General features: G+C 60.2%; 66 protein-coding genes (1 of these 66 running past the window's edge). 42 read left to right on the top strand and 24 right to left on the bottom strand.

Annotation, left to right across the window (positions count from 1 at the left end):
• Window positions 1-112 precede the first annotated feature (112 nt).
• From GRI58_RS13025 to GRI58_RS13050, 6 genes are all read left to right on the top strand, one after another.
• Complete coding sequence (locus tag GRI58_RS13025) at window positions 113-304, top strand: type I restriction endonuclease subunit M (RefSeq protein WP_160754041.1); 192 nt, start codon at window positions 113-115, stop codon at window positions 302-304.
• Window positions 291-1,526: a restriction endonuclease subunit S gene (locus GRI58_RS13030; protein WP_160754042.1), complete on the top strand. Its 1,236-nt coding sequence runs from the start codon at window positions 291-293 to the stop codon at window positions 1,524-1,526. Before GRI58_RS13025 ends, GRI58_RS13030 begins: the two co-directional genes overlap by 14 nt.
• Window positions 1,526-2,776, top strand: a complete 1,251-nt coding sequence (locus GRI58_RS13035) for an FRG domain-containing protein (protein WP_160754043.1) — start codon at window positions 1,526-1,528, stop codon at window positions 2,774-2,776. Before GRI58_RS13030 ends, GRI58_RS13035 begins: the two co-directional genes overlap by 1 nt.
• Before the next feature lie 22 nt (window positions 2,777-2,798).
• Complete coding sequence (locus GRI58_RS13040) at window positions 2,799-4,580, top strand: DUF262 domain-containing protein (RefSeq protein ID WP_237452314.1); 1,782 nt, start codon at window positions 2,799-2,801, stop codon at window positions 4,578-4,580.
• 3 nt (window positions 4,581-4,583) lie between these two features.
• Complete coding sequence (locus GRI58_RS13045; RefSeq protein ID WP_160754045.1) at window positions 4,584-7,730, top strand: type I restriction endonuclease subunit R; 3,147 nt, start codon at window positions 4,584-4,586, stop codon at window positions 7,728-7,730.
• 153 nt (window positions 7,731-7,883) lie between these two features.
• Window positions 7,884-9,917 carry a TonB-dependent receptor plug domain-containing protein gene (locus GRI58_RS13050; protein WP_160754046.1) on the top strand — a complete coding sequence of 678 codons (2,034 nt, stop codon included), beginning with the start codon at window positions 7,884-7,886 and terminating at the stop codon, window positions 9,915-9,917.
• Here the strand turns inward: GRI58_RS13050 and GRI58_RS13055 are convergent.
• Both GRI58_RS13055 and GRI58_RS13060 read right to left on the bottom strand, forming a co-directional pair.
• Window positions 9,914-11,512 carry a S10 family peptidase gene (locus GRI58_RS13055; RefSeq protein WP_160754047.1) on the bottom strand — a complete coding sequence of 533 codons (1,599 nt, stop codon included), beginning with the start codon at window positions 11,510-11,512 and terminating at the stop codon, window positions 9,914-9,916. The two genes, GRI58_RS13050 and GRI58_RS13055, sit on opposite strands and share 4 nt — an antisense overlap.
• Before the next feature lie 86 nt (window positions 11,513-11,598).
• A complete protein-coding gene (locus GRI58_RS13060) occupies window positions 11,599-11,937 on the bottom strand; it encodes a winged helix-turn-helix transcriptional regulator (protein ID WP_160754048.1) in 339 nt (112 codons plus the stop codon).
• Window positions 11,938-12,041: 104 nt separating this feature from the next.
• Here GRI58_RS13060 and GRI58_RS13065 point away from each other — a divergent pair, with 104 nt between their 5' ends.
• The 6 genes from GRI58_RS13065 to GRI58_RS13090 all read left to right on the top strand — a co-directional run bounded on the left by GRI58_RS13065 (window position 12,042) and on the right by GRI58_RS13090 (window position 16,755).
• Window positions 12,042-12,905 (top strand): pirin family protein, encoded by an 864-nt coding sequence (locus tag GRI58_RS13065; protein ID WP_160754049.1) that lies wholly within the window; start codon window positions 12,042-12,044, stop codon window positions 12,903-12,905.
• Between the two features lie 137 nt (window positions 12,906-13,042).
• Window positions 13,043-14,287: an MFS transporter gene (locus tag GRI58_RS13070; RefSeq protein WP_237452309.1), complete on the top strand. Its 1,245-nt coding sequence runs from the start codon at window positions 13,043-13,045 to the stop codon at window positions 14,285-14,287.
• Between the two features lie 251 nt (window positions 14,288-14,538).
• On the top strand, window positions 14,539-14,805 hold the full coding sequence (gene infA / locus GRI58_RS13075; protein WP_160754050.1) for a translation initiation factor IF-1: 267 nt from the start codon (window positions 14,539-14,541) through the stop codon (window positions 14,803-14,805).
• Between the two features lie 46 nt (window positions 14,806-14,851).
• Window positions 14,852-15,004, top strand: coding sequence for a hypothetical protein (locus tag GRI58_RS13080; RefSeq protein WP_160754051.1), 153 nt, complete (start codon window positions 14,852-14,854; stop codon window positions 15,002-15,004).
• Between the two features lie 57 nt (window positions 15,005-15,061).
• Window positions 15,062-15,286 carry a hypothetical protein gene (locus GRI58_RS13085; protein WP_160754052.1) on the top strand — a complete coding sequence of 75 codons (225 nt, stop codon included), beginning with the start codon at window positions 15,062-15,064 and terminating at the stop codon, window positions 15,284-15,286.
• A 281-nt stretch (window positions 15,287-15,567) separates the two neighbouring features.
• On the top strand, window positions 15,568-16,755 hold the full coding sequence (locus GRI58_RS13090; RefSeq protein WP_160754053.1) for a sensor histidine kinase: 1,188 nt from the start codon (window positions 15,568-15,570) through the stop codon (window positions 16,753-16,755).
• 23 nt (window positions 16,756-16,778) lie between these two features.
• On the opposite strand, the gene GRI58_RS13095 is transcribed toward GRI58_RS13090, so the two are convergent.
• The gene (locus GRI58_RS13095; protein WP_160754054.1) at window positions 16,779-17,180 is read right to left on the bottom strand and encodes a response regulator; all 402 of its coding nucleotides are present in this window, start codon (window positions 17,178-17,180) and stop codon (window positions 16,779-16,781) included.
• Between the two features lie 296 nt (window positions 17,181-17,476).
• On the opposite strand from GRI58_RS13095, the gene GRI58_RS13100 reads away from it, so the two are divergent.
• On the top strand, window positions 17,477-18,763 hold the full coding sequence (locus GRI58_RS13100; protein ID WP_160754055.1) for a metal-dependent hydrolase family protein: 1,287 nt from the start codon (window positions 17,477-17,479) through the stop codon (window positions 18,761-18,763).
• A 72-nt stretch (window positions 18,764-18,835) separates the two neighbouring features.
• Here GRI58_RS13100 and GRI58_RS13105 read toward each other — a convergent pair whose 3' ends face one another.
• The 3 genes from GRI58_RS13105 to GRI58_RS15705 form a co-directional block, all read right to left on the bottom strand.
• Complete coding sequence (locus tag GRI58_RS13105) at window positions 18,836-19,108, bottom strand: hypothetical protein (RefSeq protein ID WP_160754056.1); 273 nt, start codon at window positions 19,106-19,108, stop codon at window positions 18,836-18,838.
• A 108-nt stretch (window positions 19,109-19,216) separates the two neighbouring features.
• Entirely contained in the window at window positions 19,217-19,525 is a 309-nt protein-coding gene (locus GRI58_RS15700) for a transcriptional regulator (protein ID WP_337190985.1), read from the bottom strand.
• Complete coding sequence (locus tag GRI58_RS15705) at window positions 19,522-19,971, bottom strand: hypothetical protein (RefSeq protein WP_237452310.1); 450 nt, start codon at window positions 19,969-19,971, stop codon at window positions 19,522-19,524. Before GRI58_RS15705 ends, GRI58_RS15700 begins: the two co-directional genes overlap by 4 nt.
• Window positions 19,972-20,240: 269 nt before the next feature.
• Between GRI58_RS15705 and thiC the strand changes: the two genes are divergently transcribed.
• From thiC to GRI58_RS13135, 5 genes are all read left to right on the top strand, one after another.
• Window positions 20,241-22,097: a phosphomethylpyrimidine synthase ThiC gene (thiC, locus tag GRI58_RS13115; RefSeq protein ID WP_160754058.1), complete on the top strand. Its 1,857-nt coding sequence runs from the start codon at window positions 20,241-20,243 to the stop codon at window positions 22,095-22,097.
• 23 nt (window positions 22,098-22,120) lie between these two features.
• Window positions 22,121-22,648 carry a DUF2306 domain-containing protein gene (locus tag GRI58_RS13120; RefSeq protein WP_160754059.1) on the top strand — a complete coding sequence of 176 codons (528 nt, stop codon included), beginning with the start codon at window positions 22,121-22,123 and terminating at the stop codon, window positions 22,646-22,648.
• Window positions 22,649-22,660: 12 nt separating this feature from the next.
• Complete coding sequence (locus GRI58_RS13125) at window positions 22,661-22,888, top strand: hypothetical protein (RefSeq protein ID WP_160754060.1); 228 nt, start codon at window positions 22,661-22,663, stop codon at window positions 22,886-22,888.
• 42 nt (window positions 22,889-22,930) lie between these two features.
• The gene (locus GRI58_RS13130) at window positions 22,931-23,221 is read left to right on the top strand and encodes a hypothetical protein (RefSeq protein WP_160754061.1); all 291 of its coding nucleotides are present in this window, start codon (window positions 22,931-22,933) and stop codon (window positions 23,219-23,221) included.
• 75 nt (window positions 23,222-23,296) lie between these two features.
• Window positions 23,297-23,476 carry a hypothetical protein gene (locus GRI58_RS13135; RefSeq protein WP_160754062.1) on the top strand — a complete coding sequence of 60 codons (180 nt, stop codon included), beginning with the start codon at window positions 23,297-23,299 and terminating at the stop codon, window positions 23,474-23,476.
• A gap of 6 nt (window positions 23,477-23,482) precedes the next feature.
• Here the strand turns inward: GRI58_RS13135 and GRI58_RS15800 are convergent, their stop codons facing one another.
• Window positions 23,483-23,614: a hypothetical protein gene (locus GRI58_RS15800; protein ID WP_272916350.1), complete on the bottom strand. Its 132-nt coding sequence runs from the start codon at window positions 23,612-23,614 to the stop codon at window positions 23,483-23,485.
• A gap of 330 nt (window positions 23,615-23,944) precedes the next feature.
• Between GRI58_RS15800 and GRI58_RS13140 the strand changes: the two genes are divergently transcribed.
• From GRI58_RS13140 to GRI58_RS13170, 8 genes are all read left to right on the top strand, one after another.
• Window positions 23,945-24,100 carry a hypothetical protein gene (locus GRI58_RS13140; RefSeq protein WP_160754063.1) on the top strand — a complete coding sequence of 52 codons (156 nt, stop codon included), beginning with the start codon at window positions 23,945-23,947 and terminating at the stop codon, window positions 24,098-24,100.
• A complete protein-coding gene (locus tag GRI58_RS15805; RefSeq protein WP_272916351.1) occupies window positions 24,097-24,225 on the top strand; it encodes a hypothetical protein in 129 nt (42 codons plus the stop codon). Before GRI58_RS13140 ends, GRI58_RS15805 begins: the two co-directional genes overlap by 4 nt.
• Before the next feature lie 107 nt (window positions 24,226-24,332).
• Complete coding sequence (locus GRI58_RS13145; RefSeq protein WP_160754064.1) at window positions 24,333-24,677, top strand: HPF/RaiA family ribosome-associated protein; 345 nt, start codon at window positions 24,333-24,335, stop codon at window positions 24,675-24,677.
• Window positions 24,678-24,895: 218 nt separating this feature from the next.
• On the top strand, window positions 24,896-25,108 hold the full coding sequence (locus tag GRI58_RS13150; RefSeq protein WP_160754065.1) for a cold-shock protein: 213 nt from the start codon (window positions 24,896-24,898) through the stop codon (window positions 25,106-25,108).
• A 91-nt stretch (window positions 25,109-25,199) separates the two neighbouring features.
• Window positions 25,200-25,436: a hypothetical protein gene (locus GRI58_RS13155; protein WP_160754066.1), complete on the top strand. Its 237-nt coding sequence runs from the start codon at window positions 25,200-25,202 to the stop codon at window positions 25,434-25,436.
• Window positions 25,437-25,494: 58 nt separating this feature from the next.
• On the top strand, window positions 25,495-26,013 hold the full coding sequence (locus GRI58_RS13160; RefSeq protein WP_160754067.1) for a DUF3833 family protein: 519 nt from the start codon (window positions 25,495-25,497) through the stop codon (window positions 26,011-26,013).
• 115 nt (window positions 26,014-26,128) lie between these two features.
• The gene (locus GRI58_RS13165) at window positions 26,129-26,563 is read left to right on the top strand and encodes a glycine zipper 2TM domain-containing protein (RefSeq protein WP_160754068.1); all 435 of its coding nucleotides are present in this window, start codon (window positions 26,129-26,131) and stop codon (window positions 26,561-26,563) included.
• 219 nt (window positions 26,564-26,782) lie between these two features.
• Window positions 26,783-27,598, top strand: coding sequence for a glycine zipper 2TM domain-containing protein (locus tag GRI58_RS13170; protein WP_160754069.1), 816 nt, complete (start codon window positions 26,783-26,785; stop codon window positions 27,596-27,598).
• A gap of 89 nt (window positions 27,599-27,687) precedes the next feature.
• Here the strand turns inward: GRI58_RS13170 and GRI58_RS13175 are convergent, their stop codons facing one another.
• Together GRI58_RS13175 and GRI58_RS13180 are read right to left on the bottom strand one after the other, a co-directional pair.
• The gene (locus GRI58_RS13175; RefSeq protein WP_160754070.1) at window positions 27,688-27,840 is read right to left on the bottom strand and encodes a lmo0937 family membrane protein; all 153 of its coding nucleotides are present in this window, start codon (window positions 27,838-27,840) and stop codon (window positions 27,688-27,690) included.
• A gap of 46 nt (window positions 27,841-27,886) precedes the next feature.
• Entirely contained in the window at window positions 27,887-28,471 is a 585-nt protein-coding gene (locus GRI58_RS13180; RefSeq protein ID WP_160754071.1) for a hypothetical protein, read from the bottom strand.
• A gap of 175 nt (window positions 28,472-28,646) precedes the next feature.
• Between GRI58_RS13180 and GRI58_RS13185 the strand changes: the two genes are divergently transcribed.
• Entirely contained in the window at window positions 28,647-29,072 is a 426-nt protein-coding gene (locus tag GRI58_RS13185) for a COG3650 family protein (RefSeq protein WP_160754128.1), read from the top strand.
• Here the strand turns inward: GRI58_RS13185 and GRI58_RS13190 are convergent.
• Window positions 29,069-30,511: a S41 family peptidase gene (locus tag GRI58_RS13190; RefSeq protein ID WP_160754072.1), complete on the bottom strand. Its 1,443-nt coding sequence runs from the start codon at window positions 30,509-30,511 to the stop codon at window positions 29,069-29,071. The genes GRI58_RS13185 and GRI58_RS13190 overlap by 4 nt on opposite strands.
• A gap of 223 nt (window positions 30,512-30,734) precedes the next feature.
• Here GRI58_RS13190 and GRI58_RS13195 point away from each other — a divergent pair, with 223 nt between their 5' ends.
• Together GRI58_RS13195 and GRI58_RS13200 are read left to right on the top strand one after the other, a co-directional pair.
• Window positions 30,735-31,319 carry a YbhB/YbcL family Raf kinase inhibitor-like protein gene (locus GRI58_RS13195; protein ID WP_337190986.1) on the top strand — a complete coding sequence of 195 codons (585 nt, stop codon included), beginning with the start codon at window positions 30,735-30,737 and terminating at the stop codon, window positions 31,317-31,319.
• Window positions 31,320-31,377: 58 nt separating this feature from the next.
• Window positions 31,378-31,629 carry an SWIB/MDM2 domain-containing protein gene (locus GRI58_RS13200; RefSeq protein ID WP_160754073.1) on the top strand — a complete coding sequence of 84 codons (252 nt, stop codon included), beginning with the start codon at window positions 31,378-31,380 and terminating at the stop codon, window positions 31,627-31,629.
• 143 nt (window positions 31,630-31,772) lie between these two features.
• Here the strand turns inward: GRI58_RS13200 and GRI58_RS13205 are convergent, their stop codons facing one another.
• From GRI58_RS13205 to dapD, 4 genes are all read right to left on the bottom strand, one after another.
• Window positions 31,773-31,961, bottom strand: coding sequence for a DUF3008 family protein (locus GRI58_RS13205; RefSeq protein ID WP_160754074.1), 189 nt, complete (start codon window positions 31,959-31,961; stop codon window positions 31,773-31,775).
• Complete coding sequence (locus GRI58_RS13210; protein WP_160754075.1) at window positions 31,958-32,203, bottom strand: hypervirulence associated TUDOR domain-containing protein; 246 nt, start codon at window positions 32,201-32,203, stop codon at window positions 31,958-31,960. The genes GRI58_RS13205 and GRI58_RS13210 overlap by 4 nt, the downstream gene beginning before the upstream one ends.
• Complete coding sequence (locus tag GRI58_RS15455; RefSeq protein WP_202386974.1) at window positions 32,193-32,510, bottom strand: hypothetical protein; 318 nt, start codon at window positions 32,508-32,510, stop codon at window positions 32,193-32,195. Before GRI58_RS15455 ends, GRI58_RS13210 begins: the two co-directional genes overlap by 11 nt.
• A 67-nt stretch (window positions 32,511-32,577) precedes the next feature.
• Window positions 32,578-33,402, bottom strand: coding sequence for a 2,3,4,5-tetrahydropyridine-2,6-dicarboxylate N-succinyltransferase (gene dapD, locus GRI58_RS13215; RefSeq protein ID WP_160754076.1), 825 nt, complete (start codon window positions 33,400-33,402; stop codon window positions 32,578-32,580).
• 100 nt (window positions 33,403-33,502) lie between these two features.
• Between dapD and GRI58_RS13220 the strand changes: the two genes are divergently transcribed.
• A complete protein-coding gene (locus GRI58_RS13220; protein WP_237452311.1) occupies window positions 33,503-35,956 on the top strand; it encodes a S8 family peptidase in 2,454 nt (817 codons plus the stop codon).
• Between the two features lie 3 nt (window positions 35,957-35,959).
• Here GRI58_RS13220 and GRI58_RS13225 read toward each other — a convergent pair whose 3' ends face one another.
• The 5 genes from GRI58_RS13225 to GRI58_RS13245 are packed head-to-tail and all read right to left on the bottom strand — an operon-like array spanning window position 35,960 to window position 41,800.
• Window positions 35,960-37,045, bottom strand: a complete 1,086-nt coding sequence (locus GRI58_RS13225) for a phosphotransferase family protein (protein WP_160754077.1) — start codon at window positions 37,043-37,045, stop codon at window positions 35,960-35,962.
• Window positions 37,045-38,133 (bottom strand): Zn-dependent alcohol dehydrogenase, encoded by a 1,089-nt coding sequence (locus GRI58_RS13230; protein ID WP_160754078.1) that lies wholly within the window; start codon window positions 38,131-38,133, stop codon window positions 37,045-37,047. The genes GRI58_RS13225 and GRI58_RS13230 overlap by 1 nt, the downstream gene beginning before the upstream one ends.
• Entirely contained in the window at window positions 38,133-39,467 is a 1,335-nt protein-coding gene (locus GRI58_RS13235) for an acyl-CoA dehydrogenase family protein (protein WP_160754079.1), read from the bottom strand. Before GRI58_RS13235 ends, GRI58_RS13230 begins: the two co-directional genes overlap by 1 nt.
• Window positions 39,468-39,503: 36 nt before the next feature.
• The gene (locus tag GRI58_RS13240; protein WP_160754080.1) at window positions 39,504-40,937 is read right to left on the bottom strand and encodes an MFS transporter; all 1,434 of its coding nucleotides are present in this window, start codon (window positions 40,935-40,937) and stop codon (window positions 39,504-39,506) included.
• Window positions 40,934-41,800 carry an SDR family NAD(P)-dependent oxidoreductase gene (locus tag GRI58_RS13245; protein ID WP_337190987.1) on the bottom strand — a complete coding sequence of 289 codons (867 nt, stop codon included), beginning with the start codon at window positions 41,798-41,800 and terminating at the stop codon, window positions 40,934-40,936. The genes GRI58_RS13240 and GRI58_RS13245 overlap by 4 nt, the downstream gene beginning before the upstream one ends.
• A 178-nt stretch (window positions 41,801-41,978) precedes the next feature.
• On the opposite strand from GRI58_RS13245, the gene GRI58_RS13250 reads away from it, so the two are divergent.
• The 3 genes from GRI58_RS13250 to GRI58_RS13260 are packed head-to-tail and all read left to right on the top strand — an operon-like array spanning window position 41,979 to window position 45,178.
• Entirely contained in the window at window positions 41,979-43,172 is a 1,194-nt protein-coding gene (locus tag GRI58_RS13250) for an acyl-CoA dehydrogenase family protein (RefSeq protein ID WP_160754082.1), read from the top strand.
• A gap of 45 nt (window positions 43,173-43,217) precedes the next feature.
• Entirely contained in the window at window positions 43,218-44,357 is a 1,140-nt protein-coding gene (locus GRI58_RS13255; RefSeq protein WP_160754131.1) for an acyl-CoA dehydrogenase family protein, read from the top strand.
• A gap of 14 nt (window positions 44,358-44,371) precedes the next feature.
• Window positions 44,372-45,178, top strand: a complete 807-nt coding sequence (locus GRI58_RS13260) for an SDR family oxidoreductase (RefSeq protein WP_160754083.1) — start codon at window positions 44,372-44,374, stop codon at window positions 45,176-45,178.
• An 18-nt stretch (window positions 45,179-45,196) separates the two neighbouring features.
• Here the strand turns inward: GRI58_RS13260 and GRI58_RS13265 are convergent, their stop codons facing one another.
• The 5 genes from GRI58_RS13265 to GRI58_RS13285 all read right to left on the bottom strand — a co-directional run bounded on the left by GRI58_RS13265 (window position 45,197) and on the right by GRI58_RS13285 (window position 49,054).
• Complete coding sequence (locus tag GRI58_RS13265; RefSeq protein ID WP_160754084.1) at window positions 45,197-45,820, bottom strand: DedA family protein; 624 nt, start codon at window positions 45,818-45,820, stop codon at window positions 45,197-45,199.
• Window positions 45,821-45,895: 75 nt separating this feature from the next.
• Window positions 45,896-47,314, bottom strand: coding sequence for an APC family permease (locus GRI58_RS13270; protein ID WP_160754085.1), 1,419 nt, complete (start codon window positions 47,312-47,314; stop codon window positions 45,896-45,898).
• 100 nt (window positions 47,315-47,414) lie between these two features.
• The gene (gmk, locus tag GRI58_RS13275) at window positions 47,415-48,059 is read right to left on the bottom strand and encodes a guanylate kinase (RefSeq protein WP_160754086.1); all 645 of its coding nucleotides are present in this window, start codon (window positions 48,057-48,059) and stop codon (window positions 47,415-47,417) included.
• Window positions 48,060-48,099: 40 nt separating this feature from the next.
• Window positions 48,100-48,510 carry a hypothetical protein gene (locus GRI58_RS13280; RefSeq protein WP_160754087.1) on the bottom strand — a complete coding sequence of 137 codons (411 nt, stop codon included), beginning with the start codon at window positions 48,508-48,510 and terminating at the stop codon, window positions 48,100-48,102.
• Between the two features lie 40 nt (window positions 48,511-48,550).
• Complete coding sequence (locus tag GRI58_RS13285; RefSeq protein WP_160754088.1) at window positions 48,551-49,054, bottom strand: SspB family protein; 504 nt, start codon at window positions 49,052-49,054, stop codon at window positions 48,551-48,553.
• 83 nt (window positions 49,055-49,137) lie between these two features.
• Here GRI58_RS13285 and hisB point away from each other — a divergent pair, with 83 nt between their 5' ends.
• From hisB to GRI58_RS13330, 9 genes are all read left to right on the top strand, one after another.
• Entirely contained in the window at window positions 49,138-49,731 is a 594-nt protein-coding gene (hisB, locus tag GRI58_RS13290; RefSeq protein ID WP_160754089.1) for an imidazoleglycerol-phosphate dehydratase HisB, read from the top strand.
• A 7-nt stretch (window positions 49,732-49,738) separates the two neighbouring features.
• On the top strand, window positions 49,739-50,026 hold the full coding sequence (locus tag GRI58_RS13295; RefSeq protein WP_160754090.1) for a YciI family protein: 288 nt from the start codon (window positions 49,739-49,741) through the stop codon (window positions 50,024-50,026).
• A 3-nt stretch (window positions 50,027-50,029) separates the two neighbouring features.
• The gene (gene hisH, locus GRI58_RS13300) at window positions 50,030-50,656 is read left to right on the top strand and encodes an imidazole glycerol phosphate synthase subunit HisH (protein WP_160754091.1); all 627 of its coding nucleotides are present in this window, start codon (window positions 50,030-50,032) and stop codon (window positions 50,654-50,656) included.
• On the top strand, window positions 50,653-51,381 hold the full coding sequence (gene hisA, locus GRI58_RS13305) for a 1-(5-phosphoribosyl)-5-[(5-phosphoribosylamino)methylideneamino]imidazole-4-carboxamide isomerase (RefSeq protein ID WP_160754092.1): 729 nt from the start codon (window positions 50,653-50,655) through the stop codon (window positions 51,379-51,381). Before hisH ends, hisA begins: the two co-directional genes overlap by 4 nt.
• Window positions 51,378-51,593 (top strand): hypothetical protein, encoded by a 216-nt coding sequence (locus tag GRI58_RS13310; RefSeq protein ID WP_160754093.1) that lies wholly within the window; start codon window positions 51,378-51,380, stop codon window positions 51,591-51,593. Before hisA ends, GRI58_RS13310 begins: the two co-directional genes overlap by 4 nt.
• Window positions 51,590-52,360 carry an imidazole glycerol phosphate synthase subunit HisF gene (gene hisF, locus GRI58_RS13315; RefSeq protein WP_160754094.1) on the top strand — a complete coding sequence of 257 codons (771 nt, stop codon included), beginning with the start codon at window positions 51,590-51,592 and terminating at the stop codon, window positions 52,358-52,360. Before GRI58_RS13310 ends, hisF begins: the two co-directional genes overlap by 4 nt.
• A 19-nt stretch (window positions 52,361-52,379) precedes the next feature.
• Window positions 52,380-52,691: a phosphoribosyl-ATP diphosphatase gene (locus GRI58_RS13320; RefSeq protein ID WP_160754095.1), complete on the top strand. Its 312-nt coding sequence runs from the start codon at window positions 52,380-52,382 to the stop codon at window positions 52,689-52,691.
• Between the two features lie 4 nt (window positions 52,692-52,695).
• The gene (locus GRI58_RS13325) at window positions 52,696-53,073 is read left to right on the top strand and encodes a histidine triad nucleotide-binding protein (protein ID WP_160754096.1); all 378 of its coding nucleotides are present in this window, start codon (window positions 52,696-52,698) and stop codon (window positions 53,071-53,073) included.
• A gap of 90 nt (window positions 53,074-53,163) precedes the next feature.
• On the top strand, window positions 53,164-53,384 hold the start of the coding sequence (locus GRI58_RS13330) for a YbgC/FadM family acyl-CoA thioesterase (RefSeq protein WP_160754097.1). The gene runs 247 nt beyond the window's last position; only the first 221 of its 468 coding nucleotides appear in the window; it begins with the start codon at window positions 53,164-53,166; its stop codon lies off the right edge, out of view.

The raw sequence follows: 53,384 nt of genomic DNA on the forward strand, positions 1-53,384 counted from the left end.
AAATTAGCCTTCCTCATCGTCGCCTCCTGTCCTCAAATTTAGGAAAGAAGACGTCCACAAATCTAGGGGCTATTCAGATCAAGCTGGTTTTTGTCGATCGGTCAGCAATGACTTGATTGCGAAGGAAGGTCACATTCTCACGCCTGGGCGCTACGTTGGCAGTGAAGCAATAGAGGATGATGGTGTTCCGTTCGAGCAGCGGTTTGGAACACTGAAAGGGGCTCTCATCGAGCAATTTGCGGAGTCATCCCGACTGGAAGCGCTGGTAATGAGTGCGCTGGGGGCAGCCAATGAAGATGAGTGATGCGGCAAACTTTCTGTCAGGAGGTACGCCAAAGAAAGACAACACTGCCTATTGGGGAGGCAACATACCTTGGTTCAGCGCCTCGAATATGGACCGACGGTTTCTCTCAACGAGTGAGTTTAATCTTACCGAGGCGGGGTTAGCAAAAGGCTCACGCCTCGCTCCAGCAGGCTCAACCTTGTTGCTGGTGCGTGGAAGCGGCCTTTTCAATTACATTCCCATATGCTTCGCTGAACGGGATGTGGCGTTTAACCAAGATGTAAAAGCGCTGACCCCCAAGCATGGGGTCGATCCTGTCTTTTTGCATTATGCCCTCGAGATCCAGCGTCGCAATTTGGCAGATAATCTCGATGTTACAGGGATTGGTGCTGGAAAGTTCGATACGGATTTTTTGAAGAATCTTCCTTTTCCCAATGTGGACAAGAGAGATCAGCCACGGATTGGCGAGTTAGCTGCCTCATTTGATCGGAAAATCGAACTGAACCGACAAATGAACGCGACCCTTGAGGCAATGGCACAGGCCATCTTCCAGGATTGGTTCGTAGATTTCGGTCCAGTCCGCCGAAAAATAGAAGGCGCTACCGACCCTGTCAAAATCCTTGGAGGGCTGGTCGGCGATCAAGCGCAGGCGGATAATATGGCTGCGTTGTTCCCTCAGGCTTTGTCAGCCGAAGGTATACCCATCGGTTGGTCAATTGAGACCTTGGAAGACGCGCTCACGCTTGCATATGGCAAAGCTCTGCCCAAGACCGCGAGGATTGAGGGCTCCGTTCCTGTGTACGGTTCAGGAGGCATCGGCGGATCGCATGATGTCGCCTTGGTTCAAGGTCCCGGAATCATTGTCGGGCGCAAAGGAACGGTAGGAAGCCTTTTTTGGGAAGCTGGCGATTTCTACGCGATCGACACGGTGTTCTATGTGCAGCCTAAGCTAGGTTTCTCGCTAGAGTACCTTTGGCAACTTCTCCAAACCCTCGGCCTTGAGAAGATGAACACCGACGCCGCCGTGCCTGGGTTGAACCGCAACAACGCTTACCGGCTCGAGATAGTGTCGTCAGATCAGCCAGTGCGCGACGCATTCACTGAACTTGCAAAGTCGCTCAGGAACCGGATTGACGCGGCGGAGGCGGAATCTCGGGCTCTGGCCGAAACTCGTGACTATCTCCTCCCGCGCTTGATGTCAGGGAAAGTGGTTGCTTGTGAGTCCGAGGGGGGTGCTAGCTAATGCCCGAAGAGAGACCGCGTCAGACCTTTGATCTTGGCCGAACCAATAAAGTTGAAGTCGAAGTTCGCCGAAGATCTCATCTCGACAGGCTACCCGAATATCCGGACTTCGGCTTCGCAAACGAGACGATTGATGGCCTTATCCCGTCGTGCAAAGTGGAAAGCTGGGAAAAGTTCATCGAGATCATGCGCCGACCTGAGCACAATTTGGCGCGTGGGGAGATGGTGTATCGAGGTCAGCGAGGATTCGACTGGCACCTCTCTTCGACCCTCTCGCGAATGTATGCCAGCGGGAGCGTGCCTTCCGCACATCAAACAGACTTGTTGGACCAGTTCCGTCTGGCGATGCGCGGTCGAGGTCTTGATGTAAGCAAACTGGAAGAGGAAGAGATTTGGGCCTTCGGCCAACATCACGGTCTCAGAACACCTCTAATTGACTGGACCAAGTCTCCATATGTAGCGCTGTTCTTCGCATTTTCGGAACCGGATCCCGACGGGATGCAGAACCCTTCCCGCGCGGTTTTCTGCCTAAATATGGCGGCCATCCGGGCAGATAGCGACATGCGAGATTGGATCTTTGAGCCAACCCACCATGAGAATGCTCGGCTGGTTAACCAGGCTGGGCTTTTTACAGTCACCCCGGCAGGCAGTGACAACATTGTGTCGGCTCTTTTGAACAACCTCTCCGAAAGCGAAGTGATCAACCCGGATGATCCCAACGATGTCGGCAAATACGTGAGCAAGATTCACATCCCCAATGTGAATCGCCACGAGTGCCTAAACACGCTCCGAAAGATGAATATTCATCATGCGAACCTCTTTCCCGATCCTGGCGGAGCATCTCAATTCTGCAATGACTGGCTGACAAGAATTATCGAAGCGGAACGGATCGATGCAGAAGAAGCTCAGCGCGCAGCGGAGAAAACACGGCTTAAGAAATATGATCCAGCCGAAATCGCTCGCCAGCCGGGTGAAGAGCGCGAGCAAATCGTAACATTGCTGCGAGGTGTTTTGACCGGACGAAGCTTGGTCAGGGTTGGAACCCTCCGAGAATGGGCACCTAAGATCAGTTCCCTGTATTACCAGGAAGCCACAAGAGACTGGCCGAACCACCCATCAACTATGGCAGCGCTCAAGGTCACCTTTAGGCGGTTTTTCCTCTCGAACGGCATCGATAAAGAGATGGCCGAAATCTGCGCACGAAGGATGATCGGCTTCTACCGCGAGAAATGGACGCAGGCCAATGACTGAGCAAAGCATCGATTCCGAAGACATGACTCTGAAACGCCTGTTTCAGGATTTCTACCGCGTGCCTGATTACCAGCGCGAGTATGTCTGGGGGGAGACGAACCCCAAAGGCGAGGGTGGCGAGGAGGTCGAGCAATTCCTGAACGACATCTTCAATGAATACGACAACGCGACCAAATCCGACGCGCCGGAGTATTTCATCGGTACCATCGTGGTTTGCCGTGGGAGGGATGATGTTTTCGAACTGATCGACGGCCAGCAGCGGACGACGACATCGTATCTGACGTTGTGCGCGATCAGGGATGCTATCGAGGAACTCGAAGAAACGGTGCCCGAAGAACTGAAGAGCCAGATCGCGGCAAGCACCGTCGATTGGCAAGGCGAAAGCGTAGAGCGGTATCGCCTGGACCTTCAGTATGAGGACTCCGGAGACATCCTGAAGGAAATTGCGGACGGCAAAGCCCTGGAGGCGGTGACGGACGGAACGCGCTCGATACGCAACATAAGCAACGCCTACCAAACCGTTCGCGAGTTTCTAAAGGTCACGCTCGAAGACGACCCAGCCGCGATCAGGCGTTTCCACGGGTATCTCACCAACAAGGTGAAGATCATCCGAATCGAAACGCCGACTATCGCTAAGGCCCTGAAGATTTTCGAGACGATCAATGATCGCGGCGTCGGTCTGGACGCGATGGATTTGCTCAAGAACTTGCTGTTCATGAACACCAAGGAAAGCGATTTCCAGAAACTGAAGGACATCTGGAAGAAGCTGACAGATGAGATCTACACGGCGAGGGAAAAGCCCCTCCGCTTCCTGCGGTATTATCTCCTCGCGACCTACAACGTCGATAATAAGCTGCGCGAAGATGACATCTACGACTGGTTTCAGAAGAACGAGAAGCAGACCGGCCACGCGGCTAATCCAATCCAGTTCGCATCAGGCTTGCTGAAGGGCGCGGAAGCCTATCGCCATTTTGTACATGACGAAGATACGGCTGGAAACCATGTGCGCGCACTGGCGAACACGCGTCTATTGGGTGGGCAGACCATCAAGCAGCACTTTATCGTTCTGCTGGCAGGTCGGCATCTCGACCGGGAAAGTTTCGCCGATCTATGCCGCGAGATCGAGAATACGATGTGCGTCTGGCTCATTACCGGCAAGACAGCGAAGGAATACGAGCGGACCATCGTCCGTGTCGCTCGAGACATCCGATCTATCAGCGGCGATGAGCTTGAAGAGTTCTTGCAGTCCAACCTCGCTCCAGAGCGCGCCAAGCTACGTAAGGACTTCAAGGAAACCCTCGAAGAAATTGGTTTTTGGGATCTGCGGCGTTTTCGGCTTCGGTATCTTGTCGGCAAGATGACCCAGTATGTCGACTTAGAAGCCTATGGCGAGAGCGAGGGCAGGAACAGTCTCGCCGAATACGTCGGAGGCAACAACGACATCGAGCACATCTTGGCGACAGACCCCTCGAAAAAGGCTGCGGAGGAGTTTGGCGAAGGAGCAGGCGATTGGGAAATCGATAGTCTGTTGGGTAATTTGGTCTTGCTCGAACGGTCGATAAATCGCTCGATCGGAAATGAGCCTTACTCGGAGAAGAAGAGCAAATACCAGCAGTCGAAGTTCCTACTAACCAAGTGCGTTCCGGATGCAGATGCTGCAAAGATCGGTACGTCGGATATGATTACGAAGGCTGCCAAGCGCTTGCCAAGTTTCGACACGTGGGATCACGAGCAAATCTTGGCTCGACAGAAGTTCCTCGCGAAGCTTGCACTGGAGATCTGGCAAGTGCCGGAGAAAGCCTGATCAATGGCCTTCTTGAACGAGGATGTGGTTGAACAGGCGGGGATCGAGACGCTCCGTAGTCTCGGCTGGATGTATCTGCATGGAGCAGACATCGCGCCGGACGGCGTGTCTCCTCAGCGTCCGAGTTACGGCGAAGCGATACTCATCCCGCGCCTTGAACGCTGGGTCAGACAAATCAATCCAGATTTGCCTGACGAGGTAATCGAGACTGCGCTCAAGAAAGTTCTCTCGAGTGAGACGCCCGACCTCGTCGAGGAGAACAGACGCCTCCATAACTTGATCGTCAATGGTATCGATGTCGAGATTAGGCGAGATGATGGCCGTGTTGTTGGCGAGAAAGTATGGCTGATCGACTTCGAGAACGTTGCTGCGAACGACTGGCTCGTCGTCAATCAGTTCACCCTGATCGAGGGGCGTCACAACCGCCGGCCCGACCTGGTGCTTTTTCTGAATGGACTTCCGATCGCAGTTCTTGAACTCAAGAATGCAGGCGCTCAGAATGCCACACTGTCGAATGCGTTCGCGCAACTGCAGACTTACAAGTCCCAGGTTCCCTCCTTGTTTCGCACGAATGCCGCGCTTGTCTCGTCCGATGGGTTATGCGCGAGGATTGGTTCTCTCACCGCGAGTGAAGAGCGCTTCATGCCTTGGCGAACTATAAACGGTGAAGACTATGCCCCTCCGGGGACAGCCGAACTCGACACCCTCCTACGCGGCGTTTTCGATCGAGATAATCTTCTCAGCCTGATCCGTGATTTCACGGTTTTCGGCGACAAGGGCGAAGGGCCTTTCAAGATCGTTGCAGGCTATCATCAATTCCATGGCGCTAAAAAAGCTCTGCGGGAAGCGATAGCAGCCAGCCGTCCCGAAGGTGATCGCAAGATAGGCGTGATCTGGCATACACAAGGCTCTGGCAAAAGCTTCCTAATGGCATTCTTCGCGGGTCTGGCCGTTGCAGCGCCCGAGCTTGAGAATCCGACGATCGTGGTGCTCACAGACCGTAATGATCTCGATGACCAATTGTTCGCCACATTTGGCCTATGCCAGTCACTGATCCGACAAAAACCGGAACAGGCTGAAAGTCGTGAAGACCTCAAACGCCTTTTGGAGCGATCAGCAGGTGGTGTAATTTTCACAACGGTTCAAAAGTTCTCACCAGTAGGAAGCGAAGAAACTTTTCCGGAGCTTACAGGCAGACGCAATGTGATCGTGGTGGCCGACGAGGCTCACCGCAGCCAGTACGGATTCTCAGCCAAGATTGATCCTCGGTCAGGTGTGAGTCGATATGGGTATGCGCATTACATTAGGCACGGGCTTCCGAATGCCTCCTTCATTGGGTTCACCGGCACGCCCGTTGAAGGAAGCGACAAGAACACTCCCGCAATTTTCGGCGATTATATTGACATTTACGACATCAGTCGCGCGGTCGAAGACGGCGCCACTGTGCCCATCTACTACGAAAGCCGACTAGCACGGATCGAGTTGGATCAAGACATTGCAGGGCATATCGATGCCGAAGTTGAAGCAATGATTGAAGACGAGTCGTTGACTGAGGCAGAGCGGCTAAAAGCGAAATGGGCCAGCGTCGAAGCTTTGGTCGGCTCTGAAAAGCGATTGCAGCAAGTTGCATCTGACCTTGTGCAGCATTTGGAGAGCAGGCTTGAAGCGCTTGATGGAAAGGCAATGGCGGTATGTATGAGCCGCCGAATATGCGTCGCGCTATATGATGAGATTATCAAACTGCGACCGACATGGCATTCGGACGATGACGAGGCGGGGGCCGTAAAAATTGTAATGACCGGGTCAGCAAGCGATCCGAGTGATTGGCAACAGCATATTGGCAACAAGCGCAGGCGTGATGCACTTGCTAAGCGAGCTAGGGACCCGGCTGATCCACTGAAATTGGTCATTGTACGTGATATGTGGCTCATGGGTTTTGATGCTCCGTCGATGAACACAATGTACGTTGACAAACCGATGCGTGGGCACGGGTTGATGCAAGCGATTGCACGCGTGAACAGAGTCTTCCGTGACAAGCCCGGTGGTCTAATTGTTGACTACATCGGTATCGCACAGAATCTCAGGTCGGCTTTGGCCGATTACAGCGACGGCGATCGGGAAAAAACTGGCGTCTCGGAAGAGGAGGCCGTTGCTGCGCTTCGGGAATGGTTCGAGCGAGTGTCTGAAATCTTTCATGGATTCGACTATCAATCGAACCTGCACGGTTCGCCTAACGAGAAGCTGAGCGCTTTGGCATCGGGCTTGGATTGGGTTCTCAAATGGCAGGAAGAGCAATCCAAAAAGGCCACCGATCCCGACAAGCAAAGGCAGGCTCACCGAGCTTTTGAGCAATCTGTCAACGCACTAGCGAAGGCTTATGCGCTCGCCGCGTCCAGCGATTATGCCGAGACAGTTCGAGATGATGTAGGCTATTTCCAAGCGATCAAAGCCGCATTAGCAAAGTCTCCATCCGGGAGTGCTGCCAGCTCATCCGATCGAGCCTTTGCAATTCGCCAACTGATTGACGGTGCGGTCGCAAACGCTGAAATTGTGGATGTGTTAAAAGCTGCTGGGATCCAATCGCCCGACATCTCCATCCTGTCCGATGAATTTCTTGCTGAAGTTGAGGGGCTCAAGCAAAAAAATCTGGCCCTCGAAGCGCTCAAGAAGCTTTTGGCAGGTGAAATCGCTGCTCGTTCACAGTCCAATCACGTTGAAGCCCGATCATTCTCGCGAAGGTTGGAAGAGGCTGTGGCTCGCTATCATGCTAACGCGATCTCAGCTCTCGAGATGATCCAAGAGCTAATCAATTTGGCGAAGGAGCTGCAAGCCTCGAAAGTTCGTGGCGAAGAGCTTGGACTATCGCCAGAAGAAGTCGCTTTCTACGATGCTCTTGCCGATAACGAGAGCGCGGTCGAAGTTCTTGGAAACGAGAAGCTAAGGGTCATCGCTCACGAGCTGCTGATTAACCTTCAGAGAAATGCCACGGTGGACTGGCATAAACGGGAAAGCGCGCGAGCTCGAATGCGAATTTTGGTAAAGCGTATTTTGAAGCGCTATGGTTATCCTCCTGACCTTGCAGACGACGCTGTACAAACAGTGTTGCAGCAGGCGGAACTTCTGCTCAGAGACCAAGGGTACTTTCATTAAGTGGGGGCATCATTGGGGGCATACTAATGTACCTGCTCTGCCAAAGCCTTTTAAAACAGTGATTTGTGCTTCAAAATTGGGTCCTCTTCTGGCACCATCTCTTTCAGAATGAAACTTGGAAGCTTACCAAGTCGGGATTTCTGCGGCGGGGGTATGCTTTTGTACCGAAGATCATTGACGAGTATCGCGGCTTTGGGTGCGATTTTTCCTCTGTCCGTCGCCGTGGCCCAAAGCCCGACGACGGTAACAGATGAAAACGCGCCGATCATTGTAACTGGCAAGGGGCTGCGGGAAACGCCGGGCACGCCTGCTTACGACAGCACTGAGATCGACCGCCAGCAACTCACCACGACCGCATCGGGCAGTATCGAGGATGCACTCGCTTCGGTTGCCGGTTTCCAGGAGTTTCGGCGTTCGGATAGCCGCTCTGCCAACCCCAGTGCGCAAGGGGTGACGTTGCGGGCGCTTGGCGGCAATGCCACGAGCCGTGCGCTGGTCCTGCTCGACGGGGTGCCGATGGCCGATCCTTTTTTCGGCTTCATTCCCTTCAACGCCATCGTCCCGGGCCGGCTGGCCAGTATGCAGGTGACGCGTGGTGGCGGCTCGGGGCCGTTTGGCGCCGGGGCGCTGGCGGGAACGATCGAACTCACCAGCGCGGATGCCGATACGCTTGGGCCGTTCGAAGGCGAAGTGCTAGTGAACGATCGCGGCGGAACGCAGGCCAGCACCAACGCTTCGGCTCATCTTGGGGCGGGCTTTGTCACTGCATCGGGCAGCTGGGATCGTGGCGATGGATTCTGGACCACGCCGCTCGACCAGCGCGTGCCAGCCAGTGCCAAGGCCGCATACAACAACTGGTCGGCACAATTGCGCGGAGTTGCGCCGCTGAGCGATACGGTCGAGTTGCAGGCGCGCACCTTGATCTATGACGACCGGCGGACCTTGCGCTTCAAGGGCGCGGACAGCTCGAGCTCGGGTCAGGATGCCAGCTTGCGGCTGGTGGGGCATGGGCGCTGGCAGTTCGACGCGCTCGCCTATGTCCAGGCCCGCAATTTCAGCAATATCGTGATCAGCTCGACCCGTTTCCTGCCGGTCCTCGACCAACGCAATACGCCGTCCACGGGGCTGGGCGGCAAGATCGAGCTGCGACCGCCTGTTGGCGATGATCACGTCCTGCGGCTGGGCATGGATTACCGCAAATCCATCGGCGAGCTTTACGAGGATGCGCAAAGTGCGTTTACCGGCGCAATCACCGCGCGGCGCAACGCGGGCGGGGCGAACACCGATCTGGGTCTTTTCGCCGAGGACGATTGGACTCTTGGCGCATTGACACTGACGGCAGGCGCGCGCGCCGACCGCTATACTATCCGCGACGGCTTCTATCTCGAACGCGACGCCGCCGGGGCGCTGCTGACCAGCGAAAGTTACCCAGACCGCGCCGGATGGCAGGGATCGTTCCGAGGCGGTGCGGTCTGGCACCTTGGCGGGGGCGTGAAGCTGCGTGCAGCAGCCTACACCGGCCTGCGTCTGCCGACACTCAATGAACTCTACCGCCCGTTCGTGGTGTTTCCGGTCACGACCGAGGCGAATGCCGCGCTGAAGAACGAACGGCTGGTGGGGTACGAGGCGGGACTGGACTTTGCTCCGACCGACGCGATCAAGTTGTCGTTGACCGCCTTCGACAACCGGGTCGACGACGCGATTGCCAACGTCACTGTCGGCACCAATTTGCGCCAACGGCAGAACATCGACGCGATCCATGCGCGCGGGCTGGAGGCGAGCGCGCAGCTAGGTATCGGGCGTGTGCGTTTGGACGGATCGCTCGCCTACACCGATGCCGTCGCTCGCGGATCGGGTGCCGCTGCGGCGCTCGATGGGATGCGCCCCGCGCAAACTCCGCAATGGGCAGGCAGCGCGACGCTAAGCTGGCGGCCCGAGCGAGGTTGGGTGCTGGCGACTACTCTGCACTATGTCGGGGCGCAGTTCGAAGACGATCTGGAAACCGACGTGCTACCCGCCGCAACGACGCTTGGTGCCTACATCCAGCTTCCTGTCGCCGGTCCGGTCTCGCTCGTCCTGCGCGGAGAGAACCTCACCGACGCGACGATGTACACCCGCAACCAGGGCGGTTCGATCGATCTTGGCGTGCCGCGAACCGTCTGGGCGGGCGTCAAGCTTTCGCTCTAGTTCAGCCCGTCGGTGCGGCGGATGAAATCGGCCACATTGGCGTGGAGTTTTGCGAGCACTTCCGGGATCACATAGACCATGTGGCCGGAGCGGTAATAATGATACTCCACATTCGCCTGCAGCGCGGGCGGTACCGGCAGATGGCGCATTTCGAACTTGCCTTCGAAATAGGGGGTCGAAACATCGAAATAGCCGCCGTTGACCATCACTTTGAGCGTGGGGTTCTGTTTCATCGCCGCGGCGAGGTCGGGCAGGACGTTGGGCAGCGCGATCATCTCCCGACCCGAGCCGGGCGGGCGGTGGCGATAATCCCAGCTTGAATAGACATCGATGCCGGCTTTGTAGGTCTGGCCAAGCCCGTAGTGCAGCGTCTGGCGAATATAGGTGTTGAACGCCGCCACATAGGCCGAACTGATCGCCGCACTCTGCGGATCGTAGCTTGCAACCTTGCTCAGCGGGTCCAGCGTCGGCCCGGTGAAGCGGGTGTCAAGCGTTCCGGTGGTGAGGTCGGCGTCGCCCAACAGCTCCTTCTGGAACGCACCATATTCGATCCGCAGATTGGTCTTGAGCAGATAGGCGACTGACAGGCCGGTGTAATCGTGCAGCCGCTCGGCCATTGCTTTGCGGTCCGCATCTGAAAGAGCATTGCCCTTGAGCAGCGCCGCGGCATAGTCGGTGGTCGCAAAGTCTTCGACCCTTGTGAGGAAGGCTTCGAGATCGGCGGGCTTTTCGGGCAGGCGATTGTGATACCATGCGGTCGCCGCATAGGTCGGCAGCGCGACGATATAGGGTTCGTCGATCGACGGATTGAGCTGCGGATCGTCGGGCATCAGATCCCAGTTGAGAATGTCCGACAGCAGGATGGTGCCGTTGAGGTCGACATCCTTGCGCTGCAACGCCAGCGTCAGCCCGGCAGCCCGCATCGTGCCATAGCTTTCGCCGAAAAGATATTTGGGGCTGTTCCAGCGATTGTACTTCGACAGGAATTGCGAAATGAATTCGGCAAAGGCATGGATGTCCTGATCGACGCCGTAGAAAGACTTGGCGGCATCCTTGCCCGCAACGCGGCCGAAGCCGGTGCCGGGCGCGTCGATGAACACGACGTCGGATACGTCGAGCAGGCTGTGGTCGTTGTTGACGATCTTGTAGGGGGCAGGCGGGGTGTGCTGTGAGGCGCTCGTCACGACCCGCACCGGGCCGAAAGCACCCATGTGAAGCCACAGCGTCGAGGAGCCGGGGCCGCCGTTGAAGACGAAGGTTATCGGGCGGTCGGCGGCGGGTACGCCATCCTTGAAATAGGCGGTGTAGGACATCGCGGCGACTGCTGAAGGCTGCTTGTCGGCGTCCTTGTCGTGGCTTGCTGCCAGATCTTCGGTATCGTCCCAGCCCTTGGGATGGACCACCAGCCTGCCGGCATAGGCATGATAGGCAATGTGCTGGCCGCCGACCGTCACCGAACCTGTGCTTTCGACCTGATCGGGCGTGAAGATTTCCTGCGTGCTCGCTGGCGGTGAGGGTGCTTCGGCGGCAGCCGTTGCAGCCAGTGGTGCGATTGCCAGGATCCCGGCAAGGGTGCGAGTCAGCACGTTCTTCATGAAAATTGCCCCAGTTGTTTGCCCTCCGCAGTGTCCATGCGGCGGGGGGCGCGCAATGTAAATTGTCTTGCGGGTTGTCGCCGTCTTCAGTCGAGGTGGGTGCGCGACCATTCCTCCATCGCCTGCAACACCGGCTGGAGGCTGCGGCCCTTCTCGGTCAGCGAATACTCGACCCGCGGCGGGATCTCGCCGTAATCCTTGCGCATGACGAGCCCTGCACCTTCCATCTCCTTGAGCGTTTTCGACAGAGTGCGATGGGTGATCGGGCCAAGCCTGCGTTGCAACTCGTTGAAACGCAGCGCACCGTCCATCAGCCAGTAGATCACCATGGGACGCCATTTGCCCGAAAGGAATTCGAGCGTACGCTCAGCCGGGCAATCCGACCTACCAGCTGCAACGGGTTTGGTGAGAGTTTCAGTATCCATAAGGACCGTACTTGTTAGAGTGAAAGCGTCTCAATATCTAGGGCGCAACACGAAAGCAACGCCCCGGGCGGGGCGAGAATACGCCCGTTGGAAAGGTACAGGCGATGAAGACAATCGAGAGCATTCTGCGCAATGACAGCGGCCATTGGGTCGGTGACGGATTTCCCGTGCGTTCGCTGTTCAGCTATCACGGTGATACCGCTGCGATCAGCCCGTTCCTGCTGTTCGATTATGCGGGGCCTTGGAATTTCGAGCCCACCAATGGCAATCCGCGCGGCGTGGGCGAGCATCCGCACAAGGGCTTCGAAACGGTGACGATCGTTTATGACGGCGAGGTCAGCCATCGCGATTCCACCGGCGGAGGCGGCACGATCGGAACCGGCGAAGTCCAGTGGATGACCGCCGGATCGGGCGTGCTGCACGAGGAATTTCATTCGGCCGGCTACAGCAAGTCGGGCGGGCCGTTCCGTATGGTGCAGCTATGGGTGAACCTGCCCGCGAAGGACAAGCTGACGCCCGCGAAATACCAAGCGATCACGCGCGATATGATCCGCGAAATTGCTTTCGAGGGCGGTCGCGCAAGGATTATCGCGGGCGAGTTTGACGGCACTTCCGGTCCCGCCAGCACATTCACCCCGATCAATCTGTGGGATGTGCGGCTGGAAGCGGATGCACGCGTCACCCTGCCGCTACCCTCAGGCCATACCAGCATGGTGGCGGTCCTGTCCGGCCATGTTCAAATCGCCGGGCAGGGCGTCGGCGAAGCGGAAATCGCGCGGCTCTCGCTCGATGGTGAAGGCGTGGAGATCGTCGCAGACGGCGATGCGATATTGCTGGTCATGACCGGAGAGCCGCTGGGCGAGCCTGTCTTCGGCCACGGCCCCTTCGTGATGAATACCGAGGCGGAAATCCGCGAGGCGATCGCCGATTTCAACGCGGGCAAATTCGGCGCTCTGGCCCCGGCTTGAAAGCCTTACGCTTCATTTGACGCAATGGCGGGCGCTGCATCTTGGACAAGCGGTGCAGCGCCCGCTTTGCGGCTGGATTCGCGTCTGCAATGGTGCGAATGCACATCCTCGCCGAATGCGGCGCAGAGAGGGATGCAATGGAAAGTGAGCGGCCCGGGTCGGGCAGCGATAGCCTGTCGATGGTCGAGGCTCGGCAATCATGGGCCTTCCTCGGCGCCTACGCATTGGCGTGGGCAGGTGGATCGATCGCCTATGTGCCTTTCCTGACCATCCTGCTGCCTTCGCGCATTGCCGAATTGCACGATCAGACTGATGCCGTCTGGTGGCTGTCGACACTGGCGTTCTCCGGCGCGATCATGGCTAGCATCGCCAATATCCTTGCCGGTCTGGCGAGCGACCTGACCCGTTCGCGCAGGCCGTGGGTTCTGGCAGGCCTTGCCGTCAATCTGTTTGCCCTGCTGCAATTCGGTCGCGCTGAGACACCGGCGCAATTCATCTTGCTGATCGTCATCTGGCAATTGTCGCTCAACATGGTCCTTGCCCCGCTGGCGGCCTGGGCGGGCGATTGCGTCCCGGACGGTCAGAAGGGGGTGCTCGGAGGGCTACTGGCGCTGGCGCCCGCGCTCGGCGCATTGTCGAGCGTTTTCGTGACCATGGCAGCTGCCGGGCAGTTGGGCGTGCAACTGGCATTGGTTGCCGGACTGGTAGCGGTCTTTATCCTGCCCGTCCTGATCTTCGTCGCGCCGCGGAAGGTTCCGATCGATACGGCCCCAACACCCGTCGCCGAAAGACGCAAAGCCATCGTGATCCCGCGTGCGACGGCAATCATGTGGCTGGCGCGATTTCTGGTTCAATTGGCTGAATCCTCGCTGTTCGCGTTCCTTCTTCTGTTCTTTCGCTCGGTCAGCGAAGATGTCAGCGAGACCAGCGTCGCCAGCCTGTTTGCCGTCGTGCTCTGCATGGCTGTTCCGATTGCCTTGCTGGTCGGTCGCTGGTCGGACCGGCATGGCCGCCCGATCCTGCCGCTTGCCGTTTGCGCAGCGGTTAGCGGATTTGGCCTGATCGCCATGGCGTTGAGCCGCGATCTGGCAATGGTTTCGGCCAATTATATCGTCTTCGGAACGGCGACGGCTGTGTTCCTGTCGCTCCATGCGGCGCAGACATTGCGCGTGCTTCCGCGATCGGACCGACGGGGCAGGGATCTGGGTTTCTTCAACCTCACCAATACGGTGCCCTCGATCGTCATGCCGATCTTCGCGTTAACGCTGATCCCCGCGCTGGGCTTCCCGGCGATGATGGTAATGCTTGCGGTGCTGTCTTTCATCGCATCGTTCTTGCTGGTGTTGCTGGCGAAACGCGCCGCGTCCCGCCAGCAAGTATAGTGGCTTGTCGATCCACGGCATCAGCACTGGGCCACACTGACATCAGTGGCAATTTCCAAACCGGACGATCAACACCATTGTAATTTTTTTTCCCGCTGCTATATACAAATTGCCTAACGTCGTTTGCGACGGATTATGATTGCTGCAGTTTGCGCACCAGCGCGACATCGGCACCACTTCCCTTTCATGCACTATGGCTCCGCGACGGAATACGTCCGCGCGGATGTTTTTTCGTACGCAAGGGATACGGATTGGCGAAGGAAGAGCTCATTACGATGGAGGGCGAGATCGACGAGATCCTGCCCGATGGGCGCTTCGGCGTCACACTCGACAATGAGCATCGTCTGATCTGCTACACTGCAGGCAAGATGCGTCGCTACCGTATCCGATCGGTCGTTGGAGACCGCGTACATGTCGAATTGACGCCCTACGATCTGACCAAGGGTCGGATCGTCTTCCGCGAACGAACACCCGGGCAAGGCCCCGGCGGTGGTCGTAAACGCGGATACAAGCGTTGACACTTTAGAATAAGGCGGCGGGCAGAGCCTGCCGAACACAACAACAATGAATGCAATAAATCTGCGCGATACGTCGCGCCCCAAACTTTCGCTGCGCTATGGCGCCACCCATGCACAAGTCGCGGACCGTGAGCGGACCAATTCCAGTCACTTGCCGATCGCAGAGTTGCAACGTCTTGTCGCCACGATGATCGACTGAGCAACCCAAAAACCCGCGGCCATGCATCAGCATTCCCGCAACAGCAGGAGCGCCGACATGGACCTTAATTTTCAATATGCCGAACACCAGCGCGCCCTCATGGGTGCGGCCGATGCCGCAAACGATGACCACCGCTCGGCCAAGCTTGCGAAGGCTTCGCACATCGCTGGTCGTATCAGCGACTTCCAACACGGGCTCGGCGCTGCCGCAGCCTGCGCCTGGAGCAAGGCCCAGTTTGCCAACCCGGTATTGCTAAAGGCGGGTTCCGCGGCGACCCTCTAGGTCGCACGAAGCCCTGCCAACCAGATCTGCTCACGGCGAATTTATTCGGATAGCGGCGCCTGAGAAGGAAACCGGAACCCTCCGGTTTCCTTGCCGCGAAACCGATCAACTCCATTCAATTGGCGACTTGGTGCGCCACGGGCCCGCAATTTCACACGCTGGCGGCAAGGGCTATGGCGTCGTGCGTTCCCATGACCCCCGGCTACGCGCTTGATATCACCGGCTAACGCTTTTAGTCGTTTCAAATTGCCCGAATTTGAGAGGAGTCGGTCATCGAAAAGTTGCAGACCGAAAATCCTCTCGCGGCCCCTTCCTACCCATTGTCGGATAAGCATCCCTCGGAGGTCTGGCGTCGCCAGCAACAGATACTGGGTCGTGTTGCCCTGGGCGGCGACCGCGAAGGCATACTTTGTGATATCGTGCGCCTTGCCGAAGAGCAGACCGGAGATGGTATGCTGGCGTCGATCCTGCTGTTGTCCGAAGACGGGGAACATCTCGAACTCGGTGGCGCCCCGAGCCTGCCCGACGAATACAACGCAGCGATCGAAGGGATGGTGATCGGCGAGGGCGAAGGGTCGTGCGGTACTGCCGCCGCCACGGGGCAAGCGGTCTTCGTCGAAGACATCGCCACCGATCCGCTCTGGGCCGATTTTCGCGATCTGGCTCTATCGCACGGTCTGGGCGCTTGCTGGTCGGTTCCGATCAAGGCGGGCGACGGCACCGTGCTCGGGACCTTCGCCAACTACTACTGCGAGCCGCGGCAGCCCTCCGAGCTCGATCGCGAGATCATCGAGGCAATCGCGCTGACCACGTCGATCGCCGTCGAGCGGATACGCCTGGAACGGATGCGCAACCGGGCCGAGGAAGCCACGGCGCTGGTTCTGGAGGAGCTCCAGCACCGCGTGAAGAACGCTTTCGCCCTCGCGCAAAGCCTCATCAACCTGAATGTACCGGCCGCACTGAGTGCCCGGGATCTGGCCGATAAAGTCAATGGGAAGCTGCGCGCGATTGCGTCTGCGCAGGATCTCATAATCGTTCGCAACGCGGCCGGGCGGTCGAATGAAATGACGTCCATCCGTACGCTGCTTGCAACGATCCTAGGACCATTGGGTTATGGTGATGCCGACGACCGCATCTGCCTGAAAGGAGAGGGGCAGAGGGTCGACGCTCAGTCGATTTCGGGTCTGGCCATGGTCTTCCATGAACTGGCCACCAACGCGACGAAATACGGTGCCTTGACGGATGCCGGTGGCAAAGTCTCGATCGAATGGCATACAACGCCCGAAGGCCTTTTGATGCAGTGGGCCGAGAATGGTGGGCCGCAAACAACAGCTCCCGAAGTCCAGAATTTTGGCACTAGGCTCGTCGCATCCACAATCAGCCAGCTCGGTGCGGAGATCGACTATGAGTGGCGAGCAGATGGCCTGCGGGTGCAGATAACCCTGCCGCTCGCCTCAGTAGTCGAGTAGCCTACGCCCGTCTCTCGCCCTGATTAATCCAGCATCTCTTGTATCGCGGCGTGGACGGCAGTTGGGATGTAAGGTTTCGAACAAAATCTCGAACCTTGGGGCAACGCTCCGTCATCGAGAGCTGCTTTGCCGGACGTCACGATAATACCAATTTCCGGCCATATTCGCGAAACCTCGTGCGCCAACATGATGCCATCCAGATCGCCTGGCATATCGACGTCGGTAAAAAGAATACGGATATCATCAGTATTTCGCAGCGCCTCAAGCGCATCGCGACCGGACGGAGCCTCGATTATGTCGTAACCAAGAGCGGTGAGTTGATCGACGACGTCCATACGGATCAATATCTCGTCCTCGACGACGAGTATTGTGGCGCTACCAGATTGCATGAGGACACGTTCCTTGGGGGACAGCCCCTCCGCCATATGGAACGACATTCCCTGAACGCAGGGGTACGCATACCGGTTCCAATTCAGCTGACGATCGGTTCGGGTGCGTGCGGAAAAAACGACTGCAAGAGACCACGATAGATGCATTAAGCTCGTAAGTCGTGTCCTGTCATGGCTGCTCGATGCATCATCCCGCGACCGTCCGCGATGTCGTCGCCAGCCGAATGGCAGGTTCTGGCCACAAAGCTCGCAAAGCTGCCTTCACATCTTGATGCTTGCGCCGCGCGGATCAGACGCGCAAACTCCTGTGCGTAATCGGGAGGGGAATTTTCATGCGTTATGTTACGCTCGCCGCGCTTGTCGCTGCTCTTGCTGTCATGTCTGCCGCGCCCGTGGGTGCGCAAACGCGGGTGATACATGCCGAGCGTGTGATCACCGATCCTGCCGCTGCTCCGATGGGCAGGACGACGATCACCGAAACCGACGGAAAGATCGTCTCGATCGAGCCGGGCTGGAACGCCGGACCGGCGGGCGCGGAGGTGATCGAGCTGCCAGGCAAGACGGTGATGCCCGGGCTGATCGATACCCATGTCCATCTTGGCTTCGATCCGGGTGGCGACTGGTGGCGTGACGCCATCGATACTGACGAATGGACCGCGATGGTCAACGTCAAGAACGCTAAGAAAACTGTCGAGGCAGGGTTCACCACGGTGCGCGATGTGGGCAATGACCCGCGCGCCTCGGCGGCGCTGGTGCGTGCCACGCGCGAAGGCTGGTTCGAGGCGCCGCGGGTGCTGTGGGCGGGAATGCCGTTGTCACCGATCGGCGGCCATGCCGATGTCCACGGCTTTCGCCCCGAAGTCATGGCGGTGCTCGACAAGCACAACGCCAACACCTGCACCGGCGCGGTCGAATGCGCCGCGCTGGTGCGCAGGACCGTGCGCGAGGGCGCCGACTGGATCAAGATCATGGCCACCGGCGGTGTGCTGAGCCAGGGCGACAAGAGCCTGGGGCAGGCGTTCACCGACGAGGAGATGAAATCCATCGTCGACACCGCCCGCTCGCTGGGGGTCCATGTCGCTGCCCACGCCCACGCTGATCAGGGCGTGCGCGCGGCGACGCTGGCGGGTGTCGACACCATCGAACACGGCACCTTCATCTCGCCCGAAACGGCCAGGATCATGAAGACGCATGGTACGGTTCTGGTGCCCACACTGCTCGCCTTTAAGGGTGTGGGCGAAGGGTTGGGCAAGGGCATTTATACGCCCGCGGTCGAAGCCAAGATCCGCATGACTCTGGGACATCTGGGCGAAGGCTGTCGCAATGCGCGCGCAGCCGGGGTGACGATCGCCTTCGGGACCGACAGCGGCGTCACCGCGCATGGCCGCAACGCCGAGGAGTTTGGCCTGATGGAGGATAATTGTGGGATGAGCGCGAAGGAAGCGCTCGCCACCGCCACCACCACGGCGGCCAAGGTGCTGGGCATGGACCAGCAGATAGGCAAGCTCGCGCCCGGCTATTCGGCGGATATGGTGGCGGTGGATGGCGATCCGCTAAAGGACGCGCGGATACTGCAAAAGGTCGAGTGGGTAATGGCGCGCGGGCAAGTGATCGACTGAATCACTCCGCTGGTCAGGGCCGGAGCGCGAGAGAGCGGTTGCGAACTCTCGCGCTCCAGTCCGGGCGTGTCGTCAGGCCTTCTTGGCGGCGTGTTGACGCCACTCGGCCTTATGCTTCCACGCCGTGCGATGGAGCATGGCCTTTTCGTGATTGCGATACCAGATCGAGCCGGGTTCATGCTGGACGCAATTGTCGGTGATCGAGGCCGAGCAGACCGGGCGCGTGGAATCGCGTGGCGGCAAGACGCCATGAGCGAAGGCAGGGGCGGCCAGGCTAAGGGCGGCGCCGAATGCGGCGATGGCAGCAAAAGCGGGAACGGTGGCATTGGGGGATTTACGGAACATGGAAAATACTCCGGTTGGTTGCGACCAATGCTGAAACACTATGCCCGAACCGCGGGTTCCGCCCGGGCGGGTTAATTCGCGGTAATCCCCCGGTTAATTTGCCGCTGGCTATTCGGCGGCGATGGCCTGCTCGGCGGCGGCGGCCAGTTCCTGCAAGGCCGCCATATGGCTCTTGAAGGCTTTGGCGCCGCTGCGGGTGAGGGAGGCCCATGTGCGTTGACGCCCGTCGCGGGCTGCTTTGCTCAGCTTGACGTAGCCTGCCTCGGACAAGGCGGCGAGATGTTTGGACAGCACCGAGTCCGATACGCCGGTCACATCCTTAAGCACGGCGAACTCCGCCTTGGTCACGCGCGCCAGAACCGCCGCGATTTGCAACCGCGCGGGCGCATGGAGCGCCGGGTCGATCGCGCTGCTCACAGCGATCCGCCGCGCAATTCCTTGCGGTAGGCGCGGTTCCACTGGACGCTGGTCAGGGTGGCGATGGCAAAGGCTATCGCACCGAGGCCAAGCTTGCTCCAGATCGCAAAGCCATTTTCGCGCATATACATGGCCGCCACCACCAGAACAACCAGCGTGCCGAGATAGGCAAGCGCGACAGGCAGCGTTGCGCCACCGCGATAGCCGTTCACGAACACGCCGTAGCGCCGCAGATCGTGCCACAGCAGCAGCCCGACGAGCGCCAGCACCACCACGGTCCCAATAATCTGGGCAGTGCCCGATATCGCGATCGAAGTGATCAATATGCCGAGCAGCATCCCGAAAGCAGCATGGCGCCAGGGTGGGCATTTGGTCAGCTTTTCGGCCAGTTGGGCCTCTACGCCGCTGACCCCGGCAAGGGCTGTACGGGCTTCTTCCGGTTGCATGACGTATCTCCTTATTTTCCAATATGGAAAGTGATAGGCTTCACTTTCCGATTCGGCAAGTGATAATTTTCTAAGTTGGAAAGTCATGCGCCGACTGGACCTGATGCGCAGCAAGGTCTAGACGCGCTGTCATCCCCGGGGAGCCAGCTTTGGCTGAGAGGTGTGGGTGTGCTCCACACGACCCGTCGAACCTGAACCGACTAGCATCGGCGGAGGGAGTGGGCGTGCGGCATCCGACATGCGCCCTCCGCTTTAAGGAGAATACCCGCATGGCCGACATCAACAGCAAATTCGAAATCGGCGTGACCACCGGCGCTATCCGTGGCTCGAAGAAGATCTACGTCGGTGATCGCAAGGTCGCCATGCGCGAGATCGCGCTGGAGGGCGGGGAAGATCCGGTGCGGGTGTACGACACCTCCGGCCCCTATACTGACCCGCAAGCGCAGATCGACATTCGCGCAGGGCTCCCGCAATTGCGCCGCCAGTGGCAGCTCGAACGCGGCGATGTCGAGGAATACGACGCGCGCGAGATCAAGCCCGAAGACAACGGCCAGCTCGGCCCTGACCGTTCGGGCGGCGTCCCGGCCTATCCCAACGTCCACAAACGCGTGCTGCGCGCGAAACCCGGCGCGAACCTCAGCCAGATGCACTATGCCCGGCGCGGCATCATCACGCCCGAGATGGAATACGTCGCCGAGCGTGAGAACCTGGGCCGCGAGAAGCTGCGCGAGGCGCCTGAGGGCAACAGCTGGGGCGCGGCGATCCCTGAATACGTTACGCCCGAATTCGTGCGCGACGAAGTGGCGCGGGGGCGGGCGATCATCCCCTCCAACGTTAACCACTCCGAATGCGAACCGATGGCGATCGGGCGCAACTTCCTCGTCAAGATCAACGCCAATATCGGCAATTCCGCCGTCGCGTCCGACGTCGCGAACGAGGTCGACAAGATGGTCTGGTCGATCCGCTGGGGCGCGGACACCGTCATGGACCTTTCGACGGGCCGCAACATCCACGACACGCGCGAATGGATCATCCGCAACAGCCCCGTCCCCATCGGCACCGTGCCGATCTATCAGGCGCTAGAAAAGGTCGGCGGCATCGCCGAGGACCTGACCTGGGAAATCTTCCGCGACACGCTGATCGAGCAGGCCGAACAGGGCGTCGACTATTTCACCATCCACGCGGGCGTGCGCCTGCCCTACGTGCCGATGACTGCCAAGCGCGTCACCGGCATCGTCAGCCGCGGCGGCTCGATCATGGCGAAATGGTGCCTCGCGCATCACAAGGAGAGCTTCCTCTACGAACGCTTCGACGAGATCACCGAGATCATGAAGGCCTATGACATCGCCTATTCGCTGGGCGACGGCCTGCGCCCCGGCAGTATCGCCGACGCCAACGACGAAGCCCAGTTCGCCGAGCTTTACACGCTGGGCGAGCTGACCAAGCGCGCCTGGACGCAGGACGTGCAGGTGATGATCGAAGGCCCCGGCCATGTGCCGATGCACAAGATCAAGGAGAACATGGACAAGCAGCTCGAGGCTTGCGGCGAAGCGCCCTTCTATACTCTCGGGCCGCTCGTCACCGATATCGCGCCGGGGTATGACCACATCACCAGCGGCATCGGCGCGGCGCAAATCGGCTGGTACGGCACCGCGATGCTCTGCTACGTCACGCCCAAGGAACACCTCGGTCTGCCCGACCGCGACGATGTGAAAGTGGGCGTGGTCACATACAAGCTCGCCGCCCACGCGGCCGACCTTGCCAAGGGCCACCCGGCGGCACAGGTGCGCGACAACGCGCTGTCCAAGGCGCGCTTCGAATTCCGCTGGCGCGACCAGTTCAACCTCAGCCTCGACCCCGACACGGCCGAGCAATACCACGACCAGACCCTCCCCGCAGAAGGCGCCAAGACGGCGCATTTCTGCTCGATGTGCGGCCCGAAATTCTGCTCGATGAAGATCACGCAGGAAGTGAGGGACTTCGCCGCGAAGCAGAACTCGGATAGCTATCTCGCCGCCGCTGCGCCGGTCGCCGATGCTGAAGCAGGCATGGAAAAGATGAGTGAGGTCTATAACGAAACCGGGCGCGAACTGTATATCGGTGCGAGCGGGCGCGAGCACGACTGACCACTTCCAGGGGGGAGAAGCATATGGCCACACTAGCTTCGGGGGCACCCGACACGCCGCCCGCGCCCGGGCGAACCAGCCTTGAGCCCGACCGGTTCGAGCGGGTCCTTGCAATCGGCGCGCTGGTGCTGCTCGGCTTCGTAATCGCCGCGCTGATCCGCGGACGGGCGGAATGGCCGCAGGTGCCGCCAATAGTGTGGGCGCATCTGGCGACCATCGGATTGGCGCTGGGGCTGACCCCGGTGATGCTGCTGCGTCGTCGCGGCGATGCGCGCCATCGGCTGCTCGGCTGGATCTGGGTGAGCGCGATGATGCTAACGGCGGTGTCGAGCTTCTTCGTCCGGCTGACCAACCCCGGCAGTTTTTCTTTCATCCATATCCTGTCGGTGTGGACGGTCATTCAGGTGCCGATCATCGTGTGGAGCGCGCGCCATCATCAGGTGGTTCGCCATCGCCGGGCGGTGCGCGGGATGGTGCTGGGCGCACTGCTCATCGCGGGGTTCTTCACCTTCCCCTTCGACCGGCTGCTCGGCCATTGGTTGTTCGGGTAAAGGATCGCGAAGATGGGTGACGCAAACGACTGGCGCACGGCGACGCTGGAACAGGCGTGCCGCATGATTGCCGAGGCCGCGCCGAATGCGGCGGAGGAGCGCAAGTGGAAGAAGCCCACCAATCTGGCAGGCGTTCCCACATGGTCGGCCGGAGGGATCATCTGCACGGGCGAGACCTACAAGGATATTCTCACTCCTTCGTCGCAAGCGCCCGCCCCACGCAACCTTCCACCCCTCTAGCCGTTATTGCAATGCAGCATCCTCGCTGCCGGAGTACCTCCCATGACCAAGACCCCCACCAAAACATGGCCCGAACTCGCGATCGAGGGTTGGGTGCTGGGGGCGGAGATGTCGGCGGTGATCTGGCTGCGCTCCCTGCGAATGATGACGGGCGGCAGGCTGGCCGAGCATGAGGCGGAGCGGATGGTGAGCGAGAAGATTACCGCCGCGATGACCCTGTTCCCCGCGATCCTTGCTGGCGGCATGAACCAGTCGGCAGAAGAGGCTACGGGTCGCGCCATCGCGCATTACCGGGGGCCGGTCCGCGCCAATCGCAAGCGCCTGAGCCGGTAATCCTGAGCCGGTAATCGCCCGCGCCACCGGCTTTCGCGCGCTGGCTTTTTGATGGGCCCGCGCCCATAGCGGCCCATGGCCGATCTCTACCGCAAGAACCTCGAATCCGAACGTCGCAAGCTGTGGGGCGAATGCCGCCTCAAGGGATTGAAGCGGGATACGCCGCAGCGTCTCCGGATTGCCGAGATCGACCGGCTGCTGGCGGAGCATAGCGCGAAACAGCAGCCGCCGCCGGTCGAACGCGGGGAGGGCTGAGGCCCCCTAGCCGTTCCGCATATTCTCCAGACCCTTGACGCTGCCCGGCTTGGTGCTGGGGTTGGACGCGTTGGTCTTGACCTTTTCCTTCTTCGGTTTGCGCGCTTCGCGGCTCTTCTTCTGCTGGCCCTTGGCCATGGTCTCTTCCAATCGGGGCGGAATGCCCCGTGGCCGTGGTACACCCGATTGGCACGCTAGCCTGCACGAATTCGGTGAGGACGGCCGGTTCACCGCAGCGCGCAATTCGGCGATTATCGGCGGCACGAGGCGCAACCGATGGGCGCTTGCCGAACGGCCGCAACCCGCTTCCATTTCCTACTCGCCACCTTTGTGCATAACCCTGCCGGATGGACACGCCACCCAAACCCAGACCCAAGCCCGACAACACCCGCTGGACGGGCGACAAGGCCACGATTTTCCTCAAGCTGCTTGCGCGCGCGGGCGCCCAAATTTGCTGAGTACTGGGACATGTCGATGGAGGTGTGGCGCAAGACCCGCGCCTCCTCGAGGCGGCGCAAATGCGTCCATCCGCTGCTCGACAAGCATCCTGTGGCGCATGGGGCCAAGGGTGACGATTCCGGGTCTCGCACGATGACGGTGGCCTTGTGCCAGCGTGACGGGTGACCCATGCGCAAGGTGTCGCGGCGGGCGGCGCTCGTGCCACTGCGCGCGGCCAGGGTGACGCCTTGGCGCGTGAGGCTTACGGCTCATCGCTCCACGGTCACGCAAGGCGCGGGTTTTATCCCTAGGCCGTGTTCCATCTGTTCCACCAAAAGTGACGTTTTCGATCGAAATCACAGGGCCGAATGCCCATCTCGTGCGTTGATGACACAGCAGTAAAAAAGGAGAGATTTCCATGCAGGTCCAGTTCAATTCCGACTCATCGGTCATGGGCACCGAGAACGTCGCCGAGCGGATCGAGGCGGCGGTGCGCACCAAGCTGGCGCGGTTCGAGGAGCGGCTGACGCGGCTGGAGATTCATGTTCGCGACGAGAACGGACCCAAGCATGGCGCCGATGACAAGGCCTGCATGATCGAGGCGCGCCCGCGCGGTGGACGGCCGATTGGCGTCACCGAGCACGCCAGCAAGGTCGACGATGCGGCGCGCAAGGCTGCGCACACTCTCGCCCAGCGGCTGGAGCGGTTTTTCGGCAAGGAAAGCCGCCACGGCCACGACCAGCGGCCCGACAAGGCGCTGTAAGCGGGCCCGGCCGATTAGGTGATCCAGCGAATGCGTGTTATACCGCACTTGCTGACGTCGAAATTTGCGACGGACTTCGAGATTTGACGACCGCCGTTTGCCTTTGCTGGCCCCGGCGTAAACCAGACGACGACTTCCTTTCTTCGGACGACCTTACGCACTCCCGGCACGCGATCCTGCGTGTCCGGGCACAAAGACGTTCTCGAAAGGAACACATCATGGCCAAGACTGGCACCGTAAAATTCTTCAATGGCGACAAGGGCTATGGCTTCATCCAGCCCGACGACGGTTCGTCTGACAGCTTCGTCCACATCTCCGCGGTTCAGGCCGCCGGGATGACGACGCTCGATAAGGAACAGCGCCTCAACTACGACGTCGAAGTCGGCCGTAATGGCAAGGAAAGCGCGATCAACCTGTCCAACGCGGACTAAAATCCGGTGCGCCGCCCATGCTCCAAGCGGGCGTGGGCGGCACGCTTTTGCTTCCCCAAACAATCCAGCAGCCGCATTCAGGAGAACGACGATGAGCCAGAGCTATGAATTTTATTCCGAGCGGGCGCGCGAATCTGAAGCTGCGGCAGAGGAAGCAACGCTCCACAATGTGCGCGAGCGTGCCGAACGCGCCGCCAAGACCTGGCATGCGCTCGCAGCGCAAGCGAAAAGCGTTGCCGCCACGCGCGAGCGGGTGGAACGCGAAAAGGCTGAAGAGCGTGCTGCCGAAGCGGCGCGCGTAGGGGAAATGCAGGCTAGCGGAGCCTGAGCCAGCGCAAACTGTCCGAAAGCGCGCAGGGAACCTTTGCGTGGGCCGAACCGCTGGGATGACGATGAAACGCCTCGCTTTGCTTTTGCCCCTCGCCTTGGCGGGCTGCGCGCACACGCCGCGCATCGCCGCCACCCCTATCGCACCCGCGTCCGAACCGACCTTCGATGTGTTTGCATTCTTCGATGGTCGTTCCGAGGGGGAAGGGAGATTGTCCAAGGTGTTCTCCGGCTCCCAGCGGACGCAGGTGTTCAGCTTCGGCAAAGTGGAGGACGGCGCCCTTCATCTCACACAGACGATCCGCGAAGGCGACAAGCCGCAGCGCAAGCGTGAATGGGTGATCCGCAAGGACGGACCGAACCACTATACGGGCACACTCACCGATGCCGAAGGGCCGGTGACAGGCGAGGTGGAGGGCAACCGGTTGCATCTCTCCTTCACGATGAAGGGCGGCTTTCCGACCGAGCAGTGGCTGACTATGTCGAACGGACGCGACAGAGCCTATAATGTCATGAAAGTGCGCAAGTTCGGGATCACCGTGGCGGTTCTGAGCGAGGACATCCGCAAATACGATTGAGCCGCGATGATCGTACGGTCATGCGGAACAAAATCTGCCTCTCGCTCATTGTTTGGTGACTTGGTGGGAAGCAACCATCACGGCGCCATACGCGCTCTGAGAGGGAGATAATGCAATGAAACCGATGCTTGCGGCCCTTGCCGCCGCTACAGCCGTGACTGCCTTGGGCGGCTGTGCCACCACCGGATACGGCAACGATCCTTACGGATATTACGATTCCAGCTATCACAACCAGTATGGCCAGTATAATTACAACAATCCGGACCCGCGCTACAATGGCTACTATGCCAATAACTACTATCGCGAGGATCCACGTTACCGCGCTTACAAGCTGAAGCGGTCCGACCGGATCTATCGGGGCCAGGATGGTAGATATTATTGCCGCCGTTCGGACGGCACCACCGGGCTGATCATCGGCGGCGTTGCCGGTGGTATCCTGGGTAACATTATCGCCCCTGGTGGGTCGAAGACGCTGGGTACGATCCTCGGTGCAGCAGGCGGCGCTGCCGCAGGCTCTGCAATCGACTCGAAGAACGTTACCTGTCGCTGACGCGCTTTAAGTGAATGAGACAGGGGCCGGACGTCGCGAGCGACCTCCGGCCCCTGTCTTTTCGAACAGCGAAAACAGAGATTTTGCGCGATTTGTACGTCCCTGTGAGCTGCCGAAAAACGCGCCAATGCGATTCGTTCAGGGAGCGTTCGGGTAATCGAGCGGTTAATCGGGGAACTTCAGCATGTCGCAACCGAACTTTCCTGGAAAGTAGACAGCATGTCACCCTCATTCAAAGCCAACCGTCTGGTTCTAGCCATCGCCGCCACGGCGGCAGGTCCGATCGCCTCATCGGCAGCTTCCGCCCAGGCGTATGATCCTCCGCCACCTTACTATGGCGATTACGATACAGCGCCGCCCTATGCCGACGCATATCCGCCGCCGCCTGATTACGACGGCAGTGAACTACCGCCGCCGCCGCCGGGCTTTGAAGCGGGTGCCTATGGTGACTGGACGGCGCGCGACGCCGCCTTCGCCCGTCAGACCGAAGCATGGTCAAGACGGTATTGTGTGCGCTCGCGTGACAATACTGCGGCTGGCGCGGTCGTCGGGGGCCTACTCGGGGCGATCGTAGGGTCGAGCCTTGGCGGTCGTCACGATCGAGGTGGATCGACGTTGGCCGGCGCTGCGGTCGGTGCCATCGGCGGCGCTGCGGTCGGCGCGAGCAGTTCTTATTCGACCAGTCCCGGCTGCCCGCCAGGCTACGTCGTGCGTCGCGACGCGCCCACGTATTACTATCCCTCGGATTACGATTATGCTGCACCGGGATGGTACAGGCCCTGGGTGTACGTAGGTGGTAGCTGGACGTTCCGGCCATATCCGTATCATGTGTATTACTATCGGCAGTATTACCGGGGCGGTCACTGGTATGAAGGAAACCGTGCATACTACGGCAATCGTGGCTATTACCGTAATCCCGGCTACTACCGGGATCGGGACGACTACCGTGATCGCGGCGATCGGTGGCGCAGGGATGGCGGAGATCGTGATGGACGGCATCATGGCGGTCGGGACCGTGATCACGACCGGCGTTAGGCTTCCTTGGTCTGTGCGGTGAGGTTCCATGAAAAAAGAGCGCGGTCGATGCGTCGACCGCGCTCATTTATTTTACGTCTCTGCGAAGGTTAGAGAGTAGCGCCGCGACCCCGCACGAAGTGCACGATCAGTGCAATCACTGCGAGCACCAGCAGAATATGGATAAGCCCGCCAGCGACATGGAACGCGAGGAAGCCCAGAGCCCATAGTACGGCAAGAATAATGGCGATGGTCAAGAGCATGCTTTAGTCCTTTCAACTTGGGAGCGGCTTGAAGCCGTATGTCTCGTCAACGGTTTGCCAAGTTGACTGGTTCCAATTGTTTGCGGTTTTGTTGGATTGCATCACTTACATTGATGATGCGGGCATGGCCGATAGCTGATTCTGATTTGGCCCCCGCGCGCGCAGGGGTTGCCGCTGGATCATTTATTTGGCCGGGTCCTTGGGCGAGATTCAAAGACCGTGTTGACGCATTGGTTGCGAGAGATGAGGACGACGTCTTAGGAGCGACTTGATTCACAGCTCGCGCCATCACCGGCTGCTGGTGATTACCGGCATCAATTTGACCGGCGGCCAACGCTGTGGCGACATAGGCGTCGCTGTCACGGTAACGTGTCTGGCTATACAGGCCTCTTTCGGACAGGTCGACAACCGCGACCGTGCCTCTGGGAGTGACCAGCGGATAGTGATCCGGGCTTAGCTGGGTTGATTGCGAAACGGCGACAGATTGGTCAATCGCCGGACTGCCGGAGGGTTGCATGGTGTCTGTGTCAGCACGAGCGAGAACCGGGGTTGAACCGAGCGATGTTCCTGCGATTGCCCCTCCCAAGGCACACGCCAGACAAGTCCCCAGAAATACGGGACTCAGATTCATCTGATTTGCTCCTCATGGTTTCGGGTCTCGATGTTTGAACGTAAAGGCCCGTGCGGATGTTCCCCGATGGCCGCGGTTCGGTGGGCCAGCGTTGACGGATTCGCCGTCAAAGTTCAGGGCATACGTCATGTTGCCAAAGCCACATGTTCGCGACTCTCGGCGTCGGTCCAAAAAAATGCTCGGCCTGACAGTCGTCTCGCTTGCCTTGGGTCTGGGCGCCTGCCAGGCAAAGGAACAGGCGAGCGGATCCGGGCCGGGCGGAACGTTTGGCGCAATCTCGGCGGCTGATACGATCCACCTCATCGGAACCGAGCCCTTCTGGGGCGGTCAGCTTGCCGGCACCACCCTGCGCTATACGACGCCAGACGATCCGGCGGGAGCGCCCATCGCGGTGGAGCGGTTTGCCGGTAACAATGGATTGGGCTTCAGTGGAAGCTTCGCGGGCAAGAACTTCGATCTGGCGATTACGCCCGGAACTTGTGTCGAAGGGATGAGTGATCGCCGCTATCCGTACGTCGCAACGCTCCAGATCGGAAACGAGCGACGTGACGGATGCGCGTGGACTGACAGCCAGCCATTCAGCGGATCGGATAAGCCCTAGTAGATCCCGGGACTGTCGTGATCGAGGCTGCTGCCGCTGTGCGAGCGTAGCAGATTATCGCGCGGCTGAACGGATTGCGCGGTCTGGCCTGAAGTGCCGGTGATCGGAGTGCAGCTGCGACCGGCGAGATAATCCAGAGCGGTCTTGATCGACGCTTCGGTCGGATCCCCGAGAGGCTTCAAATAGTCGTCGGAAGCGCTGCATGTTGCTGGCATGACCGATGCCAACCCGCCGTAATAATCCCCATTGCCATCGGCATTGACCGTGCGGAACGCGATGACCCGCAAGCGGTCGTCGCAGGCCGAGCGGTCGAATGCGCTTTGTCCAACGGGCTTGCCGAAGGTATTCGATCCGATCAGCGCGATGTTGTCCTTAAGGTAAGGGATGAAGGCATTGGCAACGAGTTCGCTCGCCGAGGCGGTGCCGCCGGTTCCGATAACAGCAATCTTCGTCGCGGCGATCGCGTTGGGTTCCGCAACGAAGTAGTCAGTTGTATCGTTTGTCGATTGGGACGAGCGGAATTGGGTTGTGCTGAAAACCTGCCCAACCTTGTCCTTGGCCATCAGGTCGCCAAGCACTTCCGCCACCGAAACAAGGCCGCCGCCGTTGTAGCGTAGATCGAGGATGACCTTCGTTATTCCGGCGGACTGGAACTGCTGGAATGCTGTCCGCAGCTGATTTTCCGCATCTTCGATAATAAAGGTGCGCAGGTTGATATACCCGACCTTCTCCACCCCATCGTCGAGTATCTTAACGCCATAGCGATTGGAGATCGGGTCGAGCGAATAGTCGGCCTTGGCGATTGTCGCGGTGTGCTGGGCCCCGTCAGGATCGGCAAAGGTCAGTGAACGCGATACTCCCGTGTTATTGGGGCCGAGTGCATCTATGACCGCGTAAGGCCCTCCTGAGGACATCAGCGAGGAAACGGATGTCCCATCGATTGCCAGCAGTTCGGTGCCGCGATCGATACCAGCAGCATAAGCGGGAGCACTTTCGAACGCTTCGACCACGAACACTCTGTTCGATGCAGTGTTATAGGATAGCCTGATGCCGAAACCGGCATTCGATCCGTTCTGGATCAGTGCGTTTTCTTCGGCAATCGACGTAATGTAGGTGAGGCCGCCGTGGCGCAACGGGCCGGTCCCCGTTCCGTCGGGAGGCGTAACCGAGGGTGCCACCAGCGCATTTATGTAATCCTGCAGATTCGTGAAGCTGGCCGGATCGGCGTTGAGGTTCAACTTGTCGGGGAAAAGATACCATTCGTTTATCGTATCGCGGACCCATTGTTCGCGCGCGGAGAAGGAACAATCCGTCGGTGAAATACCTCCGCCGCTTGTGCCTCCCGTGCTCGAAGATGCTCCGCTGCTTGTGCCGCCGCCCCCGCACGCTACCAGCGAAAGCGCCAAAACCGACGACATAATGCTCCGACCCAACGACATGACGTGTGCTCCCCTGATCCACAAACGGTCTGCCTGCCACTCGGCATATCTGTACCTTGCCAAATGAACGCCGTCTGATTTGAAACGATACTTGCCGGGAATCGAGGCGATTTGAAAGCTGTCGTGACCTTCCCTAGGTAAAAACGGTGTAAATCGCGGTTCTGCCCATGGTGCGGTGCCGCCTGGAGGCGCAAATGCAGTTTATGACAAGGATAGGCGTATAGTGAGTGAAGTGGTTGCAGATTGGCTTGTGAACGCCGCCGGGGTCCCCGCTGGAACGCGGGGGCTTGCGGCAGATTCCCTGGGTGATGAAAAATTGCTGGGTAAATCGGGTTTCACGCTCTCCAGTCCGGCATTTTCGGCAGGTGGCGAGCTGGACCCTTGTTTCACCGCCTACGAAGAGGACGCTGTAGCCCCGCCGCTCGAGTGGAGCGCGCCGCCACCGGGTTCGCAGGAACTGGTGCTGGTTGTCGAAAGCATCGGCCCGCAGGGTGGTGAGCCGGTGTTGCACTGGCTGGTGTGGGGATTGGCGGCCCAGAAAGGCAAGCTGCTCGAAGGTGAGGTGCCGCCGCGCACCGGCAAGAACAGTCGCGGCAATTCGGAATGGCTTTTGCCCGAACCGCCCATCGGGGAGAAACATCATTACATATTCCAGCTATTTGCGCTTGACCTGCCTTTGATCCAGATGCCGGGTGCGAAAGCGGCGGACGTGTTTGCGGCAATGCGAGGTCATGTGACGGCATGCGCTGTGCTGACTGCGCAGTTCGAAGGGGAACAAGAAGAATCGGAATGGGATGAGGAAGACTGAATTCAATTTTTTGTAAATTCGATATTTTTTAGCACGCCTGACAGGAAAGGACATACTCATGGCTGGCAAGAACAATGCTCTGCAAAAACCGGTTACGCTTTCACCGGATCTGGAGGCTGTCGTGGGCAAGGGCCCGATGACGCGCGCTCAGGTCACCTCGAAGGTGTGGGAATACATTAAGGCCCACAACCTTCAGGACAGCAAGGACAAGCGTATGATCAATCCCGACGCCAAGCTCGGGGCGGTGATCGGCAACAGCCAGATCTCGATGTTCAAGATGACCGCTGCGGTTTCCAAGCACCTCAGCTAACTGGATATTGCGGTGCATCCGACCTCTCGGATGCACCGCTTATTCCGCCAGTCAGCTAAAATCGTTAGAGAGCTATTGCGGGGTCCGGCTGACTTACGCCTGATGTCCGTTAACCTCCACCAGACGCCCGGGCGAGCGCCGCTTCAGTCCTCATTGGCGCGATCTGGCAAATTTTTCGTATTGGTCGACGCCAGTTCTTCGAGTTCGATTTCGCTCATCGAATGGTACATTTCCTTCGATGCTCCTTGCAGGTCGCCGACTTTGGTGTCGCCGCGCTTTGCCGAAAGTGCCGCTCCTGCGGCATGTTGCTGCGCTTTCGAATGAGCTTTCATCGATTGCTTGCCGCCAGTTCGCTGCCCAGTTTCAAAACTTCGGAACCTTCATCCTGACGGATCAGATAAGCAGGATTGCCCTGGTCACCATGGCGCGTGATCTCACTCCCATCGAGTGTACGTGTGACATCACGCTCGAAGCGGTCGGAGATCTTGCCGCAAGCTTTGCCGTTGCCCCATTTCCAGGTCACATATTGCCCCGAGCGAAAACTGTTTGCGTCGCTAGCGGAACTATTGCCCATCGGGAGTAGCGTCGTTCTTCATCACGGTAAGCCCATCCTGATGGGTTACCTGATCGCCCGAGCTGGGTGTCGGTGTGATCAGCACGTCGGCTGCTTCGTTCTCCGATTGCTCGACCTGCATTTTGTCGCTGACGCTCTCATCGCCCACCGCACCATTCTTCGAGGCAGAACCGCTGATCCAGATGATCGAAAGGAGCACGATTGCCAGCAAGAGCCCAATTCCAAGAACCCATCGGACTACGCCTTCCTTTGATCCACCGCTCGCCTCGGTCTCATTTACGTGGGTTGTTTCGCCTTCGGTATGCATGACAAAGCTCCTCGGTCGTGATCAACGTGGAGGCATTATGGATGTTCCTCCGGCAATCGCAACGATATTACAGACGGAGCAAATCGTTGATCGCTGTCTTCTCTCGCGTTTGCGCATCGACGGTCTTGACGATCACCGCGCAGGCCAACGACGGGCCGCCATCCTGTGCCGGGAGCGTGCCTGGCACAACCACCGAATAGGGCGGGATCGCACCGTAGCTGATCGTTCCGCTGGCCCGGTCAACAATTTTGGTCGAACGGGTAATGAACACGCCCATGGCGACGACCGAACCTTCGCCGACTGTGACACCTTCGACGATTTCCGAACGTGCGCCAATGAAGCAATTGTCACCGATGATCGTCGGATTGGCCTGCATCGGTTCGAGCACGCCGCCAATTCCGGCCCCGGCAGAGATGTGGCACCCCTTGCCGATCTGCGCGCAAGAGCCGATCGAGGCCCAGGTATCGACCATCGTGCCTTCGCCGACGTAGGCACCGATATTGACGAAGCTTGGCATCAGCACGCAGCCGGGCGCGATATAGGCGCCAGCTCTCACAATAGCCCCGGGGACGACACGAAAGCCCGCAGCGCGAAAACGTTCATCGTCCCATCCGGCAAACTTGCTCGGTACCTTATCGAACGCGGGATTGCCTGCACTGCCACCTTCCATCAGGCGATTTTCCTCAAGCCCGAACGACAGCAGCACTGCTTTCTTGAGCCACTGGTTCACCTGCCATCCGCCCGAACCATCCGGTTCAGCAACTCGAGCAGCGCCTGAATCGAGCATCTCAAGCGCTTCGGCTACCTGACCCTTGAGTTGCTTGGACTTCGGCGCCGCGCGAGCACGATCGTCCCATGCTCGTTCGATAGCGGCTGCCAGAGTGTCGGTCATGCGTATATCCCTCTCGCGTCGATACGCGAATGCCGTTAAGGCCCGGGACATAGTAGGGCAAGCACGCTGGGCGTTGATTTGCGTTAATTATCGAGCAGCCTTGAGCGGTTACAGCGCCGCCTGGCCGCCTTGGGGGTTATGGGTGACGGAAGGCGCATTGACCACGGTATTGTTGCGAGTTCGCGTACCGATCCGGACCGGCACATGCCTGTCCGGACTGATTTTGCTCGCGGCTTGCGGCGGTGGTGGCGGTACGCCTATCAACAGCACGCCTCCTCCTGCACCGGCTCCCGCGCCAACTCCGGCGCCCGCCCCCGCACCAACGCCTGCTCCGGGGCCTAGCCAGTTTGACACCGCTGAATATCGAAGATCCGATGGCCCGGCCCAGCACAACGCCATTGTTGCTTGGAACGCCGGAGTTACCGGCAAGGGCAGTACGATCGCGATCATCGACACCGGCATCGATACCACCAGCCCCGAATTTGCCGGACGCATACTGGCGGCCTCGCAGGATGTCGCCGGAACTCGCTCGATCCAGGCGACCGACGATCACGGCACAAATGTCGCCCTGGTTGCCGCGGCGGCACGTAACAACTCGGGCATCATGGGTATTGCCTTCGATGCCAGCCTGCTGGTTCTGCGTACTGATACACCGGGCAGTTGCACAGTGACGTCGCCCGGTGACACCACGACCAAAGACACTTGCACGTTTTCTGATAGCAATATCGCCAGGGGAATAGACAAGGCCGTCGCCGCCGGCGCGAAGGTCATTAATCTGAGTCTTGGCGGTAATGGCGCGGGTTCAGTCGTAACCGATGCTGTCGTGCGTGCGTCCGCCGCGGGCGTTGTGGTGATCGTCGCGTCTGGCAATGGCGGCGATGGCAGCGACACCACGACCGACCCAAATCAGCCGGATGCCTTCGCCAGCGCCGTTCGTCAGGCAGGCGGCAATAATGTGATTATCGTCGGTTCGGTCGATGCCAATAACGTGATATCGACTTTTACCCAACGTGCCGGCACTCAGGCCGACTGGTATCTGGATGCGCGCGGCGAGGATGTCTGCTGCGTCTACGACAACGGGCAGATCTATGTCGGGCACGATGCTTCGGGTTCGTTCAATCTAGTGTTTTCCGGAACCAGTTTTGCCGCCCCGCAGGTCGCCGGTGCGGTCGCCTTGCTCGCGCAGGCGTTCCCCAATCTGACCGGCCAGCAGATCGTCAATATCCTGTTGAAGAGCGCCCAGGATCTTGGGGCAACTGGCACGGATGCGACCTATGGGCGAGGGTTGCTCGACATTGCGGCGGCCATGCAGCCGATGGGCACAACCACGCTTGCGGGCAGTACCAGCGCAGTGCAGATCGGTTCGACCAGCGTCGTTGGATCGCCCGCCATGGGCGATGCTCTGGCCGGTTATCACAGTGTCCCGGCGATTATCCTTGATGGCTACAAACGCGCCTATCAGGTGGATTTCGGGGCGGGAGCCAGATCCGCAACGCTCAAGCCGAAACTGACCCCCAATCTTGTGCAGGCCGGGCGCGCGATGTCGGCGGGGACTGCCAATCTCACTCTGGCCTTCACCGTGTCCGATTCAGACACGCTGAACGATGGCCAGTGGACCGGCCAGCTTCGCTTGTCCGGTGAGGATGCGAGCCGTGCGCGTGTGCTGGCCGCTTATGTCGCGGCACGGATTTCACCCCGCACGCAACTGGCGTTTGCGACGCGGCAAAGCGCGAGCGGGCTGGTCGAGCAATTGCAAGGCGCGCAAAGGCCCGCGTTCATGATCGCGTCGACAGCGGATCAGAGCAGCGGTTTTGCGCAGTCGGTCGATTCCTCGCTCGCGATCCGCAGTATGGTCGGATTGACAGGCATTACGGTCAGTGCCGAAACCGGCGATGCCTGGCTGGACCGAACACTCGATCCGACCGAGTTTGCGCTTGGCCGCAACCGTACTCTGGCCACGCGCCGCGTGGGCTTGTCGGCGGATCGCCAGATCGGGCCGCTTGCGACCAGCGTCGGAATGAACTGGCTGCAGGAAGATTCAACCGTTCTCGGGGCATATCTCGCACCGCAATTTGGCGGTCACGGTGCCGACACGGTGTTCCTCGATGGATCGGCAGGCTTGCCGATTGCCGGAGGATGGAAGCTGACCGGGGCTGTCCGGCAAGGATTTACCCGGGCAAGGGCGGGTGGGGCGGTGTCAAGCGGATCGACCCTGCGCACCAGCGCCTGGAGTATGGATTTGTCCAGCAGCTCGGTGTTCGCGTTCGGAGACAGCTTCGGTTTCAGGATTTCGCAGCCATTGCGGGTGGATTCGGGCGGCCTCAACCTGTGGCTCCCGATTAGCTACTCCTACGCCTCCGAAGCAGCGGAATATGGCATCGAAACGCTGTCGCTTGCGCCTTCTGGACGGGAGATCGACGGCGAACTGGCGTGGCGCGGACCGCTGTGGGGCGGTTTTGGCAGTGCCAGCCTGTTCGTCCGTCACAATCCCGGTAATTACGCGACCCTGCGAACCGACAAGGGCGTCGCCTTCAGGTGGAATGCCAATTTCTGACCGTTAAGTCGGCATTCCCGCCGCTAGCGCAAATTCATAAGCGCGTTCGACCAATGGGCCGACCCGCTCACTCATTTGCTTCGCATGGGCGGATGAGGCGGTGCCGTCGATCACGCGTTTCTTGATTCCCTGCATAATGCCAGCGAGCCGGAAGAGGTTGTAGGCGAAATACCAGTCCATCGGCGGGACCGGATAGCCAGTGCGCGCAACATAGCGTTCGACGGCCTCGTCCTGGGTTGGAATGCCAAGCTCCGCCAGATCGAGCCCGAGCAGCCCGGCTCGCCCATCGGCGGGGTTGTGCCAGTTGAGCATGAGATAGCTGAAATCGGCAATCGGATCGCCCAGCGTCGACAGTTCCCAGTCGAGCACCGCCAGGACGCGATTAGCGTCCTTTTCGAAGATCAAATTGTCGAGCCGGTAGTCGCCATGCACCACGCTCGATTCATGCTGTGGCGGGATCGTTTCGGGCAGCCATTCGATCAGCCGCTCCATCTGCGGCATGTGCTCGGTTTCCGATAGCTTGTACTGCTTGGTCCAGCGGGCGATCTGACGCGCGCAATAATCAGTCGGTTTGCCATACTCGCCGAGCCCGATTTCCACCGGATTCCTGGTGTGGAGATCGGCCATGGTATCGACCATCGAATTGTAGATTTCGCGCCGATCAGCTTTCGTAATACCGGGCAGCGCGCCGTTCCACAGCGAGCGTCCGTCGGCGAGACCCATGACGAAGAACTTGGAGCCGAGCACCTCGGCATCTTCGCATAGCCCGTAGGTCTTGGGCACCGGAAAGCCTGTCGGCCCCAGCGCATGCATGGCGGCATATTCGCGATCGACCGCATGGGCGCTGGGCAGCAGCTTGCCGAAAGGCTGGCGTCGCAGCACATAGCTGCGCCCTGGCGTGTCGATGCGATAAGTCGGATTCGATTGACCGCCCTTGAACTTCGAATAGGAAATCGGACCTGCAAAGCCTTCGACATTCGCCTGGAACCACTGGTTCAGGCGCTCAAGGTCGAGCTGGTCACGTTCGGGCACCGCGATGGTGCCGACCATTTCCTTGTCGAAGTCGATCTGTTTGGGATCTTCGGTCATCAGTCGAATACAATCACACTGCGCGCCGAGTGACCTGCACGCATCTTGTCGAAACCCTCATTCACCTGGTCGAGGCTGATTCTTTCGGCAATGATCGTATCGAGATCGAGCAGTCCGCGCATGTAGAAGTCGACCAGACGGGGAAGATCGACGGGGAAGTGGTTCATCCCCATGATCGCGCCTTGCAATTTCTTGCCCGACAGCAGGTCCATCGCACCAAGCCCCACCTTGCAGTCGAGCGGCATCATGCCGAGAATCGTGGCGGTGCCTCCGCGGCGCAACAGTTTGACGGCAAGGTCGGCCGACGCCTGACGTCCGACCGCTTCGATCGCGTGATGCACCCCGCCGCCAGTCAGCGCGACGATCTGATCGACCACATCCTCGGCCATGGCGTCGAAACTGTGGGTTGCGCCCAGAACCTCGGCCAGCTTGCGCTTTTCCGGGATCGGATCGACTGCGATCACTTTGCCCGCACCGGCGATCTTGGCGGCGTTGATTGCGGCCAGTCCGACACCGCCGCAACCGATCACCGCCACCGTTTCTCCCGGCACGACGGAACAGGCATTGAAGATTGCACCGGCTCCGGTGGTCACCGCGCAACCGATCACGGCGGCGCGGTCGAGCGGCATATCCTTGTCGATCGCGACGCAGGCGTGTTCGTGGATCAGCATCTGTTCGCTGAACGCCGACAGATTGAGCATCTGCGCGACCGGATCGCCACCGGCGCGGGCGATGCGCGGGGGCTGGCCCCGGCTGCGGCGCGTGTCGGCCCCCATGCAAAGCGCCATCCGGCCCGTGACGCAGAATTCGCAATGGCCGCAAAACGCGCTGAGGCAGCTGACGACGTGATCGCCCGGCTTGACCGTCTTAACCTCGCTGCCGACCGCGCGAACCACTCCGGCGGCTTCATGGCCGGGGATGGCGGGCAGGGCATGGGGATAGGTGCCGTCGATGAAATGCAGGTCCGAATGGCACAAGCCGCATGCCTTGGTATCGATCAGCACTTCATGCAGCAGCGGATCGGCGAGTTCGACCTCGCCGATCACCAGCCCTTCACCGGGCTTTTCGAGGATTGCAGCCTTCGCCATCAGCGCGTCGCTCCCATGTCGCCAGCGCTCAGATTGTCGTTCGAATTATAAGGCGCCTTGCCGTCACGCAATGCGTTGGCAGTCGGCCCTTGGTTGGGAGCGTGCTTGGCAAATTCCATCCGCGCGATTGAGCGGGCATGGACCTCGTCCGGCCCGTCCGCCAGTCTCAGCGTGCGCTGATGCGCATAGGCGTTGGCAAGGCCATAATCGTTCGACACACCGCCGCCGCCGTGGGCCTGAATCGCATCGTCGATGATCTTGAGCGCCATGTTCGGTGCCTGAACCTTGATCATGGCGATTTCCTGCTTGGCGTTCTTGTTGCCGACCTTGTCCATCATGTCCGCAGCTTTCAGGCACAGCAGCCGGGTCATGTCGATATCGATCCGCGCACGCGCGACGCGTTCTTCCCACACCGAATGCTTGTAGATCGGCTTGCCAAATGCTTCGCGTTCCTGAAGGCGGCGGCACATCTTGGCCAGCGCTTCCTCGGCAACGCCGATGGTGCGCATACAGTGGTGAATGCGGCCCGGTCCAAGGCGGCCCTGCGCGATCTCGAACCCGCGCCCTTCGCCCAGCAGCATGTTGGTGACGGGCACACGCACGTCCTTGAGTTCGACCTCCATATGGCCGTGCGGCGCATCGTCATAGCCGAACACCGGCAGGTGCCGGATGATGTTCACCCCGGGGGTGTCAATCGGCATCAACACCATCGATTGCTGCGCGTGACGCCCGGCGGAAAAGTCGGTCTTGCCCATCACGATTGCGACCTTGCAGCGCGGATCGCCAAGTCCGGAAGACCACCATTTGCGCCCGTTGATGACGTACTCGTCGCCGTCGCGCTCGATCCGGGTTTCGATATTCGTCGCGTCCGAGGATGCGGTGAAAGGCTCGGTCATCAGGAAGGCGGAACGGATCTCGCCGTTCATCAGAGGAGTAAGCCACTCGTCCTTCTGTTCGCGCGTGCCATAGCGGAAGAACACTTCCATGTTGCCGGTATCGGGTGCGGAGCAGTTGAACACTTCCGAGGCGAAGCCAATGCGGCCCATTTCCTCGGCGCATAGCGCGTATTCAAGGTTGGTGAGGCCCGGTCCTTCGAATTCGAAGGTCTCGTCTACGTGGTGGTGGCTGTCGTTGCGCGGCGGCATGAACAGGTTCCAGATGCCGTCCGCCTTCGCCTTGGCCTTCAGATCCTCGACCACCTGGATGACCTTCCAGCGATCACCTTCGGCATCCTGCTGCTTGTAGGTGTCGACCGCCGGGCGAATGTGCGCTTCGATGAAATTATGCACACGGTCGCGCCAGTAACGCTGCCTGTCGGTGGGCTCGAAATCCATATCGTGGGTGTCCTTCTGCGAATCGTTTGGTTTGTATCAGGGTACCACGCCGGAGGCGTCGGGGTCGCTCCGCGCTGCAGCGTCGAGTGATCTGAGGCGTGCCTCGTGGTCCTCGCGGGTGATCGGAAAACGCGCAAGCCAGAAGGCGGAGAAAATCCCTAGGACAATGATGAGGGCACAATAGATTATCGTCAGCGAATCCAGCGCGCCTTCGCCAACTGAACCGGGAACCGCGCCTTTGGGAATGCCGGAATAGGCCACGATCTGGCCGGTAAGGAAGATGCCGAGCCCGGTTGCGCATTTCTGGGCGAACCAGTTGCCCGCATAGAACGATCCCTCCGCCCTCCGCCCGGTTCGCTGCTCGAACGCTTCGACGATCTCAGCTACCATTGAGGACGCGGAAATAGCCACGATCACTGCCGCGCAATTGCCCAGCACGATGAAGGCGAACAGCAGGCCAGTCGATTCGACAGATCCGGATTCCGGCCAGATTCTTGCCAGCCTCGCTGCGTAGGGAATCACCCAGAGCGTGACCGCGATCAGAGCGGAGATCCATGCGGTACGGGGTTTGCCAAAACGCTTGTGGAGCGATCCGATGGTCACAAACGCCAGCACGATGCTGGCGAACAGCACCAGCGTGTAAACGAAGAACGATGCCTGCGAAAATCGCCAGACGAACAGGTAAAGGTAGTTCGAAATAGCAAAGGTCATGCCCTGGCTGGCATAAGCGGCAACTGCCCCGGCCGCGAGGATCAGGAAGGCGCGTTCGGAAAAAGCCTGACGGATTTCGGCGAAGGCAACTCGAAATGAGAATGGCGGTGGGCGCTCCGCGGGCAGATGGGCAACGCGGGAATGCTGGCCCATCGCCGAGACGACGACCGAAATCACCATCATGATTGCGCCGGCGATGCCAAAGCGTATGTAGCCGGGCCGGTGCAGCATACCGCCGTCGGCCAGAAATACGTTGTAGGCCAGGAACAGCATCAGCAGCCCGCCGGTCCAGCCGAACAAATAGCGATAGCGGAACAGCGTGGTGCGCTCGTCATAATCGCGTGTGAGTTCTGGCACGAGCGAGACTGATGGCACCTCGCACGCCGACAATAGCATCCGCACGACAACTGCGAGGCCCAGCAATTCCCAGAAACTCGGTGTGCCGCCACCCGGCGGGGACCACAACAGGACCCACGCGAAGGCGAGCGGAACCGCTGCGGCGTAGAGCCACGGCAGGCGCCGCCCCCAGCGGGTGTAGGTCCGGTCCGACAGGTTGCCGAGCAGTGGATCGACGAATGCATCGATGATCAGCGCCATCGCCAGTGCGGCGCTGACCAGCCCCGCATCCATGCCCAGGACCTGATTGTAATAGATCAGCAGAAAGACGGAAAAACCGTTGTCTTTGATGCCGAAGGCGACCGCACCGAATCCGTGGAACAGTTTGAGTTTCAGCGGAAGCGGGCCTTCGGTCTGGCTCATCCCGCTTGGCCCTTCGCCTGCTGCTCCATCGCCTCCAGCGTTGCGAACAGCCCTGGCGTCTCGGGATCCCAGCTATGGCGAGGACCAAGCGTGATCCCTCCATCGACCAGTAACGATGCGCCGGTCACGAAACCCGCCGCCTCGCTCGCCAGATAGGCGACCGCATTGGCAATGTCCTCGGGCTGACCACCGCGCGCAACAGGCTGCGCCTGGCTCGACATCTGGGCGATCGCAGCCTTGGCCTGATCCTTGAACTGATCGGGCATTTCGAGCGAGCTGGTGAAGATATTGGTATTGATGAAGCCGGGCTGGACCGCGTTTACCCGGATGCCGAACTGAGCAAGATCGGTCGCCGCGACTTTCGTCAGGTGCAACACCCCGGCCTTTGCGACGGCATAGGCGCTGGGCGAATAGCCGGGACCAACCGCCGCGACGCTCGAGATATTGACGATGCTCGCGCCCTTGCGCCCCTTCATATGGTGGACAGCGTAGCGGATGCCGAATGCGACCGAGCGCAGCAGCAGGTCCATCGTCCGGTCCCACTCGTCCGGCTCGATGTCAGCCAGAGAAGCGCGCGCGCCGCCCGCACCCGCATTGTTGAGCACGACGTCGATGCCGCCCGTTTCTTCGCCGGCGCGGTCCATCAAGCAGCGGATCGAGTCGGTGTTCGTGACATCGCAATGCTGGAAGCGAATGTCGCCAGCATCGCTTGCGGCCAACGCCGCGCCGCCCTCGCTATCGATATCGGCTGCAAAGACAATCGCACCCTCGCTGGCGAATAGCCTGGCCGACGCAGCACCGATGCCGGAAGCGGCGCCGGTGACAATGACGGTCTTGCCTGTGAATCGGCCTGAGTTGGGCACTTGCAGGGGCATCCTTCAAACGGTTTTTCTTTGCGATTAGCTTAGGCCTCTTGACCTGCGCGTCAACGCAATCCGCCTGACGCTACGGCATGGCGGCGCGCAACAATGGCGCTTGCCGCGGGCAGGCGAATCGCCTTACCGTAAACGTCAAGCAAGCCTTTGGAGAGAGGAGTCGGCCATGTCTCACAGCGATGGCGATCTGGAACAATTCCGCGAGCAAACCCGTGCGTGGCTGGAGGCGAACTGCCCCCCCGAAATGCGCGAACCGGTGCGCGATGACGATGATGTTTTCTGGGGTGGCCGCAACGCCACGTTCAAGAACGATGCGCAGAAGGCGTGGTTCGAGGCGTGCCGCGACAAGGGCTACACCGTTCCTGCCTGGCCCAAGGAATATGGCGGCGCAGGGCTGACCCCGCCGCAGGCCAAGGTGCTGCGCGAGGAGATGGCCCGGATCAATGCGCGTTCGCCGCTCTCCAGCTTCGGCATCTGGATGCTTGGCCCCGCGCTACTCCAGTTCGGCACCGAGGAGCAGAAGCAGCGGTTTCTCAATGAAATCGCGCGCGGCGAAATTCGCTGGTGCCAGGGCTATTCCGAACCTGGCTCGGGCAGTGATCTCGTGTCCTTGCAGACTTTCGGGGAAGACAAGGGTGACCACTGGGTGGTCAACGGCCAGAAAATCTGGACCAGCTATGCCGACAAGGCGGACTGGATTTTCTGCCTGGTGCGCACCGACAAGGCGGACAAATATCGCGGCATCACCTTCATGCTGTTCGACATGGCGAGCCAGGGCGTCTCGACCAAGCCGATCCTGCTGATCAGCGGCAACAGCCCATTCTGCGAGACCTTCTTCGACGATGTGTCGGTGCCCAAGAGCTATGGCGAGGGCATCCCGGCGCAGGTTGGCGAGGTCAATCGCGGCTGGGACGTCGCCAAATATCTGCTCGGCCACGAGCGCGAGATGATTTCCGGCGCAGATGGCGGTGAACGGACCGCGGCGATCGGCGCGGCGATGAAGCGCAGCGTCGGCGAACTCGACCCGGTGTTGCGAGCCGAGCTGGCCCAGTTCGACGTCGATGCGCTGGCCTATGCCTGCATGGGCGAGAAATTCCTCGACGAGGTCAAGGTCGGCAAGGCGCATCCGGCGCAACCGAACATGATGAAATACGCCGGGACTGAGCTCAACAAGCGCCGTCACGAGCTGATGATGGCGGCGGGCGGCAGCCGTGCGCTCGAATGGGACAGCGAGGAGACCGACGGCGGCAAGACCGCCCGCAACTGGCTGCGAACCAAGGCCAACAGCATCGAAGGCGGCACCAGTGAGGTCATGCTCAACGTGATCGCCAAGCGCATCCTCGAACTGCCGGGCGCTTGATAACATTGAAATATCACCCGTTCCCACGCGGGTATGGAGAGAGACATGCCACTCTATTACGATGACGATCAGGCGATGCTCGCCGACACCGCCAGCCAGTTCATGGGCGAGGAAGGTGCGATCGGCAAACAGCTGCGCCACTGGCGCGACCGCAATTGCAAGGACGGTTTCGGCCATGGCCTGTGGAAGCAGATGGCCGAGATGGGCTTTACCGGCATCCTCTTGCCCGAGGCTGATGGCGGGCTGGGCATGGGCCATGTCGAGGCAGGCATCGTGCTCGAGGAAATCGGTCGCAATCTCACCCCGTCGCCGTTCCTTACCAGCTCGGTACTGGCGGCGAGCGCGCTTACCGAAGGTAGCGACGACCTGCGCGGGCGTTGGCTGCCGGGGCTTATCGCGGGCGATAGCGTGTTCGCGGTCGCGATCGACGAGGGCGGCAAGCACCGGCCCGAACGCATCGCCACGAGGGCCGAGAAATCGGGAAATGGCTTCCGTCTTTCCGGGCGCAAGGATTTTGTCGTCCAGGGTGCCAGTGCGGACATGCTGGTGGTTGCTGCACGCACCTCCGGCAGCGACAGCGATGCCGATGGGATAACGCTGTTCGCCGTCCCGAAGGACGCCAGCGGCATGAACCACGAAGCCGTGCGACTGGTCGACAGCTCGATGGCGACGCACACCAGTTTCGATGGTGTCGAGCTCGATGGCGATGCGGTGATCGGCGAAGTCGACGGCGGGCGCACGATCCTCAACGCGATGCTGATGGCCGGGCGTGTGGGCGCTGCGGCAGAGGGCGTGGGTGTTGCGCGCGGGGCCATGGACATGACCGTCGATTACCTCAAGCAGCGCAAGCAGTTCGGCAAGTTGATCGGCGAATTCCAGGCGCTCCAGCATCGGGCGGCGCATCTGTATTCCGAAGTCGAGATTGCCCGTGCGGCGGTGGTCAAGGCGGCCCAATTGCTCGACTCCGAGAGCGAACGCGCCGATCTGATGGCCTCGGTCGCCAAAGCCAAGGTCGCAAAGGTAGCCGGGCTCGCGGTGCGCGAAGGGGTGCAGATGCACGGCGGTATCGGGATGACCGACGAATATGACATCGGCCTCTTCATGAAGCGCGAGCGCGCTTTGCAGGAATTCCTTGGCGATCAATACTATCACGCCGGGCGCGTTGCCGAATTGAACGGATATTGAGTGGGAGAGAGCAGATGACCCTCGAAGACCTTTTCAGCCTCAAGGGGCGCGTGGCGCTCGTCACCGGTGGCAGCCGTGGTATCGGCCGCATGATCGTCGAAGGCTTCCTCGCCGCTGGGATCGAGCGGGTCTACATAACCGCCCGCAAGGGCGGGGAGCTGCACGAGGCCGCCGAGGAACTGGGTGAGAAGGTCGTGCCGATCCAGGGCGATGTCTCGACGATGGAAGGCATCGATGAGCTGGTGGCCGCGATCTCGGCAAAGGAAAGCAAGCTCGACATTCTCGTCAACAATGCGGGCACCGCATGGGGCGCGGATTTCGAGGACTTTCCCGAGACCGGCTGGGACAAGGTGATGGACCTCAATGTGAAGTCGCCCTTCTTCCTGACGCAAAAGCTGCACGGCCTGCTCAAGGCGGCATCAAGCGCGGAGCGGCCTGGCAAGGTGATCAACATCGCCTCGGTCGACGGTCTCAGGATCAACCCCTGGGAAACCTACAGCTATCAGGCATCGAAGGCCGCGCTGATCCACCTGACCCGCCGGATGGCTGCGCGGTTGGTGAAGGACCAGATCTATGTCACGGCAATCGCACCGGGTGCTTTCCCGTCGAACATGAACAAGGTCGCCCGCGACATGGAAGAAGAAAGCGCCAAGGGCATTCCGAACAAGCGCGTCGGCGACAAATACGACATGGGCGGCAGCGCAGTCTATCTTGCGAGCCGCGCAGGCGATTACACCATCGGCGAAACGCTGACGGTCGACGGTGGCATCGTCAACGCGCATCTTCCGACCCACTTCGCCGACCCGGCGGCGGGACGCTGAACGCGCAGCTTGCTGGAGTCACGATTTGGCGTGACGCCTGACATAAATGAAGCGGCCAATCATGCCGATTAGCAGTATGGCGATTGCATAATCGGCATAGTGGAAGATCGTGGCAAGTTGGCCGCCCGAGTTCCATCGGTCGCCCAGCTTCATGCCGATGTATGTCAGCAGCAGACACCAGGGCCATGAACCGATGAATGTGTAGAGATGGAATTTCAGCTTGGGCATCCGGGCAATGCCGGCCGGCAAAGCGATGAAGGTGCGGATCACCGGTAGCATCCGTCCGATCAGCACCGCCGCCGTTCCGAATTTTTCAAAGAACCGTTCTGCCTTGTCTATATCGTGGCGGTTGATCAGCACGTAGCGGCCCCACCTTTCGATTGCACTGCGCCCGCCGTGTTCTCCCACGGCGTAAGCTATGGCTGAGCCGACATTGCAACCCAATGCGCCAACCGTCGCGGCAATCAACAGGTTCATCTTGCCCTGCGCGACGAGGAAGCCGGCGAAGGGCAGGATGATCTCTGATGGCAACGGGATGCAAGCCGATTCCACCGCCATCAGCCCGAGCAGGCCGAGATAGCCGGTGGCATTCAGCACGCCCACGATCAACCCAGCCAATGTTCCCGATATTGAGGAACTCATACGTTGCTATGTTCGGCTGGCATGGACGGACAGCGTGTGAACCCAGACGATTGTTCCTGAAATCTAACGATGAGGCTATTTGGTCGTTGCCATCGCGTCGATATCGGCCGGTCCGGTCATTTGCCAGCCACCGGGGCGGCGCATCAGTACCCAGCGATAATAGCAATAGGACAAGAGCCATATCCCGCCGCACACGAACAGCGATTTGCGTCCCGTATCGGGGTCGAGCCACAGCACCACGATTTCGCCGATGACGATGATTATCCCGATGAGGGGAATCAGCGGGAACAGCGGGCTTTTGTAGTCATGCGTGCCCGTACGCCCGCTGCGCCGCCCGGCGAACACGCCCCAGACATAGAAGAATGTCATAATCGTATACCCGCCCGACAGCAGCAGGATCTCGAACGACATCGGCAGCCAGGTTGCCGCGGCGGTCGTCACCCCGAGGAACAGCAGTGCGACCCACGGCGCGTCGCTCTTGCGGGTCAGCCTGGTCAAGGCGTGGTTGATCGGCGGGGCGAACAGCTTGGTGCGACCCATCGCAAACACATTGCGCCCGATTCCGACAAATCCGGCAAGGCACGCGTTGAAGATCGCGATCGCGATCGAAAGCGATACCATCCGCAGCACGAAGCTGGGAAGATAGGCTCCGAGGAACACCTCGAAAGGCGACGTGCTCGCCAGCACTGCCTTGAGGTTGTGCGAGCCGAGGATGATCCCGACGATCGGCGCGGTTTCCGATACGATCGTCAGCGCCAACGCGATCATGATGATCCGCCCGATGGTGCGCGGGTTCTTCATATCCTCGCTGAACAAAAGCGCCTGCGAAGCGCCCGCCAAAGCCCAGCTGGCGTTGTTGACGGCGATCCCGACCACACCGATGCCGGCTGCGATCCACAGCCCGCCGTGCATGTGCATCGGCGACAGGATCAGGTGCCACGCGCCCGGCTGGGCATGCCAGGCGCCTATCCCGGCGATCAGGAACAGCGCGGAAAATTCGATCAGCATGAATACGCCGGTGATCTTTTCGTTGGCTCGAATGTTGAGCATCGACAGCGACGTGACCACCGCCACCGTGATCAGTGTGATTTCATTGGCGCTAAGCGGGAAACCGAAAGGCTGAAGGTAGATCGCAATCCCCTTGGCTGACGTGTTGAGAAACAGCGGGATCGTCGAAATGCTGGCGATATAGCTGGTCGCCCCGGCCCAGTCGCCGATCGCATGGCCGATCGCGGCATAATCATACCCGGCGGTTGGATAGGCTGCGCCCAGTTCGGCCGACATCGATGTCTGGCAAAAACACACCACGCTGCCGATCAGGAAGGCCAGCACCACGCCGGTACCTGCATCCTGCACGATGGCAGTGCCGCTGACGAGGACCGAGACGCCCGGCGACAGTACCGATAGCGTGAGGATGATGACCCCGAACCCCGACAATGTGCGTGTGAACTGTCGGGGGGCTGAAGCTGCGCGTTCTTGCGTCTCGGCGACCATACGTTGTGTTGTCCTTGTGATGCGGCGCGAACGCCGGATGGTCCCCCTCACAAAGGCTAATGGTTTGGTCGGCTCTCCCGGAGCATTATTCGCTGTGTTGTCACCCCATCAACTCGCGTACGAAGGGAATGAGGCCGGTCTGGCGCTGGCGCTTCATGCGCTCGGCCTGAAGGATTTCGCGGACCTTGGCGAAGCACGCATCGACATCGTCGTTGATGACGACATAGTCGTAGGCGTCCCAGTGGCTGATTTCTGCCCTCGCGCGCTCCATGCGGCTTTCGATCACTTCGATGCTGTCGGTCTGGCGAGCTTCCAGCCTCCGGCGCAATTCCGGCAGGCTTGGCGGAAGGATGAATACCCGCACAACGTCCTGCTGATCTTTCTGGTAAAGCTGCTGGGTGCCCTGCCAGTCGATATCGAACAGGAAGTCCTGCCCGTCCTTGAGCGCGGCACGGATACGCCCTTTGGGCGTGCCATAGCGATAGCCGAAAACGGGTGCCCATTCGTAGAAGTCGTCCTCTTCTACCAGCCTGTCGAACTCGTCATCGTCGACGAAATGGTAATGCACCCCTTCCACTTCGCCGGGGCGAGGCGGGCGGGTCGTGACCGAAACGGACAGCTTGAGCTCGTCATCGGCGTCCAACAGCATTCGAGAGATGGTCGTTTTACCGGCGCCCGAGGGCGAGGACAGGATAAACATGACGCCGCGCCGGGCCAGCGTGTCTGGGTGGGAGATGATGGCCATGTGCGCCTGTCGGCAAAACCGCGGCGCAAATCAAGGGGTGTTACTCGCCTTTGGCCTGATCGAGCAGCGCCTTGTCCCCGTCGCGCCGCGCTTTGCGCTTGCCCTTGCGCCGATCATAGAGCGTCTTAACAATTGCCCCGCCGCCAATAATGATCGCGCCAGGCAAATTCCGGGTCGCGACCTTGGCGAGCGCGAAGGACATCAGCGATTTACCAAGGGACTTGTTCTGAATCATCGCCCGCGCGGTGTCACGGCCATAGCGTCCGCGCAGGAAACCCTTTTCGACCGAACGGCGCAAAATGTATGAACCGGCGCGGATTGTGACGTCCGCCAGCATGATATTGGTCGCAGGATCTTCGGATGGGCCGGGCACTTCCTTGCGAGGGGCCGGCGTCACCTTGCGCAGCTTGTCTACAGCTTTTGCGCCATATTTCGTTACGTGCTTGGCCATTACTCCCCCTGACAAGGCGCGCAGATCGGGGGCTGAGCGCCTATTTCTTGCGGCCGAAATCGACCGTGACGACATTCGAGCCGTCCTCGTTCTTTTCAACGCCTTGCGCATCGTGGCGTTCCGATTCGTCGTTTTCCGGATTTTCGGTCGGTGTGGGTTCCATGTCCGCGACGGTCGCCTGGAACTGGAGACCGAAATCCACCGCCGGATCGACGAACTGGGTAATCGCTGCATAGGGAATGAACAGATTGGCCGGAATCTGGTTGAAGCTCAGCCCGACGCTAAAATGGTCTTCCTCCACCTTCAGGTCCCAGAACTTGTTCTGGAGCACGATCGTCATCTCGTCCGGAAACCGCTCGATCAGCGAGCGCGGGATGGAAACGCCCGGAGCGTGGGTCTTGAAGGTAATATAGAAATGGTGGTTGCCAGGCAGTTCGCTGCCGGTTTCCTCGATTTCGCGCAGGACGCGGCCAACCACCGCGCGCAGTGCCTCCTGCACGATGGCGTCATAAGGTATCAGGCTATCAGGCGTAGTGTCGCTCATGAGCCGCTAGGTGGCCCGCTCAATCGGCGCGGTCAAGCGAGAATGCTTGCGCAATTCACCCTGGCGGTTGTAGCGCGGCACCCATGCGAAGCGGACGGATAGAGCGCACAACTGCGGAAACGGCGATTGTCGTCGAGGTCGATCTCGACGGGACGGGCCAGTACCGAGTTTCCACCGGTATCGGTTTCCTCGATCATATGGTCGAACAATTCTCGCGCCATTCGCTGATCGATGTAACGATGACGGTCGATGGCGATCTGCATGTCGATCAGCATCATACGACAGAGGACAGCGCTCTCACACTGGGGCAGGCGATCGCCCAGGCGCTCGGCGACAAGGGCGGGATTGCGCGTTACGGCACCGCCTATTCCCCGATGGATGAAACGCTGGCGCGTGTGGCGCTTGATATTTCGGGCCGCCCCTATCTGGTGTGGCGGGCCGGCTTCACGCAGGAAAAGCTGGGCGAGTGGGACACCGAACTGATCGAACACTGGTTCCATTCGGTCGCTCAGACCGCCGGGCTGACGCTGCATTGCGAGCTACTCTACGGTCAGAACAACCACCATATCTGCGAAGCACTGTACAAGGGGTTCGCCCGCGCAATGCGCCAGGCGGTCGAAATCGACCCGCGCAAAGGCGGCGCAGTGCCAAGCACCAAGGGACAGCTCGGAGGCTGATCGAGGCATGTTCGTTTTTTCATTGCATTACCTTGCTCCACTCGACGAAATCGACGCGCTTCTACCTGCGCATCGCGAATGGCTAGCGGCGCAGCACGAAGCGGGGTATTTCTTCGCCTGGGGGCGCAAGGTCCCGCGCGAGGGCGGGATGATCTTCGCCAATGCTTCGAGTCGGGATGAGGCGGAAAGGCTCGCGAACAGCGATCCCTTCGTCGTCGCGGGGGTCGCGTGCAGCGAGGTGATCGAATTCGACCCCGCCTTCGTGGCGGCCGGCCTCGAACAATTGCGCGGGTAGGTGATGGCGGAAACGCTGGCCCTGATCGACTACGGCGCGGGCAATCTCCATTCGGTGGAGAACGCGCTGCGCAAGGCCGGTGCCTCGGTCATCGTCACCTGCAAACCGGAGGTGATCCGCGCGGCGGACCGGATCGTCCTGCCGGGTGTCGGTTCGTTCAAGGCGTGTGCCGAAGGGCTGCACGCGGTCAGCGGTGCGGTCGAGGCGATGCGCGAGCGGGTGTTCGTTGGCGGCGCACCCTTTCTCGGCATTTGCGTCGGGATGCAATTGCTCGCCGATCGCGGGCTTGAGCATGGCGAGACGTCGGGGCTCGGCTGGATCGGCGGAACGGTGCGGCTGATCGAGCCGACCGACCGCACGGTGAAAGTGCCGCATATGGGCTGGAACGATGTCGCGCTAGTGCCCCATGCGCGCAACCACCCGGTGATCGAGGAAGGTGAGGCCTATTTCCTCCACTCCTATCACTTCAAGCCGCGATATCATGAAGATGTGCTGGCGATGACCGACCATGGCGGTGGGCTGGTCGCGGCGATCGGGCGCGACAATATGCTTGGCGTGCAATATCATCCCGAGAAGAGCCAGACGTTTGGGCTGGCTCTGCTTGAACGGTTTCTGGAGTGGAAACCATGATCGTTTTCCCAGCCATTGACCTCAAGCAAGGCAAGGTCGTGCGCCTTGCCGAAGGCGATATGGACCGTGCGACGATTTATGGTGAAGACCCGGCGGCGCAGGCGATGATTTTTGCCGAGGCCGGGTCGCAGCACCTGCACGTGGTTGACCTTGACGGTTCCTTCGCGGGCCGGGCCGAGAACCGCGAGGCGGTCGAGGCAATTATCGATGCCTTTCCGGGCTATGTGCAACTCGGCGGCGGTATCCGCACGCGCGAGGCCGTGGAAGGCTGGTTCGACCTTGGCGTGGCGCGGATCGTGATGGGCTCGGCGGCGCTGAAAGACCCGCAATTCGTGCGCGACATGGCGCGCGAGTTCGAAGGCGGGATCGTGGTCGCGGTGGACGCGCGCGACGGGATGGTCGCGACCGAAGGCTGGGCCGAGGTCAGCGATGTGCCGGTGCATGACCTTGCCCGGCGGTTCGAGGATGCAGGCGTCGCATCGCTGCTGTTTACCGACATCGGGCGCGACGGGATGCTCAAGGGCGTGAATATCGACGCGACGCTCGACCTCGCCCGACGCGTCGATATCCCGGTGATCGCCAGCGGCGGGGTGAAGGGGCTCGACGACATTCATATCCTCGCGTTGCACGCACGCGAGGGGATTGAGGGCGTGATTACAGGACGTGCGCTGTATGATGGACGGCTGGATCTTGGCGCGGCGCTGGCGATGGCGGGGCGGGCATGACCGATATGTGGATTCTGACGTTTCTGGTGCCGGTTTTCGGTGCAATTGCTGCTAAAAACTTCGCAAATGGACGGGCGAGCCTTATTTACAGCGACTATATTAAGCAGGAGAACTCGCGGGCATTTTGGATAGCTAGTATTATCAATTTCCTAGCCTTCTCTTATGGTATGTATCTTGTGGTTCAGTTTTTGATTAAAAGATTTTGGGCATGACCGTCCGCATTCGCGTCATCCCGTGTCTGGACGTTGCCGACGGGCGCGTGGTCAAGGGGGTCAATTTTGTCGATCTGATCGACGCAGGCGATCCGGTGGAGCAGGCGCGGGCCTATGACCGTGCCGGGGCGGACGAGCTGTGCTTTCTCGACATTTCCGCCAGTCACGAGGGGCGCGGGACGCTGCTCGACATCGTCCGGCGCACCGCGGAAGTCTGCTTCATGCCGCTGACCGTGGGCGGTGGGGTGCGCAGCGTCGAAGATGCGCGCGCATTGCTCCTCGCCGGCGCGGACAAGATCGCGGTCAATTCTGCCGCTGTCGCGCGGCCCGAACTGGTGGGCGAAATTGCCGACCGCTTCGGCAGCCAATGCGTTGTCGCCAGTGTCGATGCGCGCGCATCGACCAGCGGGGAGATGCGCGGCTGGGAAGTCTTTACCCACGGCGGGCGCAATCCCACCGGGATCGATGCGGTCGCCCATGCCGTGCGGCTGGCGGAACTGGGCGCGGGCGAATTGCTTGTCACCTCGATGGACGCCGACGGGACCAAGGACGGCTACGACCTCGAACTTACCCGCGCGATCGCCGATGCGGTGAGCGTGCCGGTGATCGCCAGCGGCGGGGTTGGCTCGCTCGAACATCTGGTGGCGGGCGTCACGCAGGGCCATGCCGACGCCGTGCTCGCCGCTTCGATCTTCCATTTCGGCCAGCATTCGATAGCCGAAGCCCACGCCGCGCTGCGCGAGGCGGGCCTTCCCGCGCGCGTCTGAGCCGGTTACAGGGGCGCCGATGGATACACTCACCCGCCTCGAAGCTACGGTGCGCCAGCGCCTCTCTGCCGATCCTTCGTCGAGCTATGTCGCGCAATTGAACGCGCGCGGCCTGCCGGTCATGGCCCGCAAGCTGGGCGAAGAAGCAGTCGAAACGGTGATCGCCGCACTTTCGGGCAGCGAAGAGGAGCTGGTGGGTGAAGCCGCCGATGTTTTGTTCCACCTCACCGTCCTGCTCGCCGCTAAAGGCGTCACGCTCGAGCGCGTCATGGCCGAGCTGGAACGGCGCGAGGGCACATCGGGGCTGGAAGAAAAAGCGCAGAGGAGCTGAACTCATGCCGATCGATCCAACCCAGCGTTATGACCCGGACAATATCTTTGCAAAGATCCTGCGTGGGGAGATCCCCTGCACCAAGGTCTACGAGGATGATTGGGCTCTGGCCTTCGAGGATATCAATCCGCAGGCAGCGGTGCACACGTTGGTTATCCCCAAAGGCGCGTATGTCAGCTGGGACGATTTCTCCGCGCGCGCCTCGGATGCGGAAATCGGCGGATTCGTGCGTGCTGTGGGCGAGGTTGCGCGGGCGAAGGGTCTGGTCGAGCCAGGGTATCGCCTGCTCGCCAATGTCGGCGAGCATGGTGGGCAGGAAGTGGCCCATCTGCACGTCCACATCTTCGGCGGTCAGCCGCTGGGGCCGATGATCGCGCGCTGAGCTGTTTTTTTCCGTTCATCGCTGCGAGGAATCGCCTCGTCCGTGCCCCCTAGGCAACGCGTTAGCTGTCATTTAGATCAGCGCCCGTTCATGACCCAACCGCGACCTCTCCTGCAACCACAAGGCGGCCTGATCGAAGGCTCCCGCCACTTCTTTGCGGTGCGCGCATATTACGAGGACACGGACCTGTCGGGGATCGTCTATCACGCCAATTACCTGCGCTGGTTCGAGCGTGCCCGCTCCGACCTCGTGCGGATGATCGGGGTCGACCAGCGCGCCGCGATCGAAGCGGGCGAGGGCGCCTTCGCGGT

This window comes from Qipengyuania algicida, assembly GCF_009828025.1.
Classification (GTDB): domain Bacteria; phylum Pseudomonadota; class Alphaproteobacteria; order Sphingomonadales; family Sphingomonadaceae; genus Qipengyuania; species Qipengyuania algicida.

Excerpts from the sequence above, each read along its gene's own strand:
- GRI58_RS15455 (WP_202386974.1), bottom strand. The coding sequence starts at position 32,510 with ATGCATACCGAAGGCGAAACAACCCACGTAAATGAGACCGAGGCGAGC.
- GRI58_RS13265 (WP_160754084.1), bottom strand. The coding sequence starts at position 45,820 with ATGAGTTCCTCAATATCGGGAACATTGGCTGGGTTGATCGTGGGCGTG.
- GRI58_RS13060 (WP_160754048.1), bottom strand. The coding sequence starts at position 11,937 with ATGGATACTGAAACTCTCACCAAACCCGTTGCAGCTGGTAGGTCGGAT.
- GRI58_RS13205 (WP_160754074.1), bottom strand. The coding sequence starts at position 31,961 with ATGAAAGCTCATTCGAAAGCGCAGCAACATGCCGCAGGAGCGGCACTT.
- GRI58_RS13280 (WP_160754087.1), bottom strand. The coding sequence starts at position 48,510 with ATGGCCAAGCACGTAACGAAATATGGCGCAAAAGCTGTAGACAAGCTG.
- GRI58_RS13150 (WP_160754065.1), top strand. The coding sequence starts at position 24,896 with ATGGCCAAGACTGGCACCGTAAAATTCTTCAATGGCGACAAGGGCTAT.
- GRI58_RS13045 (WP_160754045.1), top strand. The coding sequence starts at position 4,584 with ATGGCCTTCTTGAACGAGGATGTGGTTGAACAGGCGGGGATCGAGACG.
- GRI58_RS13035 (WP_160754043.1), top strand. The coding sequence starts at position 1,526 with ATGCCCGAAGAGAGACCGCGTCAGACCTTTGATCTTGGCCGAACCAAT.
- GRI58_RS13120 (WP_160754059.1), top strand. The coding sequence starts at position 22,121 with ATGGCCACACTAGCTTCGGGGGCACCCGACACGCCGCCCGCGCCCGGG.
- hisH (WP_160754091.1), top strand. The coding sequence starts at position 50,030 with ATGGCGGAAACGCTGGCCCTGATCGACTACGGCGCGGGCAATCTCCAT.
- GRI58_RS13160 (WP_160754067.1), top strand. The coding sequence starts at position 25,495 with ATGACGATGAAACGCCTCGCTTTGCTTTTGCCCCTCGCCTTGGCGGGC.
- GRI58_RS13050 (WP_160754046.1), top strand. The coding sequence starts at position 7,884 with ATGCTTTTGTACCGAAGATCATTGACGAGTATCGCGGCTTTGGGTGCG.
- GRI58_RS13240 (WP_160754080.1), bottom strand. The coding sequence starts at position 40,937 with ATGAGCCAGACCGAAGGCCCGCTTCCGCTGAAACTCAAACTGTTCCAC.
- GRI58_RS13165 (WP_160754068.1), top strand. The coding sequence starts at position 26,129 with ATGAAACCGATGCTTGCGGCCCTTGCCGCCGCTACAGCCGTGACTGCC.
- GRI58_RS13235 (WP_160754079.1), bottom strand. The coding sequence starts at position 39,467 with ATGGATTTCGAGCCCACCGACAGGCAGCGTTACTGGCGCGACCGTGTG.
- GRI58_RS13200 (WP_160754073.1), top strand. The coding sequence starts at position 31,378 with ATGGCTGGCAAGAACAATGCTCTGCAAAAACCGGTTACGCTTTCACCG.
- gmk (WP_160754086.1), bottom strand. The coding sequence starts at position 48,059 with ATGGCCATCATCTCCCACCCAGACACGCTGGCCCGGCGCGGCGTCATG.
- GRI58_RS13140 (WP_160754063.1), top strand. The coding sequence starts at position 23,945 with ATGTCGATGGAGGTGTGGCGCAAGACCCGCGCCTCCTCGAGGCGGCGC.
- GRI58_RS13185 (WP_160754128.1), top strand. The coding sequence starts at position 28,647 with ATGCTCGGCCTGACAGTCGTCTCGCTTGCCTTGGGTCTGGGCGCCTGC.
- GRI58_RS13095 (WP_160754054.1), bottom strand. The coding sequence starts at position 17,180 with ATGGCGGAGGGGCTGTCCCCCAAGGAACGTGTCCTCATGCAATCTGGT.
- GRI58_RS13170 (WP_160754069.1), top strand. The coding sequence starts at position 26,783 with ATGTCACCCTCATTCAAAGCCAACCGTCTGGTTCTAGCCATCGCCGCC.
- GRI58_RS15705 (WP_237452310.1), bottom strand. The coding sequence starts at position 19,971 with ATGCAACCGGAAGAAGCCCGTACAGCCCTTGCCGGGGTCAGCGGCGTA.
- GRI58_RS13210 (WP_160754075.1), bottom strand. The coding sequence starts at position 32,203 with ATGGGCAATAGTTCCGCTAGCGACGCAAACAGTTTTCGCTCGGGGCAA.
- GRI58_RS13135 (WP_160754062.1), top strand. The coding sequence starts at position 23,297 with ATGGCCGATCTCTACCGCAAGAACCTCGAATCCGAACGTCGCAAGCTG.
- GRI58_RS13230 (WP_160754078.1), bottom strand. The coding sequence starts at position 38,133 with ATGGCGAAGGCTGCAATCCTCGAAAAGCCCGGTGAAGGGCTGGTGATC.
- GRI58_RS13105 (WP_160754056.1), bottom strand. The coding sequence starts at position 19,108 with ATGTTCCGTAAATCCCCCAATGCCACCGTTCCCGCTTTTGCTGCCATC.
- GRI58_RS13055 (WP_160754047.1), bottom strand. The coding sequence starts at position 11,512 with ATGAAGAACGTGCTGACTCGCACCCTTGCCGGGATCCTGGCAATCGCA.
- GRI58_RS13155 (WP_160754066.1), top strand. The coding sequence starts at position 25,200 with ATGAGCCAGAGCTATGAATTTTATTCCGAGCGGGCGCGCGAATCTGAA.
- hisA (WP_160754092.1), top strand. The coding sequence starts at position 50,653 with ATGATCGTTTTCCCAGCCATTGACCTCAAGCAAGGCAAGGTCGTGCGC.
- GRI58_RS13310 (WP_160754093.1), top strand. The coding sequence starts at position 51,378 with ATGACCGATATGTGGATTCTGACGTTTCTGGTGCCGGTTTTCGGTGCA.
- GRI58_RS13325 (WP_160754096.1), top strand. The coding sequence starts at position 52,696 with ATGCCGATCGATCCAACCCAGCGTTATGACCCGGACAATATCTTTGCA.
- GRI58_RS13270 (WP_160754085.1), bottom strand. The coding sequence starts at position 47,314 with ATGGTCGCCGAGACGCAAGAACGCGCAGCTTCAGCCCCCCGACAGTTC.
- hisF (WP_160754094.1), top strand. The coding sequence starts at position 51,590 with ATGACCGTCCGCATTCGCGTCATCCCGTGTCTGGACGTTGCCGACGGG.
- GRI58_RS13130 (WP_160754061.1), top strand. The coding sequence starts at position 22,931 with ATGACCAAGACCCCCACCAAAACATGGCCCGAACTCGCGATCGAGGGT.
- GRI58_RS13250 (WP_160754082.1), top strand. The coding sequence starts at position 41,979 with ATGTCTCACAGCGATGGCGATCTGGAACAATTCCGCGAGCAAACCCGT.
- GRI58_RS13175 (WP_160754070.1), bottom strand. The coding sequence starts at position 27,840 with ATGCTCTTGACCATCGCCATTATTCTTGCCGTACTATGGGCTCTGGGC.
- GRI58_RS13030 (WP_160754042.1), top strand. The coding sequence starts at position 291 with ATGAAGATGAGTGATGCGGCAAACTTTCTGTCAGGAGGTACGCCAAAG.
- GRI58_RS13080 (WP_160754051.1), top strand. The coding sequence starts at position 14,852 with ATGAATGCAATAAATCTGCGCGATACGTCGCGCCCCAAACTTTCGCTG.
- GRI58_RS13065 (WP_160754049.1), top strand. The coding sequence starts at position 12,042 with ATGAAGACAATCGAGAGCATTCTGCGCAATGACAGCGGCCATTGGGTC.
- GRI58_RS13260 (WP_160754083.1), top strand. The coding sequence starts at position 44,372 with ATGACCCTCGAAGACCTTTTCAGCCTCAAGGGGCGCGTGGCGCTCGTC.
- thiC (WP_160754058.1), top strand. The coding sequence starts at position 20,241 with ATGGCCGACATCAACAGCAAATTCGAAATCGGCGTGACCACCGGCGCT.
- GRI58_RS13180 (WP_160754071.1), bottom strand. The coding sequence starts at position 28,471 with ATGAATCTGAGTCCCGTATTTCTGGGGACTTGTCTGGCGTGTGCCTTG.
- GRI58_RS13070 (WP_237452309.1), top strand. The coding sequence starts at position 13,043 with ATGGAAAGTGAGCGGCCCGGGTCGGGCAGCGATAGCCTGTCGATGGTC.
- GRI58_RS13225 (WP_160754077.1), bottom strand. The coding sequence starts at position 37,045 with ATGACCGAAGATCCCAAACAGATCGACTTCGACAAGGAAATGGTCGGC.
- GRI58_RS13285 (WP_160754088.1), bottom strand. The coding sequence starts at position 49,054 with ATGAGCGACACTACGCCTGATAGCCTGATACCTTATGACGCCATCGTG.
- GRI58_RS13255 (WP_160754131.1), top strand. The coding sequence starts at position 43,218 with ATGCCACTCTATTACGATGACGATCAGGCGATGCTCGCCGACACCGCC.
- hisB (WP_160754089.1), top strand. The coding sequence starts at position 49,138 with ATGCGAAGCGGACGGATAGAGCGCACAACTGCGGAAACGGCGATTGTC.
- GRI58_RS13100 (WP_160754055.1), top strand. The coding sequence starts at position 17,477 with ATGCGTTATGTTACGCTCGCCGCGCTTGTCGCTGCTCTTGCTGTCATG.
- GRI58_RS13145 (WP_160754064.1), top strand. The coding sequence starts at position 24,333 with ATGCAGGTCCAGTTCAATTCCGACTCATCGGTCATGGGCACCGAGAAC.
- GRI58_RS13125 (WP_160754060.1), top strand. The coding sequence starts at position 22,661 with ATGGGTGACGCAAACGACTGGCGCACGGCGACGCTGGAACAGGCGTGC.
- GRI58_RS13190 (WP_160754072.1), bottom strand. The coding sequence starts at position 30,511 with ATGTCGTTGGGTCGGAGCATTATGTCGTCGGTTTTGGCGCTTTCGCTG.
- GRI58_RS15800 (WP_272916350.1), bottom strand. The coding sequence starts at position 23,614 with ATGGCCAAGGGCCAGCAGAAGAAGAGCCGCGAAGCGCGCAAACCGAAG.
- GRI58_RS13320 (WP_160754095.1), top strand. The coding sequence starts at position 52,380 with ATGGATACACTCACCCGCCTCGAAGCTACGGTGCGCCAGCGCCTCTCT.
- GRI58_RS13295 (WP_160754090.1), top strand. The coding sequence starts at position 49,739 with ATGTTCGTTTTTTCATTGCATTACCTTGCTCCACTCGACGAAATCGAC.
- GRI58_RS13085 (WP_160754052.1), top strand. The coding sequence starts at position 15,062 with ATGGACCTTAATTTTCAATATGCCGAACACCAGCGCGCCCTCATGGGT.
- dapD (WP_160754076.1), bottom strand. The coding sequence starts at position 33,402 with ATGACCGACACTCTGGCAGCCGCTATCGAACGAGCATGGGACGATCGT.
- GRI58_RS13040 (WP_237452314.1), top strand. The coding sequence starts at position 2,799 with ATGACTCTGAAACGCCTGTTTCAGGATTTCTACCGCGTGCCTGATTAC.